General features: G+C 54.4%; 53 protein-coding genes (1 of these 53 only partly in view). 26 read left to right on the forward strand and 27 right to left on the reverse strand.

Annotated features, from left to right (window positions below):
* Positions 1-25: 25 nt before the first annotated feature.
* Both ABWV33_RS00975 and ABWV33_RS00980 read left to right on the forward strand, forming a co-directional pair.
* On the forward strand, positions 26-463 hold the full coding sequence (locus ABWV33_RS00975; protein WP_353328663.1) for a hypothetical protein: 438 nt from the start codon (positions 26-28) through the stop codon (positions 461-463).
* Positions 464-515: 52 nt separating this feature from the next.
* Complete coding sequence (locus ABWV33_RS00980) at positions 516-995, forward strand: copper chaperone PCu(A)C (protein ID WP_353328665.1); 480 nt, start codon at positions 516-518, stop codon at positions 993-995.
* Between the two features lie 82 nt (positions 996-1,077).
* On the opposite strand, the gene ABWV33_RS00985 is transcribed toward ABWV33_RS00980, so the two are convergent.
* Positions 1,078-1,773, reverse strand: coding sequence for an NAD-dependent deacylase (locus tag ABWV33_RS00985; RefSeq protein ID WP_353328667.1), 696 nt, complete (start codon positions 1,771-1,773; stop codon positions 1,078-1,080).
* A gap of 41 nt (positions 1,774-1,814) precedes the next feature.
* Between ABWV33_RS00985 and ABWV33_RS00990 the strand changes: the two genes are divergently transcribed.
* Positions 1,815-2,261, forward strand: a complete 447-nt coding sequence (locus tag ABWV33_RS00990; RefSeq protein ID WP_353328669.1) for a low molecular weight protein-tyrosine-phosphatase — start codon at positions 1,815-1,817, stop codon at positions 2,259-2,261.
* Positions 2,262-2,414: 153 nt separating this feature from the next.
* Here ABWV33_RS00990 and ABWV33_RS00995 read toward each other — a convergent pair whose 3' ends face one another.
* The gene (locus tag ABWV33_RS00995; protein WP_113821759.1) at positions 2,415-3,380 is read right to left on the reverse strand and encodes a LysR family transcriptional regulator; all 966 of its coding nucleotides are present in this window, start codon (positions 3,378-3,380) and stop codon (positions 2,415-2,417) included.
* A gap of 79 nt (positions 3,381-3,459) precedes the next feature.
* Between ABWV33_RS00995 and hisD the strand changes: the two genes are divergently transcribed.
* The gene (gene hisD, locus ABWV33_RS01000; protein WP_353328671.1) at positions 3,460-4,764 is read left to right on the forward strand and encodes a histidinol dehydrogenase; all 1,305 of its coding nucleotides are present in this window, start codon (positions 3,460-3,462) and stop codon (positions 4,762-4,764) included.
* Positions 4,765-4,901: 137 nt separating this feature from the next.
* Here the strand turns inward: hisD and ABWV33_RS01005 are convergent, their stop codons facing one another.
* From ABWV33_RS01005 to ABWV33_RS01015, 3 genes are all read right to left on the reverse strand, one after another.
* The gene (locus ABWV33_RS01005; RefSeq protein WP_113821757.1) at positions 4,902-5,219 is read right to left on the reverse strand and encodes a hypothetical protein; all 318 of its coding nucleotides are present in this window, start codon (positions 5,217-5,219) and stop codon (positions 4,902-4,904) included.
* A gap of 52 nt (positions 5,220-5,271) precedes the next feature.
* Positions 5,272-6,315, reverse strand: coding sequence for a Hint domain-containing protein (locus ABWV33_RS01010; protein WP_353328673.1), 1,044 nt, complete (start codon positions 6,313-6,315; stop codon positions 5,272-5,274).
* Positions 6,316-6,887: 572 nt separating this feature from the next.
* Positions 6,888-7,175 (reverse strand): hypothetical protein, encoded by a 288-nt coding sequence (locus ABWV33_RS01015; protein WP_353328675.1) that lies wholly within the window; start codon positions 7,173-7,175, stop codon positions 6,888-6,890.
* 603 nt (positions 7,176-7,778) lie between these two features.
* On the opposite strand from ABWV33_RS01015, the gene lepA reads away from it, so the two are divergent.
* Positions 7,779-9,578: a translation elongation factor 4 gene (gene lepA, locus ABWV33_RS01020; RefSeq protein WP_353328677.1), complete on the forward strand. Its 1,800-nt coding sequence runs from the start codon at positions 7,779-7,781 to the stop codon at positions 9,576-9,578.
* 278 nt (positions 9,579-9,856) lie between these two features.
* Entirely contained in the window at positions 9,857-10,681 is an 825-nt protein-coding gene (locus ABWV33_RS01025) for a hypothetical protein (protein WP_353328678.1), read from the forward strand.
* 416 nt (positions 10,682-11,097) lie between these two features.
* Here the strand turns inward: ABWV33_RS01025 and ABWV33_RS01030 are convergent, their stop codons facing one another.
* Positions 11,098-11,235 carry an entericidin A/B family lipoprotein gene (locus tag ABWV33_RS01030; protein WP_113821751.1) on the reverse strand — a complete coding sequence of 46 codons (138 nt, stop codon included), beginning with the start codon at positions 11,233-11,235 and terminating at the stop codon, positions 11,098-11,100.
* A 96-nt stretch (positions 11,236-11,331) separates the two neighbouring features.
* Entirely contained in the window at positions 11,332-12,738 is a 1,407-nt protein-coding gene (rimO, locus tag ABWV33_RS01035; protein WP_353328680.1) for a 30S ribosomal protein S12 methylthiotransferase RimO, read from the reverse strand.
* A 97-nt stretch (positions 12,739-12,835) separates the two neighbouring features.
* On the opposite strand from rimO, the gene ABWV33_RS01040 reads away from it, so the two are divergent.
* Positions 12,836-14,788: an AsmA family protein gene (locus ABWV33_RS01040; RefSeq protein ID WP_353328682.1), complete on the forward strand. Its 1,953-nt coding sequence runs from the start codon at positions 12,836-12,838 to the stop codon at positions 14,786-14,788.
* A gap of 63 nt (positions 14,789-14,851) precedes the next feature.
* Here the strand turns inward: ABWV33_RS01040 and ABWV33_RS01055 are convergent, their stop codons facing one another.
* Genes ABWV33_RS01055 through ABWV33_RS01070 form a run of 4 tightly spaced genes read right to left on the reverse strand, consistent with a single transcriptional unit; the run spans position 14,852 to position 19,576 of the window.
* Positions 14,852-16,348 (reverse strand): phosphomannomutase/phosphoglucomutase, encoded by a 1,497-nt coding sequence (locus ABWV33_RS01055; protein WP_502930886.1) that lies wholly within the window; start codon positions 16,346-16,348, stop codon positions 14,852-14,854.
* 23 nt (positions 16,349-16,371) lie between these two features.
* Positions 16,372-17,205, reverse strand: a complete 834-nt coding sequence (gene kdsA / locus ABWV33_RS01060) for a 3-deoxy-8-phosphooctulonate synthase (protein ID WP_113821747.1) — start codon at positions 17,203-17,205, stop codon at positions 16,372-16,374.
* A 3-nt stretch (positions 17,206-17,208) separates the two neighbouring features.
* Complete coding sequence (locus ABWV33_RS01065; protein ID WP_353328684.1) at positions 17,209-18,939, reverse strand: KpsE/RkpR family capsule polysaccharide export protein; 1,731 nt, start codon at positions 18,937-18,939, stop codon at positions 17,209-17,211.
* Positions 18,917-19,576 carry an ABC transporter ATP-binding protein gene (locus ABWV33_RS01070; RefSeq protein WP_113821745.1) on the reverse strand — a complete coding sequence of 220 codons (660 nt, stop codon included), beginning with the start codon at positions 19,574-19,576 and terminating at the stop codon, positions 18,917-18,919. Before ABWV33_RS01070 ends, ABWV33_RS01065 begins: the two co-directional genes overlap by 23 nt.
* Before the next feature lie 517 nt (positions 19,577-20,093).
* Here ABWV33_RS01070 and ABWV33_RS01075 point away from each other — a divergent pair.
* Positions 20,094-20,696, forward strand: a complete 603-nt coding sequence (locus ABWV33_RS01075; protein ID WP_502930887.1) for a uracil-DNA glycosylase family protein — start codon at positions 20,094-20,096, stop codon at positions 20,694-20,696.
* Between the two features lie 54 nt (positions 20,697-20,750).
* Here ABWV33_RS01075 and ABWV33_RS01080 read toward each other — a convergent pair whose 3' ends face one another.
* A complete protein-coding gene (locus ABWV33_RS01080; RefSeq protein WP_121999527.1) occupies positions 20,751-21,290 on the reverse strand; it encodes an adenine phosphoribosyltransferase in 540 nt (179 codons plus the stop codon).
* Positions 21,291-21,628: 338 nt separating this feature from the next.
* Here ABWV33_RS01080 and ABWV33_RS01085 point away from each other — a divergent pair, with 338 nt between their 5' ends.
* A complete protein-coding gene (locus ABWV33_RS01085) occupies positions 21,629-21,802 on the forward strand; it encodes a hypothetical protein (protein ID WP_162930757.1) in 174 nt (57 codons plus the stop codon).
* On the opposite strand, the gene ABWV33_RS01090 is transcribed toward ABWV33_RS01085, so the two are convergent.
* Both ABWV33_RS01090 and ABWV33_RS01095 read right to left on the reverse strand, forming a co-directional pair.
* Positions 21,799-22,428: a LysE family translocator gene (locus ABWV33_RS01090; RefSeq protein ID WP_353328686.1), complete on the reverse strand. Its 630-nt coding sequence runs from the start codon at positions 22,426-22,428 to the stop codon at positions 21,799-21,801. The genes ABWV33_RS01085 and ABWV33_RS01090 overlap by 4 nt on opposite strands.
* A gap of 89 nt (positions 22,429-22,517) precedes the next feature.
* Positions 22,518-23,393, reverse strand: a complete 876-nt coding sequence (locus tag ABWV33_RS01095; protein ID WP_353328688.1) for an S-methyl-5'-thioadenosine phosphorylase — start codon at positions 23,391-23,393, stop codon at positions 22,518-22,520.
* 286 nt (positions 23,394-23,679) lie between these two features.
* Here ABWV33_RS01095 and ABWV33_RS01100 point away from each other — a divergent pair, with 286 nt between their 5' ends.
* Complete coding sequence (locus ABWV33_RS01100) at positions 23,680-24,177, forward strand: lactoylglutathione lyase family protein (protein ID WP_113821740.1); 498 nt, start codon at positions 23,680-23,682, stop codon at positions 24,175-24,177.
* 76 nt (positions 24,178-24,253) lie between these two features.
* Here ABWV33_RS01100 and ABWV33_RS01105 read toward each other — a convergent pair whose 3' ends face one another.
* Positions 24,254-24,808, reverse strand: a complete 555-nt coding sequence (locus ABWV33_RS01105) for a hypothetical protein (RefSeq protein WP_353328690.1) — start codon at positions 24,806-24,808, stop codon at positions 24,254-24,256.
* Between the two features lie 179 nt (positions 24,809-24,987).
* Between ABWV33_RS01105 and ABWV33_RS01110 the strand changes: the two genes are divergently transcribed.
* A complete protein-coding gene (locus tag ABWV33_RS01110) occupies positions 24,988-26,649 on the forward strand; it encodes a SulP family inorganic anion transporter (RefSeq protein ID WP_113821738.1) in 1,662 nt (553 codons plus the stop codon).
* Between the two features lie 109 nt (positions 26,650-26,758).
* Here the strand turns inward: ABWV33_RS01110 and ABWV33_RS01115 are convergent, their stop codons facing one another.
* A complete protein-coding gene (locus ABWV33_RS01115) occupies positions 26,759-27,364 on the reverse strand; it encodes a flavin reductase family protein (RefSeq protein ID WP_353328692.1) in 606 nt (201 codons plus the stop codon).
* 81 nt (positions 27,365-27,445) lie between these two features.
* On the opposite strand from ABWV33_RS01115, the gene ABWV33_RS01120 reads away from it, so the two are divergent.
* The 5 genes from ABWV33_RS01120 to ABWV33_RS01140 all read left to right on the forward strand — a co-directional run bounded on the left by ABWV33_RS01120 (position 27,446) and on the right by ABWV33_RS01140 (position 30,550).
* Positions 27,446-27,934: a GNAT family N-acetyltransferase gene (locus ABWV33_RS01120; RefSeq protein ID WP_121999534.1), complete on the forward strand. Its 489-nt coding sequence runs from the start codon at positions 27,446-27,448 to the stop codon at positions 27,932-27,934.
* A 54-nt stretch (positions 27,935-27,988) separates the two neighbouring features.
* Positions 27,989-28,759 carry an EcsC family protein gene (locus ABWV33_RS01125; protein ID WP_353328694.1) on the forward strand — a complete coding sequence of 257 codons (771 nt, stop codon included), beginning with the start codon at positions 27,989-27,991 and terminating at the stop codon, positions 28,757-28,759.
* Between the two features lie 119 nt (positions 28,760-28,878).
* Positions 28,879-29,343 carry an NUDIX hydrolase gene (locus ABWV33_RS01130; protein WP_353328696.1) on the forward strand — a complete coding sequence of 155 codons (465 nt, stop codon included), beginning with the start codon at positions 28,879-28,881 and terminating at the stop codon, positions 29,341-29,343.
* 79 nt (positions 29,344-29,422) lie between these two features.
* Positions 29,423-29,908 (forward strand): DUF1178 family protein, encoded by a 486-nt coding sequence (locus tag ABWV33_RS01135; RefSeq protein WP_121999536.1) that lies wholly within the window; start codon positions 29,423-29,425, stop codon positions 29,906-29,908.
* A gap of 3 nt (positions 29,909-29,911) precedes the next feature.
* Positions 29,912-30,550, forward strand: coding sequence for an SDR family NAD(P)-dependent oxidoreductase (locus ABWV33_RS01140; protein ID WP_121999537.1), 639 nt, complete (start codon positions 29,912-29,914; stop codon positions 30,548-30,550).
* Between the two features lie 23 nt (positions 30,551-30,573).
* On the opposite strand, the gene ABWV33_RS01145 is transcribed toward ABWV33_RS01140, so the two are convergent.
* Positions 30,574-30,936: a hypothetical protein gene (locus ABWV33_RS01145; protein ID WP_113821732.1), complete on the reverse strand. Its 363-nt coding sequence runs from the start codon at positions 30,934-30,936 to the stop codon at positions 30,574-30,576.
* A gap of 182 nt (positions 30,937-31,118) precedes the next feature.
* On the opposite strand from ABWV33_RS01145, the gene ABWV33_RS01150 reads away from it, so the two are divergent.
* Positions 31,119-32,357, forward strand: a complete 1,239-nt coding sequence (locus ABWV33_RS01150; RefSeq protein WP_353328699.1) for an aspartate kinase — start codon at positions 31,119-31,121, stop codon at positions 32,355-32,357.
* A 45-nt stretch (positions 32,358-32,402) separates the two neighbouring features.
* Positions 32,403-34,646, forward strand: a complete 2,244-nt coding sequence (ptsP, locus tag ABWV33_RS01155) for a phosphoenolpyruvate--protein phosphotransferase (RefSeq protein ID WP_113821729.1) — start codon at positions 32,403-32,405, stop codon at positions 34,644-34,646.
* A 322-nt stretch (positions 34,647-34,968) separates the two neighbouring features.
* Here ptsP and ABWV33_RS01160 read toward each other — a convergent pair whose 3' ends face one another.
* Positions 34,969-36,828, reverse strand: a complete 1,860-nt coding sequence (locus ABWV33_RS01160; RefSeq protein WP_353328701.1) for an ABC transporter ATP-binding protein — start codon at positions 36,826-36,828, stop codon at positions 34,969-34,971.
* A 165-nt stretch (positions 36,829-36,993) separates the two neighbouring features.
* On the opposite strand from ABWV33_RS01160, the gene ABWV33_RS01165 reads away from it, so the two are divergent.
* Positions 36,994-38,202: a pyridoxal-phosphate-dependent aminotransferase family protein gene (locus ABWV33_RS01165; protein ID WP_353328703.1), complete on the forward strand. Its 1,209-nt coding sequence runs from the start codon at positions 36,994-36,996 to the stop codon at positions 38,200-38,202.
* Here ABWV33_RS01165 and ABWV33_RS01170 read toward each other — a convergent pair.
* Positions 38,199-39,317, reverse strand: a complete 1,119-nt coding sequence (locus ABWV33_RS01170) for a pyridoxal phosphate-dependent aminotransferase (RefSeq protein ID WP_353328705.1) — start codon at positions 39,315-39,317, stop codon at positions 38,199-38,201. The two genes, ABWV33_RS01165 and ABWV33_RS01170, sit on opposite strands and share 4 nt — an antisense overlap.
* A 55-nt stretch (positions 39,318-39,372) precedes the next feature.
* Positions 39,373-40,272 (reverse strand): aspartyl/asparaginyl beta-hydroxylase domain-containing protein, encoded by a 900-nt coding sequence (locus ABWV33_RS01175; protein ID WP_353328707.1) that lies wholly within the window; start codon positions 40,270-40,272, stop codon positions 39,373-39,375.
* Between the two features lie 290 nt (positions 40,273-40,562).
* Between ABWV33_RS01175 and ABWV33_RS01180 the strand changes: the two genes are divergently transcribed.
* From ABWV33_RS01180 to ABWV33_RS01190, 3 genes are all read left to right on the forward strand, one after another.
* Positions 40,563-41,633, forward strand: coding sequence for an SMP-30/gluconolactonase/LRE family protein (locus ABWV33_RS01180; protein WP_353328708.1), 1,071 nt, complete (start codon positions 40,563-40,565; stop codon positions 41,631-41,633).
* A 78-nt stretch (positions 41,634-41,711) separates the two neighbouring features.
* Positions 41,712-42,494, forward strand: a complete 783-nt coding sequence (locus tag ABWV33_RS01185; protein WP_353328710.1) for a crotonase/enoyl-CoA hydratase family protein — start codon at positions 41,712-41,714, stop codon at positions 42,492-42,494.
* Positions 42,495-42,512: 18 nt separating this feature from the next.
* A complete protein-coding gene (locus ABWV33_RS01190; RefSeq protein WP_251134527.1) occupies positions 42,513-42,872 on the forward strand; it encodes a VOC family protein in 360 nt (119 codons plus the stop codon).
* A gap of 79 nt (positions 42,873-42,951) precedes the next feature.
* On the opposite strand, the gene ABWV33_RS01195 is transcribed toward ABWV33_RS01190, so the two are convergent.
* The 4 genes from ABWV33_RS01195 to ABWV33_RS01210 form a co-directional block, all read right to left on the reverse strand.
* The gene (locus tag ABWV33_RS01195; RefSeq protein ID WP_353328712.1) at positions 42,952-46,107 is read right to left on the reverse strand and encodes a valine--tRNA ligase; all 3,156 of its coding nucleotides are present in this window, start codon (positions 46,105-46,107) and stop codon (positions 42,952-42,954) included.
* 124 nt (positions 46,108-46,231) lie between these two features.
* Positions 46,232-46,981: a dienelactone hydrolase family protein gene (locus ABWV33_RS01200; RefSeq protein WP_353328714.1), complete on the reverse strand. Its 750-nt coding sequence runs from the start codon at positions 46,979-46,981 to the stop codon at positions 46,232-46,234.
* A 167-nt stretch (positions 46,982-47,148) separates the two neighbouring features.
* Positions 47,149-47,772, reverse strand: a complete 624-nt coding sequence (locus ABWV33_RS01205) for an HD domain-containing protein (protein WP_353328716.1) — start codon at positions 47,770-47,772, stop codon at positions 47,149-47,151.
* A 17-nt stretch (positions 47,773-47,789) separates the two neighbouring features.
* Complete coding sequence (locus ABWV33_RS01210; protein ID WP_353328718.1) at positions 47,790-48,662, reverse strand: phytanoyl-CoA dioxygenase family protein; 873 nt, start codon at positions 48,660-48,662, stop codon at positions 47,790-47,792.
* 108 nt (positions 48,663-48,770) lie between these two features.
* On the opposite strand from ABWV33_RS01210, the gene ABWV33_RS01215 reads away from it, so the two are divergent.
* The 3 genes from ABWV33_RS01215 (at position 48,771) to ABWV33_RS01225 (ending at position 53,112) form a co-directional block, all read left to right on the forward strand.
* Entirely contained in the window at positions 48,771-49,646 is an 876-nt protein-coding gene (locus ABWV33_RS01215; protein ID WP_353328720.1) for a LysR family transcriptional regulator, read from the forward strand.
* Between the two features lie 114 nt (positions 49,647-49,760).
* Positions 49,761-52,058: a xanthine dehydrogenase family protein molybdopterin-binding subunit gene (locus ABWV33_RS01220; protein ID WP_353328722.1), complete on the forward strand. Its 2,298-nt coding sequence runs from the start codon at positions 49,761-49,763 to the stop codon at positions 52,056-52,058.
* On the forward strand, positions 52,036-53,112 hold the full coding sequence (locus ABWV33_RS01225) for a T6SS phospholipase effector Tle1-like catalytic domain-containing protein (protein ID WP_353328723.1): 1,077 nt from the start codon (positions 52,036-52,038) through the stop codon (positions 53,110-53,112). Before ABWV33_RS01220 ends, ABWV33_RS01225 begins: the two co-directional genes overlap by 23 nt.
* 45 nt (positions 53,113-53,157) lie before the next feature.
* Here ABWV33_RS01225 and ABWV33_RS01230 read toward each other — a convergent pair whose 3' ends face one another.
* Both ABWV33_RS01230 and metF read right to left on the reverse strand, forming a co-directional pair.
* Positions 53,158-53,616: a PaaI family thioesterase gene (locus ABWV33_RS01230; protein ID WP_353328725.1), complete on the reverse strand. Its 459-nt coding sequence runs from the start codon at positions 53,614-53,616 to the stop codon at positions 53,158-53,160.
* 55 nt (positions 53,617-53,671) lie between these two features.
* Positions 53,672-54,538: a methylenetetrahydrofolate reductase [NAD(P)H] gene (gene metF / locus ABWV33_RS01235; protein WP_113821714.1), complete on the reverse strand. Its 867-nt coding sequence runs from the start codon at positions 54,536-54,538 to the stop codon at positions 53,672-53,674.
* Positions 54,539-54,638: 100 nt separating this feature from the next.
* Between metF and ABWV33_RS01240 the strand changes: the two genes are divergently transcribed.
* A complete protein-coding gene (locus tag ABWV33_RS01240) occupies positions 54,639-55,544 on the forward strand; it encodes a LysR family transcriptional regulator (protein WP_121999555.1) in 906 nt (301 codons plus the stop codon).
* A 66-nt stretch (positions 55,545-55,610) separates the two neighbouring features.
* On the opposite strand, the gene ABWV33_RS01245 is transcribed toward ABWV33_RS01240, so the two are convergent.
* Positions 55,611-56,438 carry the 3' portion of an NADP-dependent oxidoreductase gene (locus ABWV33_RS01245; protein WP_353328728.1) on the reverse strand. 213 nt of this gene lie beyond the right edge of the window, so the window shows 828 of its 1,041 coding nt (coding positions 214-1,041); its start codon lies off the right edge, out of view; its stop codon occupies positions 55,611-55,613.

Consider the following 56,438-nt stretch of genomic DNA (forward strand, 5'->3'; position numbering starts at 1 on the left):
GTTTGTGGGATGCCGTTGAGGGCCGGTGCGTTTCCGGGGTGGCGCGGCGATCCGCAGCAGGGCGGGCTTTGCCCTTGAAGCTGCGTATAAACAGGATCATACCGATCCTGAAATGAAGACAGTTGTACGCATATATCTGGCAGTGATGCTGTCGATGGTTTTGGCCCTGACGGCACAGGGCCTTGCGCAAAGCCGTGGTGTGTCCATGGCGCAGGGGCAGATGGAGATTTGCACCGGCACTGGTCCGGTGATGGTCTATGTGGATGCCGATGGGCAACCGACGCAAGCGCCACATTACTGCCCTGATTTTGCGCTGACGTTGCTGAGCGCCCTTGGCGTCGCGGATATTACGGCTCCGCGCGGGCCTGCTGGAATGTCAGTGAATGGGGCCAAAGGCTACGCACAAGTGCCAACAGCGGTTGTTTTGCGTGCCTCGGCTCGAGCGCCACCCGCTTTGATCTAAGCTTTCGAAGAACAATATTTTCAAACTGTTAGATCAAAAAAGGAGAGACGTGATGTCTTTCAAATCCATCCTGTTCACCGCTGTTGCAACCCTTGGCTTGACGACATCAGCCTTTGCTGCGGATGTTATGGTGAAAGATGCCTATGCCCGCTCAGCTGGTAAAAACGCCAAAACGGGTGCTGCGTTTATGATGATCATGAACCATGGCGCAGAAAACGATCGTCTGATCAATGCCACATCAGATGTGGCCAAGCGGGTCGAGTTGCACACGCACAAGGAAAATGGTGATGGCGTGATGCAGATGCTGCACGTCGAAGAGGGCTTTGCCATTCCTGCCGGTGAAATGCATCCGCTCAAACGCGGTGGTGATCACGTGATGTTCATGGGGCTCAACCAGCCGTTTGTGCAGGGTAAGATGATCCCGGTAACATTGGTGTTTGAAAAGGCTGGTGAAGTGAAGGTTGAGATCCCTGTGGATCTGGAGCGCAAACCCGCTGAAGGTGGCATGAGCCACGGCACGCACAAAAACTAAGGGCGCGCGCGACCGGCCTCTGGCCACCAGCGGCAGCCCTCGTTCGGGCGAAGGCCGGGCTTTGTAGCCCGGCCTTGTTGCGTCACGGGGCGCGCAAAAGGCGTTCTACCCAGGCAGGGACGATGTCGCTGGCGGGGCCAAAGTGGGTTTCATCAAAGTTTGAGACCACAGCAGAGGGTTCTAGATTCAATTCGACGGTTTTGGCACCGGCGGCGATGGCTTCGTGTACAAACGCGGCGGCGGGATAGACTTGGCCAGAGGTGCCGATGGCCGCAAACAGCGTCGCGTGTGAGAGGTGGTCATAAATGTCATCCATTCCATAGGGCATTTCACCGAACCAGACGATGTCAGGACGTACGGTTGGGGCATGGCAGGCGGGGCAGGGTTCAGCCACATGCATCTCCAAGGGAGCAGGCCAGCGGTGGTCGCAATTGCTACAGAGTGCGCCTGACAAAATGCCGTGCATGTGCATGACGGCTTGGCTTCCGGCAGCTTCATGCAGCCCGTCCACATTCTGAGTGATAACAATCACTTCGCCCGGAAAGATGCGTTGCAATCGTGCCAAGGCATGATGTGCGGCGTTGGGCGTGGCTTGGGCGGCCTGGGCGCGTCGCGCGTTGTAGAACCCGTGAACCAGAGCGGGGTCGCGGGCGAACCCTTCGGGAGTTGCGACATCTTCGATCCTGTGTTGAGACCACAACCCGCCTTCGTCCCGGAAGGTACCCAACCCGCTTTCGGCGGAAACTCCGGCTCCGGTTAAAATCACGATCTTTTCCATTCTCGACCTCATCGTTTACATAGCTGCCAAAGGAGAAACCTATGTCCACAGTGCCCAGAATTCTATTTGTTTGTCTCGGGAATATCTGTCGCTCCCCGGCGGCTGAGGGTGTTTTTCGCGTGCTCATGCCGGACGGGACGATTGACAGTGCAGGAACCGGAGGGTGGCATGTGGGTGAGGCGCCCTATGGTCCCATGCAACGGGCGGCACAGGCGCGGGGCTATGATTTGAGCAGGCTGAGAGCGCGTCAGTTTGTAAAAGCGGATTTTGTGCGTTTTGATCTGATCATCGGTATGGATTCCGAGAACACTGCCAATATCGAGGCAATGCGCCCTGCGGGTAGTCAGACGCCGGTTCGCTTGTTCACGGATTACGCACCGGGCGCGGGCGTGAACCACGTACCCGATCCGTATTATACCCGTGATTTTGATGGGGTCTTGAATTTGATCGAACAGGCAGCACAGGGATTGAAAGCAGAGCTGATTTAAGAAAATCGAAAACTACTGAATTCTGTTGATAAAACTCTGATGCGGGCACTTGCCTGAAAGGGGGATGGCTGGCTGATACATCAGACAGCTACAGGGAACCCCTTATAAATGATCTTACCGGCTTTTCAGTCTGTATCGTACCCAAGCCTGATCTCAGGCATCGATGACGCGCAATTGGCCCGAAAGCCAAGGCAGCTGGGTCAGGGCTGGGTCGATCATCTGTCGCTGAACCAGCTGGCGCATGGTTTGCGCCACGTCGCGCGGCACGCGGTCCGCCCAATCCGCGCCTGCAAACAGCGAAATGGTACGCGAGAACGACGCGATTGGCAGTGGAAAGGCGTCGATTTGATCGTGGAACCGCGCCGCGCGCATGTAGCCCAACGGTGTGGTGATCGTCCATCCCACACGCCGGGCCACCATGGCAATCAACGCCAGATGCGAACCGATTTCAAAGCGTTCCTCAAAATCCAGCTTTTGACGCGCAAGGTGCCCTTCGATCTGACGGCTGATCAGTTGCTCGCGGGCATAACGCAACAAAGGCAAGTTTTGCAGGGTCGCCATAACATCCGCCCCATCGGGTACAAAACCCTTGGGCGTGACCAGCATAAACGGGTCGCGGACCAGCGGGTATTCGATCACGCCCTCGAGCATTTCACCGGTGCTGGCAGCAACAGCGATGTGCAGGCGCTGTGCCTGCATCGCTTCGCTGATTTCATGGCTGGGTGCGGTGATCAGTTTGAAGCGGCATTTGGTCAGGCTATCGGCAAGCACCGTCACCAATCGTGGGGTCAGGTCGTTGTCGAAATCATCGATCAGGCCGATCGACAACGTGCTGAGATGGGTCAGGTCCATGACGGTCAGTTCGCTCTGTGCCAGCCGCAGTTCGCTGAGCACGGTTTCCGTACGCGCCAAAAACGAGCGTCCCGCGGGGGTGACCTTCATCGGGCGTTTGCCGTGGTCGACCAAATCGGTCCCCAGCGCCTTTTCAAGATTACGCAACTGTTGGCTGACAGCTGGCTGGCTGAGGCCCGTCAAGTCCGAAGCCTGCGCCACAGAGCCCGTTTTTGCCAAGGCTTCGAAAACCTCCAACCCGCGCAGGGTCACACCCTTCATCAACATGTTGATCCCCTCCGTAGTTTTGACTTTTGTGAAACTACTCTTCTCTTAGGTCAAGCTTGAAACAGACTGGATATCGCCTATGCCCGTTGAATTTTTGAAATCCGCCCCCGGTTTGCCACCCCAATCCGGAGGCGACACATCCGATATTGTGCAGGTCATGTTGGCCCGTATGAAAGAAGGTGGAGAAGACGCCGTGCGCGAATACACGACCAAGCTGGACGGCTGGGAGGGGGATATCGTGGTCTCCCCAGATCAGGTGGAAGAAGCATCGCGTGGTGTGCCTGACGCGCTGAAGGCCGAAATCAAATATGCCCATGACAACATCCGTCGGTTTGCAGATGCGCAGCGGTTGTCAGCACAAGATTTTGAAATTGAGCTGCGCCCTGGATTGATTGCGGGACAGCGTCAGATTCCGTTGAGTGCCGCTGGGGCCTATGTGCCCGGAGGTCGGTATGCGCATATTGCATCTGCGCTGATGACGATCACCACAGCGCGGGCGGCCGGTGTGCCAAACATCACGGCGTGTTCTCCTCCTCGTCCGGGGCGTGGGGTGCATGCTGCCATCTTGTACGCAATGTCACTTGCAGGTGCGGATCGCATTCTTGCACTTGGCGGTGTTCAAGGGGTCGCGGCCATGGCGCAGGGGCTGTTTGGATGTGCGCCCGCTGATATTCTGGTGGGGCCGGGTAACCAGTTTGTGGCCGAGGCCAAACGCCAGCTTTTTGGGCCGGTTGGGATTGATATGTTTGCGGGTCCTACGGATTCGATGGTGTTGGCGGATGCTACAGCCGATCCGTTCACTGTGGCTTGGGATCTGATTGGACAAGCCGAGCATGGGTACAATTCACCTGTTTGGCTGGCGACGGACAGTCGGGCACTGGCGGATGCGGTATTGGCTCATATCCCCGGTTGTATCGCAGAATTGCCCGAGCCCAATCGATCCAGCGCGCAGGCGGCGTGGGATTCACTGGGCGAAGTGATGTTGTGTTCGGATCGCGAAGAGGTGGCGCAGATCGCTGATAAATATGCGCCTGAGCATTTGCATGTGCAGGCTGCTGATTTGGAGTGGTGGCGCCTGCGGTTGAATGCCTATGGATCGTTGTTCCTTGGGGAAAACACCACAGTCGCGTTCGGGGATAAGGCGTCTGGGCCGAACCATGTATTGCCAACGTCCGGCGCCGCGCGATACACGGGCGGCTTGTCTGTGCACAAGTTCCTTAGAACCGTGACTTGGCAGCGTGTGAGCGAGGAAGCTCTGCCGGACTTGGCTCGGTCCACAGCTGCGATTTCGCGGGCTGAAGGGATGGAAGGCCACGCGCGGACAGCAGATATCCGGTTGGACAAGCTGCAACCTGCGTTGAAACTGGCCGCTAGCGAGGCCTAATCTATAGCCTGACGGATTTCTGGTATGCGTCAGGTCATCTACCAGTGCTGTCATGTTTGGTTGTGCAGGAATTCATGAATGGCGCATGAAAAAAGCCAGTATGACTGGCTTTTTCACAAATCTCTGCAGGGCTCTCTTTACCGACAGGTCGCGTGAACCTTTTGGCCGAAGGCTTTGTAGCGCAGCCACAGTTGTTCGTCGCTGCTGCGGTCCGACATGCGGATCTGTTGTGCCTGATGGGGGTCGGCGAACCATTTCGCGACTTTGCGACGTTCCGTGCGAGACAGGGATTTGTTTGCGACCCGTTGGATACAGCCGCAGAGTTCGCGCGATGCTGCAGGCCTATCAGAGGCGCGGCACGCGCGATTGATGGTGCCGGATGCGGCCTCGGCAGGGGCTGGGGCCAGCGCCACCAAAGACCCAGCGCAGAGCGCGATTGTCATAAAAAGCTTCATGTCTTGCCTCGTTTCTTTTGGTCATTAGGGGTCTGATGCCCCATTGGGACGCTCACGCACTATGGCGTAAGGGTATTGCTCGATCAATCTTGGTTAATTCATACAGCAATGCGCAGGCTTCTTGTCGCCGAAGGGTTGGGCGCGCCAAGCGGTGCTGGGGGTGGGTTTCAGTGTTCAGTTCGGGGAAAAACAGGGCATCTGGATCATCCCCATGCGCGCTTTGGGTAATGTAGAGGGATTCAGATGCGACCCCGTTTGCTTTGATAATATCATGGTTTTCCAGAAGGATATGAAAATACTCAACCGTTTTTGCCGGGACGATACGTGCCAGCCCTGCATCAACTAGTGCTATAGCTGGGCTGAACACCTGGGTAGTTCCATACTGCAATTCAGCTGCAGGGTCTGAAATCAACAGGCGGTGCTGCTGAGAGACCTGAACAGGGGAATCAGCCCCCAATATTCCATTTGGGATTTCGACAGGGGCAAAGCGACCTGCCGCAATGACGCTGCGCGATCCGATCCATTTCACCGGTTGAGAACCATGATCGAGAGTCCAGATCAGATCACCGACCTTTATCTTTTCGATGCGCTGAATATCCGTGGCGGTCTTGATCCATGTCCCGCGTGTAAAGCAGATTGGGGTGACATAGTCATCGGCGCTGAAACTTGGCCCTTCCTGTGCGTCAACTACAGTCAGCGGGGTGCCGACCGGGGGGAAGTCACCGGGGTCACCGACAAAAGCCAAACCTTCGATTGTGGCGTAAGAGGGGGAGGAGTTGTTGACGTTGAAGCCAACCATTTGCCAGAAACTGGTGCCGTCCGCCACGGTTAGCCCATACTCAGCTTCGACACGTGTGTTGTTGCCATAGGTGGTGCCGTCAATGTTTTGCGATCCATCCAACCGTTGATTGCTGTCATTGTCGCTGAAATTGGTGTCGTTGTCCCGGATTTCGACTTCGGTCCAGGCGTTGGAATTCAGGGTGAGGGTCTGACCCACCAGATGCGAACCATCGCCCTGTGTCACCCCGTCCAGCTGTTGACCGCCAGAGACAGTGATCTGGGATTCACCCAGCATAAAAATCGAAAACCGCGCCATGAACTGCCTATGCCTTGCCCGCGTCTTGCTGCGCGAGTCCCTTCAAGGACTCACATGTTACAGTCTAAATGGGGCGAGATTAAGGAACGGTTTACCAATGCGCGAAGAGTTGCTTGGGATGATTTGCTATAGCTAGATTTTGTTTTATCGCTTCTGCAAAGTCAGCTACCTAATAGAGTTTTCACAAATGCCCGGATTGCCTTTGCGACAGATCGAATACCTTCATTCTGTGTCGTGAGTGGAACGGTTACCACAGCTAAGCCGCCTGCTTTTCCCGCTGCCTTGGCAGCTTCAGTCAAAGCCACATCCAATTTTTGACCAAAGTACTTGGCCAGTCGTAGTGAAATTTCCCAAAGAGTCTTTGCTATGCGAGATAATATTGATGGTTCTGGGGCAGGCTTCGCAAGTTCTTCTTCTGCAGTTATGAGTTCGTCCCAAACGAGAACAAATTCTTTTTGGATGGTCTTCGAAATTTCAGCGTCTAGTGGTGGACCGCGATTATCACCAATGAGCGCGTGGCCTGGTGTGGAGGATACCCAGTGTAGTTGGGCTTTCAGTTCTGAAATTTCTTTTTAAAGTTCAATTTTTTGTTTGATGTGCGCGATCTCTGCCGCTACCGCTTCTGGCCCGGCATCCCAAATCGCATCTTCTATCAGCGCGACCTGTAATTGCAGATCCCAATCCGTTGGGGTGTTGCTCAGCATACCTTGGTACCAGTCGCGCCAGAATTGCCACGGAGAAGGTTGACGCCCTGTTTCTGCACAAAACTTCTCCCAAGCATGAGTGCTTTGGGCTGGTTGAGACGAGGCGTTGAACAATCTTTGATGCGGGTGGGCTCGCAATTCCACATTGTGAGCCATATCCCATCTCAATTCTGGGTCATCTTGCCATTCTTCGCGTTCGGTAGCTGTGCTGACATCTCTTAAAAGCGTCCAACTCTCCCGTAGGGAAAAAGCTGCAAATTTTGCTGAGCGGGCACGGCTCAGAATGTCAGGGCTGTTAACCAATGCCGCAAACTTAACAATACTGGCGGCTTGAGATGTTGTCCTCAGCACTGCATTTTTGTCTTTTCGAGCTTTCTTAGATTTTCGCGGGCCTCTTTGGAGGCACGATCAAACAGTGAGTTTCTATCCCACGCTGCGGTCGTTCCTGTGATCGTAGCGCGGAATATGGCTAAGCATCTCTGATCATGTTCGAGAGTGTCAGCTTTGGTCCATTGATCCGCGGAAGGTTCGAAGTCACCAATAGGCTCTTCCAAAGCAAGGGGCAGAATATGCAGTGCGCCGAGCATGGCCAATTTGCGGTGCGTTACCTGTGGCTGGTCTGTCAACCAGTCCCGAAGTTCGTTCTCTTGCCGAAAAATGGGGGAATCGGCCAAACCAAAGCACCCTTACCTGAAATAACCGTCTAACAACGCATTGGTGCGCTTGACCGCACCAAGATTCCAACTCATATCCCATGCCATGACAGATCTGGCCAAAATCCGCAATTTCTCCATCGTCGCGCATATCGACCATGGCAAATCCACCCTCGCTGACCGTCTCATCCAAGAGACGGGCACGGTGAAAGAACGTGACATGCAAGCCCAGCTTTTGGACAGCATGGATATCGAGCGCGAGCGCGGCATTACCATCAAGGCCAACACGGTGCGCATCGATTATACGGCGGACGATGGTGACGATTATGTCCTGAACCTGATCGACACCCCCGGTCACGTCGATTTCGCTTACGAGGTCTCCCGCTCCATGCGCGCGGTTGAAGGTTCGTTGCTCGTTGTTGACAGTTCGCAAGGGGTTGAGGCGCAGACGTTGGCCAACGTTTACCACGCCTTAGATGCGGATCATGAGATCGTGCCGATCCTGAACAAGATCGATTTGCCCGCCTCGGATTGTGATCGGGTTGCGGAACAGATCGAAGATGTCATCGGCATTGATGCGACGGGGGCCATTCAGGTGTCGGCCAAGACGGGGCAGGGCATCCACGAAACGCTTGAGGCAATCGTTAAGGAACTGCCTGCGCCAACTGGTACTCGTGATGCACCGCTTAAGGCGATGCTGGTCGACAGTTGGTATGATGCCTATCTGGGCGTGATCGTTCTGGTGCGGATCATGGATGGCGTTCTGAAAAAGGGTGAGCGGATCAAGATGTTGTCGAACGGGTCGACGCATCATGTGGATCGTATCGGCGTGTTCCGCCCCCAGATGGAAGCCATTGACGAACTTGGCCCCGGCGAGATGGGGTTCCTGACCGCGTCGATCAAACAGGTGCGCGACACCCGCGTGGGTGATACGATCACGCACGAGAAAAAAGGCACCGAAGACGCGCTGCCGGGATTTAAGCCTGCGCAGCCTGTGGTGTTCTGTGGTTTGTTCCCGGTCGATAGCGCCGAATTCGAAGACCTGCGCGATGCGATCGACAAACTGGCGCTTAACGACGCCTCGTTTAGTTTCGAGATGGAGACCTCGGCCGCGCTGGGCTTTGGTTTCCGCTGTGGGTTCTTGGGCCTCTTGCACCTCGAAGTGATCCGCGACCGGATTGAGCGCGAGTATGACATCGACCTGATCACCACCGCGCCCAGCGTGGTCTATCACATCTACATGCGCGACGGCACGCAGGTTGACCTGCACAACCCCGCCGACATGCCCGACCTGACCCATGTGGACCATCTTGAAGAGCCGCGCATCAAAGCGACCATTCTGGTCCCGGATGAGTATCTGGGCGATGTGCTTAAGCTGTGTCAGGACCGCCGTGGTATCCAAGAGGATCTGACCTATGCCGGATCCCGCGCCATGGCCGTCTATGACCTGCCGCTGAACGAGGTGGTCTTTGACTTTTACGACCGTTTGAAATCGGTGACCAAGGGCTATGCCTCTTTCGATTATCAGCTGACCGGCTATCGCGAGGATAACCTTGTGAAAATGTCGATCCTTGTGAACGACGAACCCGTCGATGCGCTGTCGATGATGGTGCACCGCGACCGCGCCGAGGCGCGTGGCCGCGCGATGGTGGAAAAGCTCAAGGATCTGATCCCGCGCCACATGTTCAAAATCCCGATCCAAGCGGCCATCGGCGGCAAGGTCATCGCGCGCGAGACCCTATCGGCCATGCGCAAGGACGTGACCGCGAAATGTTACGGCGGCGACGCAACCCGGAAGAAGAAACTGCTGGAGAAGCAGAAGAAGGGTAAGAAAAAGATGCGTCAGTTCGGGAAAGTGGACATCCCGCAAGAGGCGTTTATCAGCGCCCTGAAAATGGACGGCTAACAGCCGACCGTTTTCACGGCGGGTGGGCGGCAACGTATTGCGCAGCAATGCGCGTGCCCACACCCTAGCGTTATGCGACGATCGCCCTTTCGCACCGCTCGAATTCAGCAAACATCAGATTGACAGGGCAGCACCTGTGGCCCCAGAGCTTTTGCTGTGCAAAAGCCGCGCCCGACCCTCCCCCCGGGAGGGCGCTTTGCGCCCACCCAGTGTCGGGCGCTAGACGAGGCGAGCGACGCCCAGTATAATTTCCCCAAGGTTGTTTTTGGGGACTTATTTTGGAAAATGAATTTAAAGAACTGGTTGGCGCGGTAGGTTCGAGGGTAAAAAGCTTACTGTTTGGCCCAGTCGTAATTTTTGGAATGTTATTCAACTGGAAAGCAGTCTTCTTCTTACTGTTTTCGAATGTTTCAGTGCGGTCAAAGTTTGTATATTTCGATTTGAATACAGATTATTTGAGCCTGTATGTACTCCCTATCGGTTTCGCCATTCTTTTTGTGCTTGGAGCACCATTCGTCAATAACTGGTTTCACACGGTAACTAGTAGCCCTGTGCACGCAATGAAGCTTCGTGACCTAGAGTTTGCGGAGGCGAGAGAGGCAACGAAACACGAACTAAGGCAACTTGCAGAACAGCGTCGATCAGATGACCTCAGAAGGCTTGAAGAAGAGGCTTTGGATAGAGCCCGGTTCGATAGTCGCGTTATGGACGAAGATCTACCACCGGAAATTGCGGAAGACCTACAAAAGCAAATTGATGAGCTGCGAACTCGACCAGCGGTGATTACACGAGATGGATCCGTTGGAGAGAGTGGAGCTAAAGTAGGTGGTGAAATCTCTCCCTTGGCAAAGGAAATTTTGATGCAAGTAACGGCAGAAGGGGCTCTTCCTAAGATACGTATTAAGGAGTTCATTGGGGGGGCTGAAATAGAATATGGGAACAAAACTCTGAGGAAAGACAAGGCAACTGATCGAAAGTGGCAAGACTATCAGTATGCTATTAACGACCTAGAAAAGCATAAGCTGATCGTTCGCCTGAAAGGACAAGAGTCAGTTTGGGATGTTTTAGAGAAAGGTTATGAGGTTGCGAAGCTTCTAAGTTAACCTCTCTGGCTATCCGTGTTCCCTAGCTTTATTGATATCTCTTGCGACGGCTTTACCTACGCTCAAACCTTCGAGCTGAGATTGCACATTCAAAGAATGTGCGGCGCCCGAACCGCCCCCACGGGGCGGGCGCTTTCAGCACCAGCCCCTCGGTTCGGACGCGGTTGATTGATCTACCCATATCGCTAAATCCAATCGTCCTCGCGTGGCGCATTAGTCCGACCCTACCGCCTGTATCCCCGACCCAATCTTTGCGGATTTCGGGTGCGTTTGTTGTTGAGTGTTCAAATGTCGGGGAAATTTGGTGACCATCCGTGCGATCCCTGTGGATCACCCGTGCCGCTTTTTATGCCGTCTAGCAGACGGTTTTTGGGTGTGGCGAGGCCCCAAATGGGCCCCAGCCATGTCGTCACGGCTCAGAGCTTTTTCTGAACATCCGTCGCGGCTTCGCTGATTGCGTCACCGGCTTTGCCGACGTCTTTGCCAACGCCTTTGGCCGTCTCACATCCCGCCAGCGCCAGCAGGGTCAAACCAATCGCTACCATTCGGGTCATATCTGTCTCCTGTTATGCTCGATTTCTTATGGCTTAGCAGGTCACGAGATTGGTTTCCAGCGCTCGCAAGAACGCCGGAATTCCAGACCAAATGACTTAGGCGGGCAGGGCGCCCCAGAGATCATATTCGCCAGCCTCATCCACAGTGACGGTGACGATTTCGCCGACGGATAGCCCCTCGGTTCCTTCGTCAATGAACAGGTTGCCGTCGATCTCGGGCGCGTCGGCTTTGGTGCGGCAAGTGGCGATGCCATCAGCGTCGATATCGTCGATGATCACATCCATGGTCTGGCCGACCTTGGCTTGCAGCTTGGCCTCGGAAATCGTCTGTGCTTTCTCCATGAAGCGGTCCCAGCGGTTCTGTTTGACCTCGGCCGGGACATGTCCGTCCAGATCGTTCGAACGCGCGCCATCGACGTTTTCGTACTGGAAGCAGCCGATGCGATCCAATTGGGCCTCGTCCATCCAATCCAGCAGATACTGGAACTGTTCCTCGGTCTCACCTGGGTAGCCTACGATAAAGGTCGAGCGCAGGGTGATATCGGGACAGACTGCGCGCCAAGCAGCGATTTCGTCCAGTGTTTTGGCCGATGCAGCGGGGCGGGCCATGCGTTTGAGCACATCCGGGTGGGCGTGCTGGAACGGGATATCCAGATAGGGCAACACGGCGTTGTCCGGGTCCGCCATCAGGGGGATCAGTTCGCGCACCGAGGGGTAGGGGTAGACATAGTGCAGACGCACCCACAAGTCCTTGGCGTTGCCCAGTTTGCCCAACTCGCGGGTCAGGTCGGTGATGTGGCTGCGCACCTCGCCGTCCTTCCACGGGTTGGTGTCATATTTGCGATCCAGCCCATAGGCGGACGTATCCTGAGAAATCACCAACAGTTCGCGCACGCCAGCGCTGACCAGCTTGTCAGCCTCACGCAAGACCGCATGGGCCGGACGCGAGGCCAGTTTGCCGCGCATGTCGGGGATGATGCAGAACTTGCATTTGTGGTTACAGCCTTCGGAAATCTTGAGATAGCTGTAATGGCGCGGGGTCAGTTTAACGCCGCTTGCAGGCAGGAGGTCGATGAATGGATCCGGGTCGGGGGGCACAGCGCCGTGCACGGCATCCAGCACCTGTTCGTATTGATGCGGGCCGGTGACGGCTAAGATGCGGGGGTGGTGTTCGCGAATGTAATCGGGTTCCGCCCCCAGGCATCCGGTCACGATAACTTTGCCGTTTTCGGTAAGCGCCTCGCCAATGGCATCCAGGCTTTCGGCCTTGGCTGAATCCAGAAACCCGCAAGTGTTCACGATGACTGCGTCAGCCCCAGAGTAATCAGGCGAAATACCATAGCCCTCGGCGCGCAAACGGGTCAGAATCCGCTCACTATCGACCAGGGCCTTGGGGCATCCAAGAGAAACCATGCCAATCGTGGGCTGGCCAGCGCGGGGCTGATCAGAGAAACGGGCAGATGGCGCAAGGTCGGGGCGAAGGCTGGGAGGATTTGTGCTCATACGCGGGCATATAGTAGGGAACGGCTGCGCGTGCAAATGTTGTGCGCAACTGGCAGGGTTGTAAAAACTGGCGCAAAGGCAGGCAAGGAGCAGGTTGATGAAGTGGGTGATGCGGATCGGGGTCATTTTGGTGGCTGTGGTTGGGATCTTGATCGCTGGTGTTTTGTTGCTTCCGGGGGATCGGATAGCAGCAATCGTAACTGATCAAATTCGGGCGCAGACCGGTCGTGAACTGACCGTGAGCGAGGACGTTCGGTTGACCCTGTGGCCAGTGCTGGGGGTGGAAACCGGACCTATGACGATAAGCAATCCGGATTGGGCCGGACCAGAGCCAATGTTCAGCGCGCAAAAAGTGTCAATCGGCATTGCCGCGCCTGCGTTGTTGCGGGGCGAAGTGCGTGTGAAACGCATCATCGCGGACGATCCGGTGTTGCGCTTGATGGAATCTCAAGGACGCCGAAATTGGGAGTTTGGTGCGACCCCAAGCGGTGGTACCGTGAGGCAGAGCAATATGGGCCCCGACGGGGACAGCGCGCTTTCTGCGATAACGCTTGAGAACCTCAAGCTACATAATGCGCGCCTTGTGTATAAGGACGATGGTGGCACAGCCTTTGATTTGTCTCAGGTCGAAATGACGGCACGTTGGCCTAGCGAGACAGCCCCCTTTGATTTGCAACTGCGTGTTCAGCCGGGATCACAGCCGGTTGATTTAACAGTGCGGTTGCATGATTTCGTCGCGTTTTCCCAAGGAGCCATCACGCGGTTGGAGTTGACCGCCGCAACAGAGGGAGGCGAGGTTCAATATGAAGGGCAAATCAGCCACCTCGGGGAAGCGGCTGGTCAGGTCTCCCTTATAGTATCAGATACGCAACGCGTGCTGGTGGCGGTCGGGCAATCTGGTCTGTCATTGCCCGAAGGGTTGGGGCGTGCCGCAAACATCACGGCGCAGATGACCTATACCCGTGATGGGCGGTTGTCATTGCGCAAGATGCAGCTTGGCCTGGGAAAAAATCAACTGAGCGGTGATGTGGATCTGGTTTTGACTGGCAAACCAAGGTTTACAGCACAGCTTTCTGCGAACGACTTGGATTTTAGCGCGGTCACAACCTCCGCTCAAGAGGAGGGCTCCTCTGGGGCAAGCCAGACATCTGAAGGATGGTCCAAAGACACGATAGATGGATCTGGATTGGCTTTGGCCGATGGTGTTGTCAGCCTGTCAGCGCGGTCGATAAAAACACCGCTGATTTCGCTTGGGGCAACCAATCTGAGCTTGAGTGTGGATCGATCGCGCGCGGTGCTAAAGATGGCCCCTGTTTCCGTATTTGCGGGAACCCTGAACGGGCAGTTGGTGGCCAACAATCGCAACGGATTGTCAGTTGGAGGAAAGCTTCGCGCCGAAGGCATCGAAATGCAGCAGGCTCTGATGCTGCTGGGTGGGGTGGACCGGTTATCGGGCAAAGCGACCGCTTCGTTGGAGTTTCTGGGCGTTGGGGCGAGCGAATATGCGATCATGAATTCGTTATCAGGACAGGGTCGCGTTCTAATGGGCCGGGGCATCATTTCAGGGTTTGACCTGGACCGTCTGATGGAAAGCGGCCAATCAGGTGGAGGCACCACGGTGTTCAACAGCCTAAGCGGATCTTATTCGATGGCCAATGGCATCCTGCACAATCAGGATTTGTTGTTGCAGCTTGATAACTATCGCGCAGATGGAACCGGGCGTGTTGGCTTGGGCGCGCGCGACATTGATTATGTATTCACACCGATTGCCTTGCGTGCCAATGCGGGGAAAGGCTTAGCGATCCCGGTGCGTATTGTCGGACCTTGGGCAGACCCATCGATCAAGCCAGACCTGAGCCAAGTGATCGAAGCCGCAGCAGGCGTTCAAATTGACGAGGCAGAGGATCAGGCCAAGGGGAAGCTGTTTGAAAAGCTTGGTGAGGAACTGGATCAGACGGTGACCGAAGATCAGGATGTTGAAGAGTTGATCAAGGATCGATTGGAAGACGAAGCGAAGAAAGGTCTGTTCAAGCTATTTGGAGTTGACTGAACAAGCCTAGGCTAATCAAAGCTGTCCAAGCGCGATGCTGGGCGTTGCACTTGGACAGTGGATTTAGATTGTTTGGTCGTAGTCGCCGACACCGGGTTCGGTCCGTATGACAGCGTCGATATCCGCAAAAATGGCACGCATTTCTGCTTCGCTTTGGCTGCTTTCACACACGACAACCAGATTGGGTGTGTTGGAAGACGCGCGCACCAAGCCCCAGCTGCCGTTGTCCAGAATGACGCGCGCACCATTTACGGTGACAACCTCTTTGATCGCACGACCAGCAAAGGTATCGCCGGCCTCGTGTTTTGCGACTAGTTTTTGCACCAGACGTTCCAGAATCTCGTACTTTTCTGTATCAGCCGCGTGGGGCGACATCGTTGGGGTCGACCAGGTCTTTGGCAATGCCTTGCGCAGATCGGACATCTTCATGTCTGGGTTGCGATCCATCAGTTTGCAAATCTCGACCGCGACGCGCATGCCGCAATCATAGCCGCGCCCGATGGGTTCAGCGAGGAAGTAGTGGCCGGATTTTTCAAACCCGGCCAGCGCACCAATTTCTTTGACACGCCGCTTCATGTGGCTGTGCCCAGTTTTCCAGTAATCCGCAGTGACACCATTTTTCTGAAGCTCGGGGTCCGCAGCAAAAAGACCGGTGGATTTCACGTCCGCAACAAAGGTCGCGTTGGGATAAATTTTGCTGAGGTCACGGGCCATGATGACTCCGACCTTGTCGGCAAAGATCTCTTCGCCTTCGTCATCGACAACGCCGCAGCGGTCGCCGTCACCATCAAATCCAAGCGCAAAGTCCGCGCCGCTGGCTTTGACGCTGACGGACATGTCGTGCAACATTTCCATGGCTTCGGGGTTCGGGTTGTAATGCGGGAAAGTATAGTCGAGTTCGTTATGGCTGGGCACAACTTCGACGCCAATGCGTTCGAACAATTCAGGCCCAAAGGCTGAGGCAGTGCCGTTGCCTGTGGCGCAGACAACCTTGAGCGGGCGCGACATTTTGAAATCGCCAACCAGATCGTCAATGTAGGCCTCTTTTACGCCATCAACGAATTCATAACTGCCACCTGCGTGTTGTACACCTTCGCCGTTCAGGACGATATCGCGCAGTTCCGACATTTCATCTGGGCCGTGGGTCAGGGGGCGATCAAAGCCCATTTTGACACCCGTCCACCCATTGGGGTTGTGGCTGGCGGTGACCATAGCGACTGCAGGTACATCAAGATGAAACTGGCTGAAATAGGCCATGGGTGAAACTGCTGGGCCGATATCCTTGACGTGAATACCCGCCTGCACGAGGCCTAGGATCAGAGCGTTTTTGATGGCCAAGGAGTAATCGCGGTAGTCGTTAGCAACCGCAATTACAGGTTCGATTCCACGCCTGCGCATCTGCGTGCCCAGACCCAGACCCAAAGCGGTCATGCCCGGCAAGTTGATTTCTTCGGGGTATTTCCAGCGGGCATCATATTCACGAAAGCCGGTTGGCTTGATCATTGCATCACGCAAGAAGGACCAGGTGTTCGGGGACACCTCGGGAATAGGCTTGGTCATATCAAAACTCTCGGTAATCTAGATTAGATCTTGATTGGGTTGGCCTTGGCCAATTTATCAAAAGCCATCAGGGTGTTGATCAGATTAGGCATGTCACGCAGGTAAATCATGTTGGGACCATCACAGGGGGCGTTGTCAGGATCCTGATGGGTTTCCATAAAAACTCCGGCCACGCCGGCGGCAACTGCTGTGCGCGCCATAAGAGGTGCAAATTCTCGCTGACCGCCAGATGAGCCGCCCAAGCCACCGGGCTGCGCCACAGTATGGGTCGCATCCATGATAACCGGATACCCAGTGCGCGCCATTTCCGGCAAGGACTGCATGTCGACAACCAGACGGTTATAGCCAAAGCTTACGCCGCGTTCAGTGAGCATGATTTTGTGATTGTCGGTGCTTTCGATTTTGGTCACGACATTTTGCATGTCCCAAGGCGCGAGAAATTGCCCTTTTTTGACGTTCACAGTCACACCTGTTGCACCGGCCGCTTTCAAGAGGGCGGTTTGACGGCACAAAAACGCAGGGATCTGCAAGATATCGCACACCTCGGCCACTGGGGCGCATTGCTCCTTTTCGTGGACATCAGTTGTCACAGGGACTCCGATGGTGTCCTTGACCGATTGCAGAACTTCCAACCCCTTTTCAAGACCCAGCGCAGGCGCCGCGTTGACGGAGGTGCGGTTGGCTTTGTCAAAAGACCCCTTGAAGACATATTGCGCGCCCGCAGCATCGCAGGCTTCTTTCATCTTTCCTGCGATCATCTGCGCATGATCAGCGCTTTCGAGTTGGCAGGGGCCAGCGATGATGGTCAATGGGCGGTCATTTCCGACGGTTAGATCGGCGATTTGGACATGTTTCATGGTTTACGATGATACCTGTTCACGGAGGATCGAAGCAGTCAGTGAGATCATCAGGTAGACACCCGAGAATAGCAGAAACGCAAGGATCGTGTTTTCAAATTTACGTGGATAGCTTGCTTCTTCGCTAGCGACGGGTTGCACCGAAGTAGTGAGGTAGCGGACCTGCCGGTTTGCTTCCATCCGGGTTGTTTCCATCTGCTGCAAGGCGGATTGCAACATCATATCGCGGGATGCCAGATCGGCTTGGGACAGCTGAATACGGACCGCAAGCTGGGCAAGTGAGTTTTCACCGTTTGAAGCATCAATCATTTCAGCGTTTAGACGAGACAGCAGTTCTTTGTAGCGCTGGATGTCTCCTTTGGCACCATCCACTTTGGCCCGGTTGGGACGTGGGTTGTCCTGAAGCGCTGCAAGTTCCAGCTCTTTTTCCTGAATTTGTACTTCGAGACCAGTAATCCGCGACCGTTTGCCCGCAATCACCCCTTCGGGATCCAGGATCGACCCCTTTTGTTGAAGCGTGACCAGCGCCTCTTGCGCATTGCTGCGCTCTTCCTGCGCGGTTTCAAAACTCAGGCGTGCATCGCGCATCTGGTCTTCGCGCTTGGTTTCAGACAAGTCGTTGACCCGCTGTTCCGCGTAAGAGATCAGGCTGGTTGAAAACTGAGCTGCGACTTGCGGGTTGGCCGCTGACACCTCCATGCGAATGACGCCCTCTGTCGGGTCATACCCGATGCTGACAATGCGCGAGTAGATTTTATACGCCGCTTCGTTGCTTGCGCCAACAGGCAGCCGTTGAATTGGATCAATCCATTCTTGTGAAAAGTGGCTTTTGAAACCGTCATCTCGGTCGAGCCGTAACATGGCTTCTTTGGATTCCAAGAAGGATTGCACTGCAATGGAGTCCTGACTGGTCGCGAATTGTGTACCCGACAATAGCCCACCGATTCCGCCACCTGCATTGTCGGCTTGCAAAATCAAGAATTCAGATTTGGAGGCGTACATTGGCGTTGCCACACGATAGAAATAGAACCCAACGATCAGCGTTGGCAAAATGACGAAAAAAGAAAGTCGCGTTAACAAAAGCAACATCTTTTTGCGCCGTCTCAGCGCGATGTCACGTTGCATTTGACCGATCTCCAGATCGCGCCGCTGTGCAGGGCTTAGATCAGTCGAGGGCAAGGTTTGCTTGGCGGGTTGCAGCGTCTGCGGTAACTGAACCTTGGTTTCGCCGCTGCTGTCTTCTGAAACTGCGTTGGCGTCAGATTTAGGAACGACCAGTTCCAGCATGTTGGATCGTTTGAACGGGTCAATGCCTTTTTCGCGCAACAGGCGAACCGCATCATAGTCGGAAGTTGCAGGCAAGTTGTGTTTTTGGGCGACGCGCCGGGCCATTCGCAACTGGCGGCCTGTCAAACCTTCGCGTTTGATCGCATCAATCGTGTTTTCGGATTCGACGGCTTGCGCTGAATCGACCTGCCCTTTGAGTGGGCGCGGAGGCGCTGCCTTAGGGGTGGGTTGAGGGCTCGGCTTGGGCCGCGGCTCGGCTTGCGATCGTTCACTTGACGCACGTTGCTGTTCAGTGACGTTGGTAGGGGGGGGCGTCGCAGCAGGTTGTGCGGCTTGCGCGGCCGCAGGACGCACACCAGCGCTTGCGCTGTCAGCACTGCCGGACGTTCCGCCGGGGGCGGCGCTGCGACGAATGCGAAATTTCTTAGCCTTGGGTTTCGTAGTCATAGAGCTGTTTCGCTTCTTCCAAGGAATCAAACATGTGCAGATGGCCGTCTGTAAGAACCGCCGCCTTTTTGGCAAATTTTTCCAACGTCGCGGGCTGGTGGGAAACGATAACAATCGTTGTCGTACGCAATCGCTCTTCGAGGATCGACCCAGCCTTTTTGTTGAATTCTACGTCGGTGGACGAAGGCATCCCCTCATCAATCAGGTACATATCGAAATCCAGCGCCAACATCAGTGCAAAAGAAAATCGAGCCCGCATGCCCGCCGAGTAGGTTCCAAGCGGCTGGTCAAAGTATTCGCCCAAGCCACAGAGCCACCGGCAATACGCCTCTACATAGTCGGGATCAAGCCCATAAAGCTTTGCAATATAGCGCGAATTTTCCATCGCCGAAACGCGTTTGACTACGCCGCCCATAAAGCCGAGCGGGAAAGAGATATTGCAACCGCGGCGAATAACCCCCTCGTCGGGTTTTTCTAAGCCGGCCATCATGTTGACCAAGGTGGTTTTCCCGGTCCCGTTTGGGGCAAGAACACCCAAAGACGTTCCCAATTCTACGCGAAAGGAAACGCGATCCAGAATCACCTTGCGTTGGGATCCGGTCCAAAAGGATTTACTGACACTATCGAACTCTAGCATGCTCTATCTGCTGCGGCCTATGGTTTTGGTTGCGAGCGCTGGCATCTCTGCGCGGGCGCCTCCCCCTTTTGGTTTGGGGGTATGAAGTTAGACTACGGGGCGATTTTGGCTACATTATGTCGAAATGTGAAACAAATATTCAATGTCGGCGCGGTTCGGGCTGGGCAAGGGCGGAAACTGGCCTGAATTTCCCGGTTTTGCTGCGAGGAATGCGTCAATTTGTTTCCAAATTGATTACAGTTTGGCCTCGGTAGCATTGCCGAGTCGCAATTGGCAACATCACTGGCCTTACATCAAATGTTTGGCACATTTCTAGCCCTTGAGATGGGGGGAGGTTGCTTAAAATGCAAGCTATTCAGATTGTGAGGGAACTGAATTTGCGGCGATGCCGATGATGAGATTGCGGAAAGGTGAACAGACTTGGCTTGACGGGGATCGGGGCATGGGTCCCTCTGTCTAGGCTGCAGCGAGTTTTGAAGTCTCGTGGATGTGTGGTGGTTTTGTTATTGGGGCTACAATGATGACGGTCAAAGCCGAGGAACCCGACTTATTCCGAGCGATACGGGGCTGCCAGCTGTGTTCTGACCGGTTTGCAAAAACATCAACTGCACATCATCCCCGCCCGATCGTCTGGTTGTCGGCAACCGCGCGTATTCTGGTTGCAGGGCAGGCGCCTGGGGCGCGTGTGCATGCGTCGGGAAAGCCGTTCACTGATCCCTCGGGGGATCGATTGCGTGCGTGGATGGATGTGAGCAACGAGGAATTTTACGACGTAAGCCGAGTTGCGATCTTGCCCACCGCGTTTTGTTTTCCGGGGTACAACGCCAAAGGGGCAGATCTGCCGCCACCACCAATTTGCGCAAAGACCTGGCATGAAAGGGTAATGGGGACTTTACCAGACGTGAAGCTTACGTTGTTGATTGGGGGCTATGCGCAAAAATACCATCTCGGGGTGCGGGGATCTGTGACCGAGGTTGTGCGGAATTGGAGATCTGCACCGGTCGGTGTCATTCCTTTGCCCCATCCCTCGTGGCGCAACACAGGCTGGATCAAAAAGAACCCGTGGTTTGAGGCAGAGTTGGTGCCTCAGTTGCGCGCGCAGGTTCGCTCGTTGCTCTAGGGGCGCCTTGTTAGGCGCCTCTGAGATTGGTCTCTTACAGTGATTTTTGCGGCATTATTCGCCTTCGAACTCGCACAGGATGTGAACATCCATGCCCATGCTTTCCAAAATTTTGCGCCCCCCCAAATCGGGTAGATCAACGATGAACGCGCAAGAGATGATATCACCGCCCAAACGTTCAATCAGTTTGATCCCAGCAGATGCGGTGCCGCCTGTGGCCAGCAGGTCGTCGACAACCAAGATTTTTTCTCCGGGTTGGATCGCGTCATCGTGGATTTCCACAATCGCTTCGCCATACTCCAACTTGTACTCTTGTGAGATGGTGGTGCCGGGCAGCTTGCCCTTTTTGCGAATTGGAACAAAGCCCACACTGAGCTGGTGGGCAATTGCACCACCCAGAATGAAACCGCGCGCTTCCAATCCGACGACTTTGTCGATGCGTTCCCCTGCATAGGGGTGCAGCATTTGGTCGATTGCCATCCGAAATCCTCGGGGATCGGAAAACAATGTAGTGACATCGCGGAACAGAATACCTTCGTGCGGAAAGTCAACGATGGTGCGGATATAGTCCTGAACGGTGGTTTTCTTCGGCATGGGGTATCTCAACTCGGCTTTTTTCCCAGCTGGTTTGACCCAAGGTTTGGTCTGTTTCAAGGGCTAGAAAGCACAAGACCCGCTAGAGGCGGGACATTGGAGCCTATTTCCGACTTTCACGTTTGGCACTGAAGGGGCGATAGAGAGCAGCCGGGAGCCACAAAAGGTGAGGCTTCCGCCAGTCTCTGCGATCTTGTACCAGAAGCGAAGAAGCTGCATGTAGGTTCATTGCCTTACCCTCTCGATTACTGCTATTTCTGAATAATATCGACAAACAATGTGCAATGTATATACAAAGTATATCGATTGAAGTCAATGATACCTAGGATGGTGGCATCGTGAGCAAAAAAGACGGTAAGGCTTCGACGAAGAAGAACTCTCAGTTGGTTCTGCGTTTGGACAAGGACGAGCGGGATGCATTTGTCGAATTGTGCAAAGAGTTGGATACAAGTGCAGCCCGTGAAATTCGTCGGTTTATCCGGGGGTTTATGAAGGAAAACGCAGACAGTTAAGCGGGACGACGCAGGAACGCGGTTGCAAGGCCCATTGCCATCAGGGTTACACCGCCTGTGCGCGTCAGCCAGGTGACAATGCTAGGGCGCCCAACCCAGCGGCGCAGCTTATCCGCAAGCAGGGCATAAATTAGGGCATTGAAACCTGCGAGCCCAACAAACGTACCAATCAAGATCGCGAACTGAGGAAGCAGAGGCAATTCCGGGCGCAAGAACTGCGGCACAAATGCTATGAAAAATGCAATAGATTTAGGGTTAAGCGCTGTCACAGCGGCGGCATGCAAAAACACACTGCGCGGGGTAACGCCGCGTTTGGTGTCAACTGTTCCCAGGCCCTCGGATGGGGCAGAGCCGACAAGCTTGAATCCCAGCCAGAGCAGGTAAGCAGCCCCAACCCATTTGAGAACCGAAAATAAGGTGGCTGATGTCAGAACAAGTGCGCCAAGGCCGGCCAGTGATGCAGTCATCGCAATCAGATCCCCCAAAGCGACCCCAGTGGCGGAAGCAACGGCAACAGGACGCCCTTTCGAAAGCGCATAGCTTAGAACCAGCAGCACAGTTGGGCCCGGAATAAGCAAAAGAGCCGTTGAAGCGGCAACAAAGGCAAGCCAGAGGTCTAACGGCATGGCAGAATGAATCCTAGCTAGGTGAAGCGAGTGTAAATGCGCGCTCACAGAAAGCTGCTGACGCGCATCTGTGTCAAGATCTGTTGGCTTTACAAAATGCGACCTGCCACTGCATCAAGTTTGGCAAGCAGGGCAGGGTCCCGTTTCTCGGGTGCCGTAAGTATCGCGAATTCGAGGGCACGGTCACACCCATGTGGGCACGGCGCACGATCGGTTCCGAGCAAGGCGGGTAGTCCTTTGATCAAGGCGCGGCCCTTTTCGGCGTTGCCCGTCAGGGTGGCAATGATGGCGGTGACGTCGACTTCGCCGTGATCTGGGTGCCAGCTATCATAGTCTGTGACCATGGCGACAGAGGCATAACAAAGTTCGGCTTCGCGGGCGAGTTTGGCCTCGGGCATGTTGGTCATGCCAATCACGTCAGCCCCCCAATGTTCGCGATACATTTTGGATTCCGCCAGCGTTGAAAACTGTGGTCCTTCCATAGCAAGATAGGTGCCGCCCCGATGGACATTGATCCCTGCATCACGGGCTGCGGTTTCGCAGGCGTCCGACAAGCGCGGGCAGGTTGGATGCGCAACACTCACATGCGCGACGCAGCCGGTTCCAAAAAAGGATTTTTCGCGCGCAAATGTGCGGTCGATGAATTGGTCGACAACGACAAAGTCACCCGGCGCCATCTCTTCGCGGAACGAACCGCAGGCTGAGACTGAAATCACGTCCGTTACGCCGAGCCGTTTGAGGGCATCAATGTTGGCGCGATAAGGGACTTCGGTCGGGGAATGTATGTGGCCACGTCCATGGCGTGGCAGAAACGCCATTTCGACGCCATTCAATGACCCGGTGAGGATTTGATCAGACGGGGCGCCCCAAGGGCTTTCAACAGTAACCCATTCCGCGCCTTCAAGCCCGTCGATTTCATAGATGCCCGAGCCGCCGATGACGGCGATTTTGGTTTTGGTGCTCACGGGGGTGCTCCCTGCCTTGTTGGTCAAATTCTGAAGAAATGTGTGGCGGGTTGCCAGACATTTGGCAAGGTGTCGGATTTGTGGGCGGATTGCTCAACATTTCTGTGTTGCGTTGAATGTCAACAAGGGCTGGGAACCATTTTGGCGGGACCCTTGCGAAGCATGAAGGCTGTCAGTTGGCAATGCACCTATTTGACCAAAGGCGGTACAAAGGCCAAGCTTGTTTTCATTGCTCAGAAAGTTAGGTTTAAAAAAGGACTTAGCTTTTATTGAAAAGGGATTTTAAATGCCACCACATCCTAGAACGTTTTCTCACATCGGGCTTTCAGTGCCAGATGTAGATGCAGCGGTGAAATTTTACTCCGAAGTGCTTGGGTTTTATGTCATTATGCCACCGACTGACGTGGTCGAAGATGACAGTGATATTGGAACTATGTGTTCTGATGTTTTTGGCCCTGATTGGAAAAAGTTGCGTATTGCACATCTTGCCACAGCCGATCGGGTTGGCATCGAAATTTTTGAGTTCGACGGAAATTACGCACCAGAGAACAACATAGATTTTCGCCGAAACGGTACATTCCATTTTTGCATTCAAGACCCAGATGTTGAGGGACTTGTGGAGAAGATTGTAAGTGCCGGCGGAAAGCAAAGGATGCCGATCCGGTACTATTACCCCGACGAAAAGCCATATCGCATGGTCTATGTAGAAGACCCGTTTGGCATCGTGTTCGAACTTTACAGTCATTCTTATGAATTGACGTATTCGTCAGGTGCCTACACCTGACTGGTGAGCAACTGATCCATATTATTTTGGTTCTTTGCTGTTGTGATCCTAGGCCAACATCCGTCAGATTAGATCGCTATTCTTGGATAAGCCCACGTGATTTTGCTTGGGTTTGGAAATCAACCCAAGCGGAATCAAAGGTCTGTAATGGCCAGCTGAGGTCTTGGGATTGCCCGTGGCTGTCGCGGAATGTGAACCTGAATGCCTCTCCATCCCCCATGCTGTCGATCAAGATTTGAGCGTCCTTTCCAGTAAAAGTGCAACTCAAGCCGGTGAGGCACCCGGGTAAACGTGTGCGCCAAATATCACCTTGCATGGTTTCTATCCGGAACCCGCCGGGGTGAAATAGCGTGCCAAACTCCATCCCAAAGTCAATTTTGTAACCGCTGGGTTCTGGCGTGATGAATATGAATTGCGCTGCGAATTTGGGGGCTTGAGAAAACACATCGACGCGGCGCAGATAGCACCTCTGCTTGAGCGCGCCATGTTCTTCGCGTTCGTCGCACATAGAGTTCCAGATCCCAAAAATCTGATGATGCGTTACCCGCCAATTGCCGGGGGTGTCGTTGCCTTGCAGGTCTTGCGCCGAAACGGCGGATCCCAAAAGGGAGAGAAGAATGATCCATCGCATAGCTCAGGCTTGGCGATTAGGTCATTGGGATGCAAGTCACGTTGGTGAGAGGGGTGGATTTTGTGCTAGGGTATGGTATGGGCTGCGCGCTATCTGATGCCAACCTCAGAGGTCGACTGCTTTCGTGATTGGCATGTGCACCTCAACGCCGCGAACCCACTATCCATAGGAACCCGCCCATGCCCCGAGCCCTTTTGGCTGCGTTTGCCAGCCGTCTTGACTACCCTGATTTGCGTTGGATGCCTGACGAAGGTTTTAGCGTCGCCCGGGTTCGGATCGAATTGCTGTCGGGTTTGACTGTAGCACTGGCGCTGGTGCCCGAAGCGGTGGCCTTTGCCTTTGTTGCAGGTGTGCACCCGTTGGTGGGTTTGTACGCGGCGTTCATGGTTGGATTGATCACCGCATTGATTGGCGGTCGTCCTGGCATGATCTCTGGTGCGACGGGCGCGTTGGCTGTTGTGATGGTGGCCTTGGTGGCGCAGCATGGGGTGGAGTATCTGTTTGCCACTGTGGTGTTGATGGGGATCTTGCAGATCATTGCAGGCATCATGCAGTGGGGTAAATTTATCCGACTGGTGCCACATCCGGTTATGTTGGGCTTTGTCAACGGGTTGGCTATCGTTATTTTCCTGGCCCAAATGGGTCAGTTCAAAGTGCCCGGTTCGATGGAAAACTCGGGCCACGGCCTGAGCGGTGGTGAATGGTTGACCGGAGTGCCGTTGCTTCTGATGCTTGGTCTGGTGGGTTTGACCATGGCAATCATTTGGGTGATGCCCCGTGTTACCCGGTTCATTCCGGCCCCTCTGGCCGGAATTGGTATCGTTGCGGCGTTGGTGATCGGCTTCGGCCTGGATGTGCCACGAGTTGGGGATCTGGCCTCGATCAAAGGCGGTTTCCCTGAATTTCATAACCCATTTGGCGAAGGTTTGGGCCTGTATGGCACCGCTTTGGCGCCATTGAATTGGGAAACGCTTGAAATTATCCTGCCTTATGCGGTCATTCTGGCGGCTATTGGCTTGATTGAATCGCTGCTGACGCTGAATCTTGTGGGCGAAATGACGGGCAAGCGCGGCGGTGCCAGCCAAGAATGTATCGCACAGGGCGTTTCCAATACGGTCACTGGCTTCTTTGGTGGTATGGGCGGATGTGCGATGATCGGTCAGTCTATGATCAACGTTAAATCTGGTGGACGCACTCGGGTTGCCGGGATTGCAGCCGCGGTATTCTTGTTACTGTTCATCCTTGTTGGATCACCCATTATTGAGTTGATCCCGCTGGCCGCTTTGGTCGGGGTTATGTTCATGGTCGTGATCGGGACCTTTGCGTGGAACTCGTTCAAGATCATGCGCAAGGTGCCGTTGACGGATGCCTTTGTCATCGTTCTGGTGACGGTTGTGACGGTGATGGAGGACCTCGCCGTTGCCGTGGTTGTTGGTGTGATCGTATCTGCGCTGGCGTATGCGTGGAACAACGCCCGTCGTATTCATGCCGAGATTGGGGAAGACGAAGACGGGGCCAAGGTATATCGCGTACAGGGGCCATTGTTCTTTGGATCGGCTGATGGTTTTGCGGAATTGTTTGAACCAAAGACTGACCCAGACAAAGTCGTCGTAGATTTTGCCGGTAGCCGCGTAGTTGATCAATCAGCACTGCAGGCGATCGAAGCGATTGCGTTGAAATACGAGGCAGAGGGGAAATCCATCCAGTTGCGCCACTTGAGTCGTGATTGCCACCAGCTGCTGACCAAAGCAGGTCACTTGATGGTCGATAGCGACGATGACCCCGAATACACGTTGGCCGTGAACTATTCCGTCCGAACGGGCATTTTGGGTGGTCACTAAGGGCTGTTGTTAAATTGAGCGCCCCTGCGGGGCGCGCTCAATCCTGATTTGGCGCTGCGTGGCGTTCCAAGCGCGACCCTATTATGGGGTCGCGCTTTTGTTATTGAGGTTAGTCGTCCGGGCGGCTGAGTGAAAACAGATCACGAACGACCGAGTAGTCGCGGTAACCAAGGCGGGCGAGCGGGCTAAAAGTGGTCACATCAAAGATCCCATCGCGCAGACAATCATCCCGCAAGTGAATGCCAACAACCTCTCCAAACGCGACACGATTGGATTGTCCCGGCAATGTTGTGATCTGGGTGAGCTTGCATTCGAGTGCGGCAGGGACGCCAGCGACGCGCGCGCAATCAATGGTTTCACAGTCGACGGGGGTCAGACCAGCGTGTTCAAACTCATCGAAGTCTTTGTCCAGTGCGGCAGAGCTTGCATTCATCGCGTCGCGCATGGCGAATTCAACTATGTTGACACAGAAAACGCCGGTGTCTTCGATGTTCGCAAGGCTGTCTTTGGTGTTGTTCTGGTCTGATTTGGCACCCGTGCTGGCAAACATGACCTGGGGTGGTTCATAGGCAACGCCGTTAAAAAACGAATAGGGGGCAAGGTTGTTGGTCCCCTGATTATTACGGGAAGAGATCCAGCCAATTGGGCGCGGTGTGATCAATGCGTTGAACGGGTTATGGGGAAGGCCATGACCCTCCTGAGGGCGATAAAACATCTGTCTCTCTCCTAGCGTTTGCCCAAGAGGTAGTGAAGTGATAGGCCGATTGCCACGGTTAAAAGAAAAGCAGGCACGTCAGTGATCGAAATTAAGCGGGAACAGCCGGACGACTGGTGGGAAGTCGAGGCGTTATATGATCTGTGTTTTGCTCCCGGACGCGAGGCGTTGTCGTCTTATCGTCTTAGGGATGACGTGCCCCCAGTCGCTGAATTATCTTTGGTCGCCAGAGATGAGCATGGAATATTGGCAGGCGCTATCCGGTTCTGGCCCGTGCACGTTGGGGCAGAGGATGCGTTGTTGCTTGGGCCCGTGGCTGTTCACCCAACCCACCAAGGTGAAGGACTGGGCGGTTATCTCATTTTTGAGGGGCTAGAGGCCTCTAAGACCTATGGCTGGAAACGGGTCATGCTGGTCGGGGATGCGCCCTATTATCAACGCTTTGGCTTCACGCGACTGGACGGTGTGGACATGCCACCGCCGACCAATCCTGAGCGAATTTTAGGGTTTGATCAGGCCGCTGGGGGCTGGTCTGATGTGACGGGGCAGGTGACCCGGTGGACGCGCTAAGCCGTTGAAATTGGCGGTCAGCGTACCAATCTTGGAACAGAGTTAGGAGCCGAGATGACAGATATTGCACTGATTGCCCCGATCGACACAGAAGCCGAGCTAGATCGGATTGCCGCGCATTATCAGGCAGCTGGAGGGGCAGGAGTGAAACTTCTCAACCTTCTGGGGGGCAAGGTAGAAGGTATTTTGGAGAAGCTGCCTGAGCCAGTGCGCGATGGACTAGGCGATGCAACTGAGCGTGCGCTGTTCTTAGCAATGCAAGCGGCACAGCATTCACGAACCGCGGTGCCGGATCAAAAGGAATGGGTCAACACAGCCGTCACCACAGCAATGGGCGCAGCTGGTGGGTTTGGGGGCTTACCCGCGGCTTTGGTCGAATTGCCTGCAACAACCGCTGTTTTGATGCGCGCAATCCAAGGCGTGGCGGCCAATCATGGGTTTGATCCAGATGCCGAGAATGTGCAATTTGATTGTGTCCGGGTGTTTTCTGCCGCCGGTCCCTTGGCGATGGACGACGGTGCGGATCTAAGCTTCCTGTCCCTGCGTTTGACGCTGACGGGCAGCGCGATGCAATCCTTGATTACTGCGGTTGCGCCAAAACTGGCCTTTGTCTTGGGGCAAAAGCTGGCGCTGCAAACAGTTCCCGTTCTTGGTGCGGTAGCAGGGGCCAGCGTGAACTACACCTACACAAAATACTACCAACAGATTGCCCATGTCCATTTTGGCATGCGGCGCCTGGCGATTGATGCTGATCTGTCGAACGAAGACCTGGTTATGCGGCTGGAAGAGCGGATGCAGCGCCGCATTCGGACTAAGTCGAGTTGACCTCGGTTGCATCACATTTGGGTGTCCGTGCGTTGCAAGCATACAAGATATAGATTTTTGTTACACAAATGTAGCGGATCTGACACGATAGGTGTGTACCATCCTAAAAGGAGGGTCGCATGACTATGAAGAGTTCAACCAAGGTGTTGGGTCGCTTACCACGGACAGGAATCTGTAGCCAAATGGGCGCTCTGTGTTACCGATTCGATAATGGTAAATTGCGTGTTTTGTTGATCACCTCGCGTCGAACCGGTCGCTGGATTGTTCCCAAAGGCTGGCCGATGTCGGATCGGGATGCGGCAGGAACTGCTGCGCAAGAAGCTTGGGAAGAAGCCGGTGTTATCGGTAATTGCAGATCGCGCAGCTTGGGGCATTTTTTCCATTTCAAAGTAATGTCTGACGGCAACGAAGCCCCGTGCCTTGTTGAAGTGTTCCCGATCAAAGTGAAACGATTGGCTGAAAAATTCCCAGAACGGAGTCAACGTCACCGGCGCTGGTTTTCGCCTAAAAAGGCAGCAGCGCGTGTGACTGAACCTGAACTTGCCCAAATGATCCGCAAGTTTGACCCGCGCATTTTACATTAACTGCCCGAAAGGCAAACGAGAGGCTTGATCTTCATTCGGGTGTGGATATCTATCGGCGATCCTGTAACGTGGGTAGACGATGATTCAATATGCATTGAAATGCTGCGACGGCCATAGCTTTGATAGTTGGTTCCAGTCTGCAGAGGCTTATGAAAAACTGGCAAAAGCTGGGATGGTGTCGTGTGTGGAATGCGGCAGCAGTCAGGTCGAAAAAGCAATCATGACACCCCGAGTGCGCCCTGCACGCAGCGCGGTGTCCGCCATCGTCTCTGAACAGCAGGAAGCCGCTCCTGTGGTTGAGATGCCTGCGCCGCCAAAGCCGGGACTTTTGAGCCAGCCCGCGTCGGAGCTTGAAAAAGCGGTGACCGAGTTGCGCAAGCAAGTTGAAACGAATTCGGACTATGTTGGTGAGAATTTTGCGGAAGAAGCGCGTGCCATGCACGTTGGGGATGCCCCATCCCGATCAATCTATGGTGAAGCCAAAATTGAAGAGGCTAAAGCCCTAATTGAAGAAGGTGTGCCAGTTGCACCTTTGCCATTTCGTCCTAACAGAAAGACAAATTGATCAATGCATGTTGTAATTACAGGGGCCAATCGCGGGATCGGCAAAGCTATGGCAGAGCGGTATCGCGCGGCTGGGCATTCAGTCACCGGAACGGCACGTGACGGCAGTGAGGCGGTGACATTGGATGTGACTGATACGGCTCAGCATGCAGATATGGCCCAAAAATTGAACGGGCAACCCATTGATCTGCTGATTTGTAATGCGGGGGTCTATCTGGACAAAGGTCAATCCATTGATGGGTATGCCCCAGAGATGTGGGCGCAGTCATTTGCGGCCAACGTGACGGGTGTTTTTCTAACAGTACAAGCCCTTTTGCCCAATCTAAGAGCCGCCAAGGGTAAAATTGCGATTATCAGCTCGCAAATGGCATCACATACACGCGCGCCCGGTGGCAGCTATATTTACCGCGCTTCAAAAGCGGCTGCGTTGAACCTTGGTCGCAACTTATCTAAGGATTTGGAAACCGACGGGATCGCGGTTGGCATCTATCATCCAGGGTGGGTAAAGACCGACATGGGCGGCGAAGCTGGCGATATTACCGTGGACGCATCCGCGGATGGGCTACTGGCGCGATTTGAGGCTTTAAACAGCAACACATCCGGGTGTTTTGAAACCTGGGATGGTCGGCCTCACGCCTATTGAACGTGAAGCCTTTTGGGCGCTGATTATTGGTTGGCGACGGCCCGTGTTGAAATCTGGAACACTTCGCCCGGTTCGATAAAGACGCGCATGACGTCGCCCTGAACCTCACTGGTGATCTTGGCGGTGGAATTGGAAGCCGTCGGTTCACCATCCGTGAAATAGATGTTTCGTGTTTCGCCGGTAGGCAAAAGGACGTTGATCGTCACATTCTGTGCATCTCTGCGGATCAGTTCAGCATGGCAGTTTTGAATGGGCTGACCTGCAATTGCCGCACAGGGGAGCGTGCCAAGGGCATTTGATCCGTCGGTCCCAGACACAGACCCGCCTGCGGCTTGAGCTTGTGTTGACAAAAGAGCAAGTGTGACTACGGCTGAAAGCAAGCGCATGGGAAATCCTGTTGGGTTGAAAGCGTTGGCCTCAATTTGTCATTGCGATGGGGTGGTGTAAAGCAAAGGCGCAATAATCACGGGCCGATGACGCTAACACAGACGCTGCCCACTTGCTCTTGAGCACCCCCTCGCTTATGACGCGTGAAACCTGAAGCTAGGGCGCGGAGATATTAAACCCCATGCCAACACTCGTAATGAAATTCGGCGGCACATCTGTCGCCAACCTGGATCGTATCCGCCGTGCGGCAAAACGCATCGGCGTTGAAGTTGCCAAGGGCTATGATGTCATCGTCATAGTTTCTGCCATGTCAGGTAAGACGAACGAGATGGTGGGCTGGGTCAATGAAACATCACCGTTGTATGATGCAAGGGAATATGATGCCGTTGTCTCTTCTGGTGAAAACGTCACAGCTGGGCTGATGGCGCTGACTTTGCAGGAAATGGATGTTCCCGCGCGCAGCTGGCAGGGGTGGCAGGTGCCGCTTTTGACCACCAGTGCCCACAGCCAGGCCCGGATTGATGAGATTCCGACCAAAAACATCAACGAGAAGTTCGCCGAGGGCATGAAAGTCGCCGTCGTGGCTGGTTTTCAGGGTATCAGTCCTGAAGGGCGGATCACAACGCTAGGACGTGGTGGTTCAGATACTACAGCAGTTGCGTTTGCTGCTGCATTTGAAGCAGATCGCTGTGATATCTATACTGATGTGGATGGTGTCTATACCACTGACCCGCGCATCTGTGACAAAGCGCGTAAGCTGGACAAGATCTCGTTCGAGGAAATGCTCGAACTGGCCTCATTGGGGGCCAAAGTGTTGCAAACCCGTTCGGTCGAGCTGGCGATGCGCTACAAAGTGAAACTGCGTGTTCTCTCAAGCTTTGAAGAACAATCTGACGAGGCCGGTACGCTGGTCTGCGACGAGGAGGAAATCATGGAATCCAATGTTGTGGCCGGTGTGGCCTATTCCCGCGACGAAGCCAAGATGACCTTGTTGTCGGTTGCGGATCGCCCTGGCATTGCCGCCACGATCTTTAACGCGCTGTCCGATGGTGGCGTCAACGTTGATATGATCGTGCAGAACATTTCAGAAGAAGGTCGCACTGATATGACCTTTAGCTGCCCTACAGACCAGGTGGCACGCGCTGAGAAATCGCTGTTGGCGATCAAGGATGCGGGTGAGTTGAACTATGCTGAATTGATTGCAGATACGGATGTGGCAAAAGTGTCTGTCGTTGGTATCGGCATGCGGTCCCAGTCCGGTGTTGCGGCCAAAATGTTCAAGGTGCTCTCGGATGAGGGTATTAATATCAAGGTCATTACAACCTCTGAGATAAAAATTTCCGTATTGATTGATCGGAAATACATGGAACTTGCTGTTCAGGCACTGCATGATGCTTTTGAACTGGACAAGGCAGCCTGAGCAAAACGCCAAGGGCCTGCCTGACTGAGATAAGGTGACAGGCCCATGGCGGACGGCACAGAAAGTGAATCCCGCAAGCTGCTTGGTCGGCTGCGTGAAGCGATGGCCAGCGATGACGCTGGTCAAGCGCGCTTGGATAAGATCACCCATTTGATTGCGGACAGTATGGGCAGCGAAGTCTGCTCGGTCTATTTGTTCCGTGATTCTGATACTTTAGAGCTCTGTGCGACCGAAGGGTTGCAATCGGAGTCTGTCCACCAGACACGTCTGCGGATGGGCGAGGGTCTAGTCGGACGGGTGGCCAAGTACAGCAAAGTTATTAATACCCCTGACGCTCCGTCGACCAAAGGGTTCCGCTATATGCCGGAAACCGGCGAAGAACGGTTTTCGTCTTTCCTTGGGATACCGATTCAGCGGCTTGGCGAAAAGCTGGGCGTGTTGGTTGTTCAATCTCGTGAGGCGCGCGAGTTTTCAGCTGACGAAGTGTATGCTTTGGAAGTGGTTGCGATGGTCATTGCTGAAATGACCGAGCTTGGTGCTTTTGTGGGCGAGGGTGCGGCCTTGTCGCCCTTGCATCAACAATCTGTCTTGTTGCGTGGCGGAACCGGTCAAGAAGGCGCTGCCGAAGGACACGTGCTGTTGCACGAACCACGCGTCGTTATCACTAATCCTATTGCAGATGATCCGGTACGCGAAGTTGAGCGCCTAAACGGTGCGGTTGAAGAGCTGCGCGTGGGCGTAGATAAGATGCTCGAGATGTCCCAAAATGGGGACAAAGAACAGCTGCAAGTTCTAGAAGCGTATCGGATGTTTGCTAATTCCAAGGGTTGGATGCGGCGCATGGAGGAAGACATCTCGCGGGGGTTGAGTGCAGAAGCCGCCGTCGAGAAAGAGCAATCACAGGCGCGCGCGCGGATGGAGCAAGTCAACGACCCCTATCTGCGTGAGCGTCTGGCCGATCTTGACGACCTAAGCAACCGACTATTGCGTATTTTGACCGGGCAAGGTGTTCAATCCGGGGCAGAGCATCCAGCAGATGCCATTTTGGTGGCCCGGAATATTGGACCCGGCGAATTGCTGGAATATGGACGTGCCCTTAAAGGGATCGTGCTGGAAGAAGGTTCGGTCGGGTCTCATGCAGCGATCGTTGCGCGTGCATTGGCGATTCCTTTGGTTGTTCATGCGGAACGGATCACGACCGAAGCTTTGAATGGCGATCATGTCATGGTGGACGGGGATCAGGGCATTGTGCACTTGCGCCCAGATGACTCGGTTGTGACTGCATTTCGAGACAAAATTGCGATGCAAGCTGACGCGCAGGCTCGCTATGTCTCTATCCGGGATACGCCCGCAGTGACCCGTGATGGGACGCGGATCAACATGGTGATGAACGCGGGATTGATGGCTGATTTGCCGTCCTTGGATAATTCGGGCGCCGAAGGGGTTGGCCTGTTTCGAACCGAATTGCAGTTTCTTGTGCGCAACCAGATGCCAAAGCGATCTGAATTGTCAGCTCTGTATTCCCGTGTATTGGACGCGGCGCATGGCAAACGCGTTGTGTTTCGGACCTTAGACATCGGGTCGGACAAGGTGCTGCCCTATATGAAGCCTACGGATGAACCGAACCCTGCATTGGGGTGGCGGGCGATACGGGTTGGCTTGGATAAACCGGGCGTGATGCGTATGCAGTTGCAGGCGTTGATGCGAGCCGCGAATGGCCGGCCTTTGACGATCATGTTCCCGTTTGTTGCACAGTTTGAAGAGTATCGCGCAGCGCGTGCTGAGGTGGATAAGACAATCGCGCGCGAAAAGAAACTTGGTCACATACTGCCTGAAACGATTGAGGTCGGGGCGATGCTGGAAACGCCATCGTTGGCCTTTGCACCGCAGAAGTTCTTTGACGAGGTGGGGTTTGTTTCAATAGGGGGCAACGACCTAAAGCAGTTCTTCTTTGCAGCTGACCGTGAGAATGAGCGGGTACGCCGGCGGTATGATACGCTTAATGTGAGCTTTCTGACCTTTATTGAAAGGATTGTAGAGCGCTGTGCTCTGTCCGGAACGCCACTAAGTTTTTGTGGCGAAGACGCCGGGCGTCCGATCGAGGCCTTGTGTCTGGCTGCGATGGGGCTTCGGACGCTTTCTATGCGGCCAGCATCAATTGGACCTGTTAAGAGCTTGCTTTTGCGATCTAACCTTGAAGAGATCAGAAAGATTATTTCTGACGCACGCCACCGTGGCGAGCAATCTGTAAGGCCTGCTGTGATGGAGTGGTTGCGTACACAAGGCTGAACCATAGAATTCAATCTATGTGCACGAATTTAGTCTTGAACTCAATGAATTGGGATCAATAGCTGAGGCGATGTTTTTGGCTAAGGGGCATTCCCGGCCTCAGGTATTTTGGCCCTGAGCCCCTGCAGTGAGGGGTGGAATTGGATCAATGAGGGATATTTCGATTGTCTTTTTACAGCTTTTTTTGGGGACCTGTTGGGAGTAAAGGTTGAGGATTAATGTCTTTTCTCAACTTTATGGGTGGTGGAAGGGAAAGAGCGCACATCTTCAACGCTCACTCTTCTCTATTTACCCGATCGCTGGGTTTGGAATCCCGACCGCTTCAGGATCCAAAGATCTTGTTCATCAAGCGGCGGTGCCACGGTGTTTGAGATGGGTCGTGATCTGGCTGTCTTGACGAAAGGGCGGCGGCCCCTTGTGGATCGATGATGGTTTTCCCGTCTTCGAATTGAAGCCGATACAGATCGGCATACATACCGCCACGGGCCAAAAGATCCTCGTGGCTGCCCTGATCAACCACAGTGCCGCGATCCATGACAACGATTTTGTCAGCGTTTCGGATGGTCGACAAACGGTGCGCGATAACGATGGTCGTACGTCCACCTGACAAGCGATCCAAGGCTTCTTGAACAACTTTTTCGGATTGGGCATCCAACGCGCTGGTTGCTTCGTCCAAGAGCAGAATTGGCGTGTCACGCAACAGCGCACGAGCAATGACTACACGCTGACGCTGACCACCGGATAGTGCAGAGCCGCGAGGCCCAACGAGGGTCTCCAACCCATCGGCCAGTTTTGGAAGAAAGTCAGACACATGCGCCGCGTCCAGAACCGCTTCCAATTGCTCATCCGTAACATCAGTTCGACCGAGAAGGATGTTCTCACGCAGGCTTTCGTCAAACAGCAACGCTTCTTGTGTCACGACAGAAAAGAGATCGCGCAATTTCGGCAGTGCCATATTCTGCACGGCGATGCCGCCAACTTGGACAGATCCGTTTTGGGGATCTACCAACCGTGTCAACAAGTTGAAGATTGTCGATTTCCCCGCCCCTGAGGCCCCGACCAAAGCCGTGGTTTTACCAGCTTCAGCGGTCAGGGTCAGGTCCCGTAAGATTTTAGCCTCTCCATAGTTGAGACAAACATTCGTTAGCGTAACTTCAGGGCGCCCCGACGGCGCGGCGACAGGGTTGGCGGGGGAGACCATTTTTATGGGTGCATCCATCAGCTCTTTAAGGCGTTCTAATGCGGCAGCCGCAGCTTGCCACGCACCACTCATCGAGGCGAGGCGACGCATTGGATCAAACAACAGGCCGATGGCGGTGAAAAAGCTCATGAATTCACCCACAGTCTTTTCACCGGCAATGATTTCGTGGCCGCCGTAAAACAGCACGCCCATGAACCCAAGTCCGGCCATCACATCCATCGCCCCAGTGATGGAAGCGGTTCCAAACAAGGCTCGGATCTCGGACCGTACAAACCAGGACATCTGATCGTCAAAGCGTTTTTGTTGATACGCTTCGAGACTGTTCAGTTTGATTGGGATGATCCCATGAAAAATCTCGTCCAATCGCGTTGCCAGTGAGGCACCCAAATCGCGTGCGGCCGAAGCCTTTTTGCGTACATATTTTTGTGCGGCCCCAACGGGGAGCAGGAGGAGAGGTACGCCAACCAGCATGATCAGTGTCCAGACCAGATCAACATTGATTGCAACGCCCAACAAAACGATCAGTGAAATGACATCTCGACCTGCGCCGGTCACGATCATCTGCCAAACTTGGTTGACGGCTCCGACGTCCGTTTGAACACGCTGGATCAAAAATCCGGGCGGGTGTTCTTGATGGAATGAGGTATCTTGCTGGATCAGGCGGCGAAGCAAATCGCTGCGCAGATGAGCTGCGGTGGTTTGTGTGATTTTGGCCAGCAGCACCTTTTGAGCAACACCGGCGCCGCCCCGGATCACAAATATCAGCAGGAAAGCTAGGCTTACCCACTTTAGGGCATCGGTGTTCCCTGCCACAAAAACAGTGTCGAACATCGGTTGCATCATATAGCTCAGCGCGCCAACCATCGAACCTTCGAGCAGCATAAAGAACATGGCGATGGCAAGGACGCCGATGTGGTGACGCAGATAGTCACGCCATAGCCAGCCCAACAGCTCGCGCGAAGATTTTTGTTTGGCGCTCATGGTTTTGCTTTCTGGAGGGGGAAGGGATCTGTCTGCGCTACATCTCTCATGACTAATTCATTTAATCCGCTCAGGGATTTGGTGCAAGCTTCGCCTATGAGCCAAGACTGATTGACGTTGCTCATCTCCTGGCTAGGGTGTGCCTTAACAGGAGAATGCAAAGACATGACACAGGATCTGAGAGTCGCGCAGGGTCGCGGGTATCTGGCCATTCCGGGCCCATCTGTGATGCCGGATGCGGTATTGCGGGCGATGCATCGGGCCTCCCCAAATATTTACGAAGGCGAATTGCTGGACATGATGGAGCCGCTGACGGCAGATTTGCGTCGTGTGGCCCGCACCAAGCATCATGTGGCCATTTATATCGCGAATGGTCATGGCGCGTGGGAGGCGGCACTGGCAAATGTGATCGCCCCTGGCGAACGGGTTCTGGTGCCTGCGACCGGCCGATTTGGTATTGGGTGGGGTGAAATGGCTACGGGTTTGGGGGCTGACGTTCAGGTTTTGGATTTCGGCAAATCCAACCCTTGGGATCTGGACCAGATCGCTGAGGAACTGCGGGCCGATGCTGGCCATCAGATCAAAGCCGTGCTCGCGGTGCATGTGGACACTTCAAGTTCGGTCCGCAACGACGTGCCGGCACTGCGCGCCGTTTTGGATGAGGTGGGCCACCCTGCCTTGCTAATGGCGGATTGCATCGCGTCGTTGGGGTGTGATGAGTTCGAAATGGACGCTTGGGGCGTCGATGTGATGGTGACGGGCAGTCAAAAAGGATTGATGGTGCCCCCCGGCATAGGTTTTGTGTTCTTTAACGAAAAAGCAGCCGCAAAACGGTCCGTGATGTCTCGAGTTTCGAGATATTGGGATTGGGTTCCTCGTGCGAACCCAGAGGAATTTTTCCAGTACTTCGGAGGTACAGCCCCAACCCACCACCTTTATGGGCTACGGGCCGCATTAGACATGATCCATGAGGAGGGCATCGAACATGTTTGGGCCCGCCATCAGCGATTGGCGCAAGCAATCTGGGCAGCATGTGAAACTTGGTCTGAGAACGGTGAGTTGCGTTTGAATGTCACTGATCGAACTTTTCGATCGCATGCCGTGACAGCTTTGCGTCTGGATGCACCTAACGGCACAGCACTGCGCAATTGGGTTCAAAAAAACTTGGGTCTGACCTTGGGGATTGGTTTAGGCATGGCCGAACCCGGTGACCCGGCGAGGGACGCCTTTTTCCGCTTGGGTCACATGGGACATGTGAACGGGCAAATGATAATGGGCGTTCTTGGTGGTATTCAAGCGGGCCTGAGCGCACTGGACATTCCACACGGTCACGGCGCGGTGGAAGCCGCCGCCGCCGTAATTGCAGGGCGCTAGCGCCCAGTTGCTGCGCGCGCTGCCGCCAGGGCATTCGGCAGGGCGGCAGCAAATTGATTCAGATCTGATGCCGGGCCACAGCTGACACGAATGCATCGGTTTTGAGGTTCGGCAAATGGCATGCGTACAAAAAGGCCAGCCTCGATCAATGCATCAAGGGTGGCCTTTGCAAAAGCTCCATCATGACCACAATCGATTGCGACGAAATTAGTGGCCGATGGCAGTGGTGTTAGGCCGTTGTCGTGCGCAATTTGGCTCAGCCTATCCCGCGCGTTAGTGATTTCAGACTGCACATGGGTCAACCAATCGCTATCTGCTAGTGCAGCAAGGGCTCCGGCCTGCGCAGAGCGGTTCATTCCAAAATGATTGCGCACTTTGTTAAAGGCTGAAATTAGCCCCGGCGCCCCTAGGGCATAGCCCACGCGCGCGCCCGCCAAACCGTAGGCTTTGGAAAACGTGCGCATCCGGATGACACGGGGATCATTGATATCAACAGGTGCGGCGGTTCCGTTAGGGGCGCATTCGACATAGGCTTCGTCGAGCACCAAGAGGCACCCCTCGGGCAACGCGTCCATCGCGGTGACGATGTCTGCCCCTCGATGCCAGCTTGCCATAGGATTATCGGGGTTCGCGAGGTAAACAAGCTTTGCATCTACCTCGGCTGCTTTGGCAAACAGTGACGCGGGATCTTCGTGATCGTCTACATAGGGAACTGTATGCAACACACCGCCAAAACCAGCTACATGGTAATTGAAGGTGGGATAGGCACCCAAAGAGGTGACAACGCAATCACCGGGGTTGATCAACAACCGAACGAGATACCCCAAGAGGCCATCGATACCTTCGCCGACGACGATGTTTTCAGGCTGGATCCGATGATGTAACGCCAATGCCTGACGAAGGTCATAGTTTTCTGGATCACCGTACATCCACAGATCGGCAGTGGCATCTTGCATAGCGGCAATGGCACGCGGAGAAGGACCAAAAATATTCTCGTTGGCGCCAAGACGCGCGTCAAAAGGCGCGCCGCGCTGACGCTCTTGCGTCTCGGGGCCGACAAAGGGCACGGTTGCGGGCAAGGATTGGGCAAGCGGGGTGTAGCGTGGATCACTCATACCCGCAGATAACCGCAGCGCGACAGCATCGGCAAGCCTCGCGCTGCGTTTTCGATCAGAAGAAGATCAGGTAAATGATGCCTGCGTAGATGCTGTATTGGATCGCATAGTAGACGGTCGAGTTCCACGCTTTGATCTTTTTACCAAAAGCACGCCCCTTGTAGATCCACGCGAACGCCTTGTTCACGGCGCCAACTTTGTCGCCAGGCGCGTTCTTTGTCGCCGAAGCAGACATAACCACATTGGAAAAAACGGTGTTGACCCAGTCGATGGGGGCAAAGGTCACCGGACGTTTGATATCGAGGAATAGAACGATCCGATTCTTGTCCGTCGTGTTAGCAGCATGGTGGATATAGGTTTCGTCAAACATGACGACTTCGCCATCGCGCCATGAATAATTTTCACCGTCCACGTTAATATAACAGCCATCGTCGTTTGGGGTTTCCAAGCCCATGTGGTAGCGAACTGAGCCGGCAAAGGGATCACGGTGGCGCACCAGAGTTGCCTCGGGAGGGAGGCTTGCGAACATTGCCCCTTTGATCGAGGGAATGTCTTCGACCATTTTCGTTGTGATTGGGCAAGTATTCGCAGCGGAGTCGAGCGATGAGCCGTACCATTTCAGGTAGAAACGGGTCCACCCCGTTTTAAAGAACGAATTAAAACCGATGTCGTCCAGATCATCAGAGGCCTTAATCGCGCCTTGCTCGTTCAGGGCCATGGCCTCATCCCGGATGGTTTGCCAATTATCTTGTAGTGGCTTCAATTCAGGGAACAAGGCGGGGTCTAGGTAGGGCGTCGTTGGAACCTTGGAAAACGCGTAAAACAGACAGTTCAACGGCGCGAACAGATTGGCATGGTCTGTGATCCGGCGGCGTATCAGTTCGTGACGCAACTTGCCACGCGTTTGGACGTAAACTGAACACATAATAAAAATCAGAAGCAGGGCGATGCCCATTCGAAATTCCTTTCTGAAAGATCTGCAAGAGGGGAGACGGGAGATCCAGATAGCGAGCATATGTGCTGCTAAGGAAAGCATCGCAAGGGGGGGAGCGGTTTTTAGTGTTCACATTCTTAGTGAGTGAAACCGTCCGTACGTTTTCGAAAACTGCGTTTAACGTTGCAGGGTTGTCTTTACCCTTGTTGGCCATTTGGCATTGCCGGGTTTTGGTGGCAACTCTTGGGTTGCGTTAGGTGCTGCAGAGCCGCAAGATTTCAACGAAACATGTTCAACCTTAAGGTCATTCTATGCGCTTACTCCTAATTCTATGTTTGGTCGGTTTTGGGTATCTTTTGCTGTGGCCGGTTCCTGTGTCGCCTGTCGCTTATGAACCACAGGAAACGCAAGGGTTTCAGGGGGTATTTGCTGAAAATCGCGGGCTGGATCCCGCTGTGGTTATAGAATTACCAGGGGCCGAAATTGGGCCTGAGGATCTTGCTGTCATGGCTGATGGCACAATTTACACCACCAGTCTTTCAGGCGTTTTGTATCGCATAGATGGGGAAGCTCCGGAAAAGGTTGATGAATTAGGGGGGCGGCCCCTTGGCCTTAAGGCGGGGCCAGACGGGGCGCTCTACATCGCTGACAGTTTTCGCGGCATTTTGCGATGGACCGGACCGGGCAGCTTGGAAACGGTGGTCTCTGAAATTGACGGCAAACCAATTGTCTATGCCAACCAATTGGATGTGGCCCAAGATGGGACGATCTATTTCTCAAATTCATCAGATCGATTTGATCCGGAAACAATGGGTGGAACAAAGCCCACGTCGGTTTTGACCATTTGGGAGCAGTCCCAAACCGGCTACGTTGCCCGATGGTCAGTGGACGGCAAGGTTGAAAAAATTGCCGAAGGCTTCGTTTACACCAATGGGGTGGCCCTGTCCCCAGATGAAGATTTTCTTTTGATTAGCGAAACCGGACGTGCACGGGTGCACAGGCTGTGGCTGGTTGGGGACAAGGCGGGGCAAACTGAGGTGTTTTTAGACAATCTGCCAGGGTACCCTGACAATTTGGAACGCCAAGCGGATGGGACTTATTGGATGGCCTTCGCCAGCCCCCGGGTGCCTGCAGAGGCGCTGATGCCCTATCCGTTCTTGCGCAAGGTAATTTGGCGTCTGGGTCCTTTGGTTCGCCCCAAGCCAATCGAACGAGGCATGGTCGTTCAGTTTGACGCGCAGGGTCAGATCTTGCGCACGTTACAGGATCCCGATGGCCGTTTGGGGATTACGACAGGGGCGCGGATCGTTGATGATACGTTTTATGTCATGACGCTTGATTCCCGCGGCTTTGGACGCATGCCGGTCCAAGAGATGCCTTGAACTGCCCCCACGTTTGTATGGTGCGACCAGAGTGTTCGCGCCAAACTATAGGCAACATTAAAAAGGGAGAGGCCGGATATGGCGCGTGTTTCAGTTAAATATCAGGACAACATAGCGCGGGTGACATTGACCCGTGGGGACAAGATGAACGCGCTGGACACCGCGATGATTCAGGCCATTGTGTCTGCAGGTCAAGAAGTTGCCGCATCCGATGCCCGCGCCGTGGTGTTGTCTGGCGAAGGAAAATCATTCTGCGCCGGTTTGGATATGATGAGTTTTGGCGCGCTTGCAGCCGAAGAAAATACGGATTGGATCATGGATCGCACCCACGAGGATGCGAACTTGTTTCAAGAGGTGGCACTGGTTTGGCGCCGGATTCAGGTGCCTGTGATCGCTGCGGTTCAAGGCGCGGTGTATGGCGGCGGCCTACAACTGGCATTAGGGGCAGATATCCGGATCGCAGCGCCAGATGCCAAGTTTTCGGTGATGGAAATGAAATGGGGCTTGATCCCGGATATGGGGGGGATGGTGCTGTTGCCGCAACTGATGCGCTCTGATGCGTTGCGTCAGATGACCTATACGGCACGCCCTGTGGATGTGAACCAAGCGCTGGCATGGGGGCTGGTCACATCAGTGGATGATGATCCGATGACCGCAGCACTTGCCCTTGCGGAAGAAATCGCAGGCAAAAGCCCTAACGCAATTCGGGCCGCCAAGCGTTTGATCGACATTGCCGAAAGTCAGAGCCGTCAGGATGTGCTGTTAGCCGAAAGTGCGGAACAAGGCAAACTGATAGGCAAAGCGGAACAAATGGAGGTCATCGCGGCCAACATGCAAGGGCGTAAACCCGACTTTAAATAAGTTGGAGATTGGCCAGTCTTGCGACTTATTCTCTATACCAAGCGCATGGATGAGATGATCTCGTTTTATGAGACGTATTTCGATTACCGGGCTGAACGGTGTAAAGGGGATCGGATTGTTGAATTGATCCCTAGGGCCCATGGGGTGCCTTTGCTGTTGCACCCCGCTGGAAAAGCCACGCGTGAGGGGCAAGTCGCGGTCAAACTGGTCTTTGATATTGAAAATGTGCCAGATTTTTGCGTCCGTGCCGCTAAGGTCGGGCTAAGTTTTGGCCCAATTCACAACGCCGATGGGTATTGTTTTGCCAATGCCAAAGATCCGGCGAAGAATTCGGTCTCAGTGTCTAGTCGTGCGTTCAGGGGGCCATCAACTCTATGAACCTGAGTACCTGAACCAACGAAAACACCCCGCCTCAGTGCACTGAAACGGGGTGTTTTTTCTCGCTATGCCTGAGATATCAGGCCAACTCTTGCAGGCGCGCGAGCGCCTGTTTGATTTTGTCTTCTTCTTCTTCACGTTCGGCCAGATTGGCCTGTGTCTCTGCAACAACTTCCGCAGGGGCTGAGTCAGCGAATTTGGGGTTCTTCAGCCGCCCGCGCAGGCCACCCAACTCTTTCGCGAGTTTGCCCAATGTCTTTTCAAGACGCGCGATTTCAGATCCGACATCGATGATGTCAGCCAACGGCAGGCCAAACGTGCCGCCCGCCACCGGAATGGTCACGGTGCCTTTGGGGAATTCATCAACTGCTGTCAGGCTTTCGATACGGGCCAGACGCTGGATCAGCACATGGTTGTTGTCCCAAGCGGTTTGACCTTTGTTGTCGAGGCTAGAGACCAGTAACGCAACCTTGAGGCCCGCCGGAACGTGAGTTTGTTGACGGGCAGAGCGGACCGTGTCGATCAAGCCGATGACCCAGTTCATTTCCCGGTCGGCGTCCGCGTCCACCAATTCAGCGGCGGTATAGGTCGGCCAATCCGCATGGATTAACATCTTGGCGCGGGCTTCGGTTTGGCCCCACAACTCTTCGGTGATGAAGGGCATGATTGGGTGCAGCAGGATCAACGATTGATCCAATACCCAGCGCAGTGTGGCCTGCGTTTCAGCCTTAGCGGCGGCGTCTTCGCCCTGCAGGATTGGTTTGGAGAATTCCAGATACCAATCGCAGACTTTGCCCCAGACAAAGGCATAGAGCGCACTTGCGGCATCGTTGAAGCGATAGCTTTCGAGTGCTGCGTCAACTTCTTCGCGAACCTTAGCCGTCTCGCCGATGATCCACTTGTTCAAAGTCTGCGTCGCTTCGGGGCGGATGCTTTCTTTCGAATACGGGATCTCGTAATGCTCGGCAAAGCTGAAGGCGTTCCAAAGCTTGGTGCCGAAATTACGATATCCGGTGATGCGATCCCTGCTGAGTTTCAGCACACCACCGATGGCGGCCATGGACGCATTGGTAAAGCGCAGCGCATCGGCACCGAATTCGTCCACGATTTCCAGTGGATCGATGACGTTGCCGGTGGTTTTGGACATCTTCTTGCCCTTCTCGTCGCGGACGAGCTGGTGCAGATAGACGGTGTGGAACGGAATTTCGTCGACCACAGCCAATTGCATCATCATCATGCGCGCCACCCAGAAGAACAGGATATCCTGACCGGTGATCAACACGTCTGTGGGGAAGTACTTTGAGGTGCTTTCATCCCACTCGGGCCAACCCAGCGTACCGATCGGCCAGAGACCGGACGAGAACCACGTGTCGAGAACATCGGGGTCGCGCCAAACCGGGAAGATCAATTTGGTGGGATCTTGGTCCACAGCATATTGAGCAAGGCTTTCCGCGAATTTGTGGATCGCGTCATGCTTGTCGTCAACTTCAACAACAGTGGCATGATTGAGCGGGGTGGGAATGTCAGCATTGTCATCGACAAAGCGTTCGATGGCAGCCTCGAAAGAGGGTGCGCAATGCGCAACGTCGCCGCGATGCAACATGCCTCCGGCGTTCAGTAGGCGGCCAAGTTCAACCAGATCCAAAGCACCATCGTTTTCTTCGTTTGTGAAATCTTCGGCGGACAGGTTGAGGCCATACCAAACAGGGATCTGATGTCCCCACCAAAGTTGACGTGAGATGCACCAAGGTTCGATGTTCTCCAACCAGTGGTAATAGGTCTTTTCACCCGACTCGGGGATGATCTTGACCGTGCCGTCTTTGACCGCGTCCAGCGCGGGCCCAACGATTTTCTCAGCGTCCACGAACCACTGGTCGGTGAACATCGGTTCGATTACGACTTTGGAGCGGTCGCCAAATGGCTGCATGATCGGTTTGCTTTCGACCAGTGGCACAGTGGTGACTTCTGGGGCTTCTTCACCCTTTTTCAGCTTTGGTTTGGGACCAAGGCGCGCATCGTCAGAGGTGGTCATCACAGCCAGACCTTCGGCGGTGATTTCTTCTACAACACGGGAACGGGCTTCGAACCGGTCCAGACCACGCAAGTGATCGGGGATCAGGTTGATTGCGTCAATTTCATTTTCAGTGAAGTCACGTCCGCGCGCAAATTCCTGCGCCTTTGCAGCTTCTTCTCCGTAAGGCGCCCCATCAGCGCGCATTGCGCCTTTGGTGTCCATCAAGCGATACATCGGAATGCCGCCGCGCTTTGCGACCATGTTATCGTTGAAATCATGTGCGCCGGTGATTTTCACAGCGCCCGAGCCGAAATCCTTGTCCGGGTAGTCATCAGTGATGATCGGGATTTGACGACGGTGCTCTTTGGGACCAACGGGGATTTCGCAGAGCTTGCCAACGATAGACGCATAGCGTTCGTCTGACGGGTGAACTGCAACCGCACCATCGCCGAGCATGGTTTCGGGGCGCGTGGTCGCGATTGAGATATAGTCCCGCTCTTCTTCAAGCGTGACGATCCCGTCGTCATCTTTTTCAACGTAGGTATATGTGACCCCGTCAGCGAGGGGGTATTTAAAGTGCCACATGTGGCCAGGTGTTTCGATGTTCTCGACTTCGAGGTCAGAAATCGCAGTTTCGAAATGCGGATCCCAATTCACCAGACGTTTGCCACGATAAATCAGGCCTTTGTTGTACATCTCAACAAAGACTTTGATCACAGCGTCATGGAAATTGGCGGAATTCTCGTGACCCGTGCGCGGATCTCCTGCAGCTCCTGCCATGGTAAAGGCGTTGCGCGACCAATCACAGGTCGAGCCGAGGCGTTTGAGCTGATCAACGATCGTACCGCCATATTCGCCCTTCCATTCCCAGACTTTTTCCAAAAACTTTTCGCGGCCCAGTTCGTTGCGACCCGGTTGTTGGGTGGCAGCCAACATTTTTTCCACCTGCATTTGGGTGGCGATACCGGCATGGTCCTGACCAGGTTGCCAGAGCGTGTCGAACCCACGCATCCGGTGCCAGCGGATCAGAATATCCTGTAGAGTGTTGTTGAAGGCGTGGCCTACATGTAGCGCGCCCGTGACGTTGGGTGGCGGGATCATGATGGTAAAGGTTTCGTCGCGCGATTTGTTCGCGCCCGCTTTGAAGCAACCGGCCTCGTCCCAGGCCTTATAGAGGCGGGTTTCGGCCTCGGCTGCGTTAAATGTCTTTTCCATCGCCATGGGGTGTCCTGCATGATCTTTAGGGGTCAGCGCCTTGCATAGCGTTTGGCCACACAAAGGGGAAGGCAGGTTTGTGCTAGATTGGGTGTTTCGGCGGCACCAAGCGCGTTATTTACAGTCTAAATCAAGATACGGGTGGTGCGCCGGCCTGTTGGAACCTATCGCGAAAGTACCCTTCGACCCGCTGATAGGCCGCTTCATGGAAGTCCAGAGTCAAAAGCGAGTGTCCAGTTCCGGGAAATTCAACGCTAGTTAGGTCTTCACAAAAGGCGCCTTCCAAGGAACGCATCAATCGGGCTGGAGCAAGTTTGTCATTTGTGTACCGCATGGCCAGCCCGGGACCCTTTTCGGCCATTGCTTCGCGCGCGTCTTGGATATCTTGGTCGCTCATATGCAGATGATCGCCGCCCAAGACGGGCAGGGCCGGTTGACTGGCCACTCCGCCCAAGACGGCCTCATCAGCCATGAGTGTTAGGGCAAAGCTTCCGGTCAGGCACATACCAATAACCCCAACCCCCACCGCGTTTTCCCGCTCTCGGATATGATGAACAAGTGCACGCAACCAATCAGAGATTGGGCTTTGTTGTCCCCGGAGAAACATGTTAAACTCGCGGCGCACACAGAAAAGATGAGCTGCATTGCGCGCAAGGGCGGTTTTGCCAAACGTACCGAAGAGGTGAGGCAGGTAAACACGGAACCCTGCCTGTTCAAAGCGACGCACCAAACCCAAGGTTTCAGGCCCGATCCCGGGCAGTTCCTGTAGGATCAGGATCGGCGGCCCGTCCCCCTTGACATGAACATCATGACTGACAGCGTCTCCAGTTGAAAGCGGCGCTGCAAAGGAAAAGATCTCGTCTGGTTCCCATCCTGACATGGGCAGAACCTACCGCATGCGGTGACCTTTAGCTATTGAGTTGGCGTTTTTTATATTCGGCAAGCGGAATTTGACCGATTGTATGTTTGAGATTTTTTCAGTCACGGGGGTGGTATGATCCAAGGACTGCGTTTTCTTGCTGCCCATGGAGGTATCAAAATGTGGGCTTATGCTGCACGTTCTGCTGCTATTTCAGCGTTTTGCAGCGGCTCCCGGGCTCCTGCGCGAATAACATCCGGGCTGTAGGGGGGGCGGTCGAAAACTTCGCGGACCATCGGAGCGAAAAACTCGATCGGCAATGTATCGTATTCCGGGTCAAAAGAGGATTGGTCCCATCGTTCGCAGAACTCGGCGTTGTCATCGAAATATGGGTGCCCTTTGTGACGGTCCCTTTTGTTTTGGTCAAAACCCTCTAGGTGCTGTCCATAGTACAGCATTTGGAAATCTCCATGTGTATGGACCACCCATGTGCATTGCTCGCGTACAAAAGGTTTCAGGATCGTGGCAGCATATTCATCGTGATTATAGGGCGCATAGATATCGCCTATATCGTGCAGCAGTGCTGAAACGATCCAGTCGATATCTGCCCCATCCCGATAGGCTCGCGTGGCAGATTGCACAGAATGGCCCAGCCGCGTGATTTGATAGCCGGACAATCCTTCGTCCAGATCCACCAACGCCCGAAGCAACCGGTCGGCAGTGTGTTTGGTATGGTCGATTTCATGGGCGGTTAGGAATTCGTACTCTTCCTTGGTGCCGTCCTTCATCTGGGTAAAGCTGACCTTTTCCATCGCTTGCATCTTTCCTGTTAGCTGGCGGCTTTGTGGGCCTGATAAAGTGAAACATCCTTTTCGGCTCCTTGCGCAAGGGCTTTGGTCTGGTCCATGCGGATTTGTTGATAGAGCGCGAGGGCCTCTGCTGAGAACAGGCTGGAGGGGGCAGGAATTTGGGTAAAATTGCCCGTTTGGTCAGTGCCACGCACCATCATGGCGTAATCGCGTTTCGCGATTTCTTGGCGGGCATTGGGATTGAGATACCGGATTGCACATCCGATGCGTCGATCGTTTGAGATGTTGGCACCTGACCCGTGAATCGTCAGCCCGTGATGGAGCGACATCTGGCCGGGGCGCAGTTCGATGCGGGTCTTGTCGGCTTCTGCAACGTCAACGGCGATTTCCTGACCGCGTGATAGTAAGTTGGTGTCCGAAAACGTATCATTGTGCGGGAGGATCGGGTTTTTGTGACTGCCTGCCACAAAATCCATGCACCCACTTTCAGATGTCGCCAGGGACAGCGCAATCCAGGCTGTCACCTGATCCGAGGTTTCCCCCAAACCCCAATATGTCAGGTCTTGATGCATTCCGACGATATGCTTGCTGTTGGGCTCTTTGATAAAGAACTCAGCTGACCAAACCATCAGGTCCGGGCCGAGAATAGCCTCAACTGCATCCAGAACGCGCGGATCTTGCGCCAATCGCGCGGCCAGAGGCATCACGACATGTGCGTTCACGCGTTTGTAGGTCGCAAGTGGCAGTGGCAGGTCCGCGTTTAGCCAATCCGTTTCGGTTTGTTCAAGCTCTGCCCGGGCAGCGATGGTTTCTTCTGGGGTCAGGATATCAAGTGGAAAGAGATAACCGTCTTTCCAATATCGCCTGGTCTGGGCGTCAGTCAGCTTGGGCATTTGGTGCTCCGGGTATAGAATCGATGTTTGGCGACCCTAGGCGCGGATTCCATTATTTCAGAACGAAATGCCTTGCTGGTCAGGCTAAGTTTTGCTTAGCCTTCTGGCATGGTAACACGAGTTCCGTCTCTCAATTGGTTGCGTGTGTTCGAGGCGGCGGCCCGAACCGAAAGCTTTGCGCGCGCCGCGTCTCAGCTCAACATGTCCGCTGCGGCGGTCAGTCAACAGGTTAAGGCCCTTGAGGGGCATTTGGGGACGCCACTGTTCACGCGCCACGCCCATTCTGTTTCACTCACGGAGGCAGGGCAGGCATATCTCCCTACGGTTCAACAATCCTTGCTGATGCTGGAAACTGCGACCACCGGGTTGTTCGGGGAAACGCGTGAGCAGCGATTGTATGTTCAATCGGTTTTGTTATTTGCCCATGGGGTTCTGGCCCCGGGAATGTTGGATTTCCAATCGGCCCATCCAACTGTGAATCTGGTGCTCAGCACGGGCAATTCCGTTATGGATTTCGCCAATCAGTTCACGGATCTGCAGATCATCTTTGGAAATCCAACACATTACGGCGTCGCCTACGACCGATTGATGGGCGAAGAGCTGTTTCCTGTCGCGACACCAGAGATTGCTGTGCAGATCGAAACACCCCAAGATTTATTGAACTTTCCTTTGATCGAAGTCGCGACACATCGCGCGGGTTGGCCGTATGTGTTTGAGCAATTGCGCGTTTCACCTGGGTCCGCGCGGTATGTGTTTGCAGACAATACGATTATTTCGTCGGCATTGGCATCTCAAGGGGTTGGCATTGCTTTAGGGCGGGCTCCGGCCAGTGACCCGGTGATGCAAGGCGCCGGGTTGGTGCCTTGCCTGCCTGATATCAAGGTACTAGGGCAAGATGCCTATCATCTGGTCTATCCTGATGGAGCCGTTTTGCGACCTGCAGCGCGCGCCTTTCGCGATTGGCTGCTAGACTATCTTGTTTGACTGGACTTTGAACGCATTTTCCGTTGGGGCGCTTTCTTAGGAAACAGGTGGCTCTGGCTGGACATCGGACAAACGAAAGCTATCGTCGACCCATAGGTCATGAGGGAACGCGCCGTGGAAAAATTCGGGAAAAGTCAGCCGGTCAAACGCGTTGAGGATACGCGATTTTTGACCGGGCATGGACAATATGTGGATGACATCACCCCTGTGGGTGCTTTGTTTGCGGCGTATTTCCGTAGTTCTGTTGCACATGCCGATATTACTTCGCTGGACTTGGATGCAGCCAAATCAGCAGACGGCGTGCATCTGGTCGTCACATTGGAGGATCTAGAGGCCGCAGGCCTTAAGGTGGCGATGGATGGTACGCAGATGCAAAATCGCGATGGCACCAAAGGGGCCGGTCCTGAACGCCCGATGTTGGCGCGCAATCGGGTGCGTTTTGTCGGAGAGCCTGTGGCGATGGTGGTTGCGGAAACGCCGGAACAAGCTCGCGATGCCATCGAAATGATCTTGATGGAAACGGAGGATTTACCGGTCAAAACCAATTTGGCCGTTGGTGGTCCAGTGCTTCACCCCGAAGCCCCTGATAATATGGCCTTTGATTGGGGCTTGGGTGACGAAGCAGCGACCGAAGAAGCGTTTCAGGATGCCGCCCAAACCGTAAGCTTATCGATCCATGACAATCGGGTCATCGTCAATTCGATTGAGCCGCGTGGCTGTTACGCTGAATGGGCAAACGATCGTCTGCATCTTTCTTATGGTGGGCAAGGTGTTTGGGGCATGAAAGCACAGATCGTTGATAAACTTGGCTTGGAGCCTGAGCAGGTGCGCGTGACCACGACAGATGTGGGCGGTGGGTTTGGGATGAAGGCAATGCCTTATCCTGAATACTTCTCTGTTGCGCATGCTGCCCGTGTGCTGGGGCGCCCTGTGCGTTGGATGTCTGATCGAACCGAAGCGATGCTTTCCGATAACCATGGGCGCGATCTAACATCTTTCGCCGAGCTGGCCTTTGACGCGGATCACCGGATAACCGCCTATCGGGTGAAAACGCTCTGTAACATGGGGGCCTATAACAGCCACTTTGCGCAGGCGATCCAAACCCAATTGTTCAGCCGGGTGCTGATGGGGGTCTATGACGTGCAGACGACCTGGCTGCAGGTTGAGGGGTATTACACCAATACCACTCAAGTTGATGCCTATCGTGGCGCTGGGCGTCCTGAAGCGATCTATGTGCTGGAAAGGGTGATAGATCGCGCAGCGCGTGAATTGGGTATTGATCCGTGGGAGCTGCGCCGGCGTAACTTTATCAAACCCGAAAGCTTTCCCTATCTCACCGCCACCGGGGAAACCTACGACGTCGGGGATTTCGACATGATCCTGAATTGCGGTGCAGAAGAATCCGACGCACAGGGTTTTGAGGCCCGCCGCGCAAGCGATGCAAAACGAGGTCTGCTGCGGGGGCAGGGGCTGTGTTACTATATCGAAAGTATTTTGGGCGATGCTTCCGAAGGTGCGAAGGTTGAGTTCCACGAGGATGGCAGCGCCAGCCTCTATGTTGGGACGCAATCGAATGGGCAGGGGCATGAAACGGTTTATGCACAGTTTCTTGCGGATCAGAGTGGTATACCGGCAGACCGGATCACTGTGGTGCAAGGGGACAGCGATCGCATCGCACAGGGTGGTGGCACCGGCGGATCCCGTTCGGTGACAACACAAAGCAACGCGACTTTGGCCACAGTTGATGTGATCATTGCCGCATTCACGCCCTATCTTGCGGATAAGATGGGGGTCGAGGAGAGCGACGTGAGCTTTGACGACGAAACCTTTCGGGCACCGGGGTCCAATCTAACTCCGACGTTGCTGGAAGCCGCTGAAATGGCGCGGGCAGATGGCCGTCAGGATTTGTTAAGGCACGAAGCACGGGCCACATTGCCAGGACGTAGTTTCCCCAATGGAGCACATGTTGCCGAAATCGTGATCGACCCTGAAACAGGTATCGTGACGGTTGATCGCTATACTGTGGTTGATGATTTTGGAAATCTTATCAACCCTATGCTGGCCGAAGGGCAGGTGCATGGCGGGGTGGTGCAGGGCATCGGTCAAGCCCTTTCAGAACATGTTGTCTATGATGAAGAAGGCCAACTGCTCACGGCAACGTTTATGGACTATGCCTTGCCCCGTGCGGCGGACGTACCCATGATTGAATTTACCTCTCAACCGGTTCCATCGACGGCCAACCCAATGGGGATGAAAGGCTGCGGTGAGGCAGGGACAGTGGGAGCGCTCGCAGCGATCGCCAACGCGGTTCAGGATGCGCTCTGGGAACAGGGGGTGCGTCAAGCGGATATGCCGTTTACGCCCCTCAAAGTATGGGAATTGATGCAGGATGATCTTATCGCGGCTGAGTAACAAGGTTCTTGGATGGCTTGGGCGCCCGCTACGGTCTGAGCATTCCAATGAAACGCGACATCGCGAACCTCAGGCGCATGTGATTATTCTAGACGGGACCATGTCCACCCTGGAACCAGGATTTGAAACCCATGCAGGGCAGGCGTATCGCTTAGCCTGCGAGATGGGCGGCAAAGTGTCGGTGTTCTACGAAAGTGGCGTGCAGTGGACCAACTGGCGCCGAACCGGCGATGTAATGATGGGGCGTGGCATCAACCGCCAGATCCGGCGCGCATATGGGTATTTGGCGTCTCGCTATAAGCCGGGGGATAAGATATTTTTGATTGGCTACTCTCGCGGGGCATACGGTGTCCGCAGCCTTGCTGGAGTTATCGATATGGTCGGGCTTCTGAAAGCAGAGCATGCCACAGTGCGAAATATCCGCCAGGCGTATCGTCACTATGAATGTAACCCGCGAGGAACCCATTCAGCAGCCTTTGCAAATGCCTATTGTCACGAGAAAGTAGAGATCGAAATGATAGGTGTCTGGGACACGGTCAAGGCGCTGGGCATGCGTTTGCCGTTGCTTTGGCGGTGGGCTGAGGCGCGTCATGCCTTTCACAACCATCAACTGGGTCCTAGTGTGAAACATGGCTTTCACGCGCTGGCACTGGATGAAACACGGCAAGTGTTCGAACCGGTCCTGTGGCAATGCGCTCCGGGATTTCTGGGAAAAGTGGAACAGGCGTGGTTTCGCGGCAGCCATGGCGATATTGGTGGGCAACTCGGAGGATATGAAGAGGCACGTCCGCTCGCAAACGCCTCTTTGGTCTGGATCATGAAGCAAGCTGAAACATGCGGTTTGCCCCTGCCCAAAGGGTGGGAAGACCGTTTTCCAGTAGATACAACCGCGCCTTCGGTGGGAACCTGGAGGGGGTGGGGCAAGATCTTTTTGCTACGCGGAAAACGCACGATATGCCGAGATCGGTCTGAAACAATTCACGACAGCGTACCACTCGACACTCGGCCAGAGATAAATTCTAAGCCATATCTGCAAACACAGGCTACGCGCTGAGTGCATCTTCACCAGCTGTTGTTAGGTAGGGGTATCATGCAGTATTTAGGGAATTTTAAAGATCATACAGGTGGTTGAGCCCATTGCGTAGAGCTTGCCATTTTCAATCCCCCTGATTTCGCCGCGAGCAATGCCCGTTGACCGCCCGGCATGGTCGCTGGTGCCAATCGCTTCGACCTTCATCCCTTGGGGAATTGCACGAATGATGTTCACTTTGTATTCGAGCGTTGTGTAAGCTGACCCAGCAGGGACATTAGTCCAAACGGCACATGCCATGCAGCTGTCTAAGATTGCGCCGTACCAACCCCCATGGACACCGCCATGCGGGTTTGTCGTATGCTGCAGCGGAGTGCCGTGAAACACCACATGACCACGTTCGGCCGTAACAGGTGTAAACCCGAGTGTCTTGGCTAAGGGGGCACCGGGACTGCGCCCCTCAACAATGTCCAGCATCAAATCCAACCCATTTTGCGTTGAGTAATCAATGCTGGCTGTACTTGTCATTGCGTGTCTCCCCTTGTTGGCGACACGCTAGCAGGGACGAGGGTGGCGACAAGGCTTACGCCACGTTCTGCAAATCAACCTTGGGGGTGACGCCGAGCGCATGGCAAACATCACGGGTCAGTTCAGGACGGTTGAGCGTGTAGAAATGCAATTTGTCGACGCCACCGTCGATCAAATCACTGCAAAGTTCAGTACACATTGCGGTGGCAAGTAGATCCTCGCGTCCATCACGGGTGGCTTTTTCAAACGCATCTTCGACCCATGCCGGGATGGCTGTGCCACAGCGTTTTGCAAAGTTGCGCGCGCCTTTCCAATTTTCAATGGGTAATATGCCGGGTGTGATTGGAGCATCGATACCAGCTTTTTCACAGGCATCCCGAAAGCGAAAAAATGTTTCGGCTTCAAAAAAGAACTGGGTCAAAGCTTCGCTCGCGCCGGCGTCGAGTTTTGCCTTGAGCCAATCAACATCGGCCCGCCCATCCGCTGCCTCTGGGTGAATATCGGGATAGGCACCTACGCGTATGTTGAACTCCCCGGTGTTTGCCAAGGCTTCGATCAGTTCGACCGAGTTGGCGAAGCCCTGGGGGTGGGGGTGGAACTGGCCTGCGTTTTTAGGAGGATCGCCGCGTAGGGCTACAATGTCTTTAACGCCAGCCTTAGCAAAGTCACGTGCTATAGACAGAGTTTCCTCTTTGGTGGCTTGTACGCAGGTTAAATGTGCAGCCACGTTGAGCCCGGACGAACTATGCAATGTTGAAACGGCGTCTCGGGTCAGATCACGTGTGGTTCCTCCGGCGCCATAAGTGACAGAAACAAAACGTGGATCCAAAGGGGCTAGCGTTTGCACGGTGTCCCAGAGCCGAAACGACGCTGCCAAGTTTTGTGGCGGGAAGAATTCGAAGGAAATCTCTGGGGTTGTCATGTCTGCTCTCTATCGCTTGCTCGGATTTGGCCCCTTGTCGCATGTCGGGCGTTGTGAGACAATTTCATAATACTCAAGAACAATATGAGCTGAGCTGTAAATGCATATCGAATTTCGCCATCTTCGCACCATCAAGTCTATTCATGACTGTGGAGGACTTGCGCGGGCGGCAGACCAATTGAACATTACGCAATCCGCTTTGAGCCATCAAATTAAGGGGTTGGAGGATCAGGCGGGAATCGAACTTTTTGTACGGCGGTCCAAACCGATGAAGCTGTCGGCGGCAGGGTTTCGGTTGCTAAGGCTGGCCAATCAGATCTTACCGCAGATCGAGGCGATGCAAGAAGAATTCAGCGCCTTGCGGGATGGCAAAACAGGGCGCATGCACATTGCTATCGAATGCCACGCCTGTTTTGAGTGGTTGTTTCCCGTGTTGGAGGGGTTTAGGAAATCCTGGCCGGATGTTGATGTGGATATCAAACCAGGCTTGGCGTTTGACGCATTACCTGCGCTCCAAAAAGAAGAAGTCGATCTGGTGGTGTCTTCAGATCCAGAAGATCTGCCGGGTGTCGAATTTGTTGAGTTGTTTGATTACAATGCGGTTTTTGTCGCAGCCGCGACACACCCTTTGGCGGCGAAGCCATTTATCGAAGCTGAGGATTTCAGGGGGCAAACCCTGATAACTTACCCGGTTGAACGAACCCGTTTGGATGTGTTTAGCCAGCTCTTGATTCCATCTAAAGTTGAACCAGCGAGTATTCGGCAGGTGGAATTGACAGCCGTAATTTTGCTGCTTGTTGCATCAAACAGAGGGATTTCAGTGTTGCCGGATTGGGTGGTGCGTGAGGTGAAATATAGCTCAGATTATGTTACACGGCCTTTGACAGAGGCGGGTATTACGCGTCGCTTGTACGCTGCGGTCCGGTCCGAGGATTTAGAAAAACCCTTTGTTCAAGAACTGGTGAAGCTGGCACGGGTCGAGGCACGAAAGCTCCAAGCGCAATAACAGGGTGGCGCGGGGGTCAAGCCGGGGGCAAGGCTGCCCCCCGCGCTGTTGCGCCTGAAATGGTGGTTAGATCACTTTTACGATCTGTTTACCCATGTTGCCACCCTGCAGCATCGACATGAAAGTCTGTGGGGCATGTTCCAATCCAACTGCGATGTCCTCAAGGTAACTGATGTCTCCGTTTGCAACCTTAGGACCAACTTCTGATAGGAATTCAGGATACCGGTCGAAGTGGTTCGAAATAATAAACCCTTTTACAGACAAGAATTTGACCAGGATGGAACGCCAAATCGCCGGTGCGCTGAGTCCTTGAGAGGTCGCACCTGCACCCAATCCGCCCGCATTGTACCAACTGATCATGCCACAAATTGGGATGCGGCCATTGTCGTTCATCAAGGGAACGACAGCTTCCAGAACTTTGCCTCCGACGTTTTCGAAATAGATATCGATGCCATCGGGACAGGCGGTGCTCAAGTCTTGTTGTAATTCTGCTGCGGTCGCGTAAGCCCGATGATCAAGGCAGGCATCAAAGCCAAAAGTCTCTGTCGCCAGCTTGCATTTGTCTGCGCCCCCAGCGATCCCAACGGTACGCAACCCTGCCAATTTGGCGACCTGACCAACCATGGACCCAACGGGTCCCGTCGCCGCTGCAACAACGAGCGTTTCGCCGGCTTTGGGCTTGCCGTATTCTGTAAGGCCATGCCAGCCGGTAAAGCCGGGCATGCCCAAAACGCCCAACGCGGCAGTGATGGGGCCTTGAGACGGGTCAAGCTTGCGCAACATATTTGCTGGTTGGACGCCGTGTGTTGCCCATCCGAACATGCCAAATGCGAAATCGCCGGGTTTAAAGGCAGGGCTGTTTGAGGCGATGACTTCACCCACGCCACCGGCTTC

The sequence above is a fragment of the Phaeobacter sp. NW0010-22 genome (assembly GCF_040365955.1).
Classification (GTDB): Bacteria; Pseudomonadota; Alphaproteobacteria; order Rhodobacterales; family Rhodobacteraceae; genus OMPR01.

What these genes read in the sequence shown, in the direction of transcription:
- ABWV33_RS00980 (WP_353328665.1), top strand. Translation starts at nt 516, where the DNA reads ATGTCTTTCAAATCCATCCTGTTCACCGCTGTTGCAACCCTTGGCTTG.
- ABWV33_RS00985 (WP_353328667.1), bottom strand. Translation starts at nt 1,773, where the DNA reads ATGGAAAAGATCGTGATTTTAACCGGAGCCGGAGTTTCCGCCGAAAGC.
- ABWV33_RS00990 (WP_353328669.1), top strand. Translation starts at nt 1,815, where the DNA reads ATGTCCACAGTGCCCAGAATTCTATTTGTTTGTCTCGGGAATATCTGT.
- ABWV33_RS00995 (WP_113821759.1), bottom strand. Translation starts at nt 3,380, where the DNA reads ATGTTGATGAAGGGTGTGACCCTGCGCGGGTTGGAGGTTTTCGAAGCC.
- hisD (WP_353328671.1), top strand. Translation starts at nt 3,460, where the DNA reads ATGCCCGTTGAATTTTTGAAATCCGCCCCCGGTTTGCCACCCCAATCC.
- ABWV33_RS01005 (WP_113821757.1), bottom strand. Translation starts at nt 5,219, where the DNA reads ATGAAGCTTTTTATGACAATCGCGCTCTGCGCTGGGTCTTTGGTGGCG.
- ABWV33_RS01010 (WP_353328673.1), bottom strand. Translation starts at nt 6,315, where the DNA reads ATGGCGCGGTTTTCGATTTTTATGCTGGGTGAATCCCAGATCACTGTC.
- ABWV33_RS01015 (WP_353328675.1), bottom strand. Translation starts at nt 7,175, where the DNA reads ATGGCTCACAATGTGGAATTGCGAGCCCACCCGCATCAAAGATTGTTC.
- lepA (WP_353328677.1), top strand. Translation starts at nt 7,779, where the DNA reads ATGACAGATCTGGCCAAAATCCGCAATTTCTCCATCGTCGCGCATATC.
- ABWV33_RS01030 (WP_113821751.1), bottom strand. Translation starts at nt 11,235, where the DNA reads ATGACCCGAATGGTAGCGATTGGTTTGACCCTGCTGGCGCTGGCGGGA.
- rimO (WP_353328680.1), bottom strand. Translation starts at nt 12,738, where the DNA reads ATGAGCACAAATCCTCCCAGCCTTCGCCCCGACCTTGCGCCATCTGCC.
- ABWV33_RS01040 (WP_353328682.1), top strand. Translation starts at nt 12,836, where the DNA reads ATGAAGTGGGTGATGCGGATCGGGGTCATTTTGGTGGCTGTGGTTGGG.
- ABWV33_RS01055 (WP_502930886.1), bottom strand. Translation starts at nt 16,348, where the DNA reads ATGACCAAGCCTATTCCCGAGGTGTCCCCGAACACCTGGTCCTTCTTG.
- kdsA (WP_113821747.1), bottom strand. Translation starts at nt 17,205, where the DNA reads ATGAAACATGTCCAAATCGCCGATCTAACCGTCGGAAATGACCGCCCA.
- ABWV33_RS01065 (WP_353328684.1), bottom strand. Translation starts at nt 18,939, where the DNA reads ATGACTACGAAACCCAAGGCTAAGAAATTTCGCATTCGTCGCAGCGCC.
- ABWV33_RS01070 (WP_113821745.1), bottom strand. Translation starts at nt 19,576, where the DNA reads ATGCTAGAGTTCGATAGTGTCAGTAAATCCTTTTGGACCGGATCCCAA.
- ABWV33_RS01075 (WP_502930887.1), top strand. Translation starts at nt 20,094, where the DNA reads ATGATGACGGTCAAAGCCGAGGAACCCGACTTATTCCGAGCGATACGG.
- ABWV33_RS01080 (WP_121999527.1), bottom strand. Translation starts at nt 21,290, where the DNA reads ATGCCGAAGAAAACCACCGTTCAGGACTATATCCGCACCATCGTTGAC.
- ABWV33_RS01090 (WP_353328686.1), bottom strand. Translation starts at nt 22,428, where the DNA reads ATGCCGTTAGACCTCTGGCTTGCCTTTGTTGCCGCTTCAACGGCTCTT.
- ABWV33_RS01100 (WP_113821740.1), top strand. Translation starts at nt 23,680, where the DNA reads ATGCCACCACATCCTAGAACGTTTTCTCACATCGGGCTTTCAGTGCCA.
- ABWV33_RS01105 (WP_353328690.1), bottom strand. Translation starts at nt 24,808, where the DNA reads ATGCGATGGATCATTCTTCTCTCCCTTTTGGGATCCGCCGTTTCGGCG.
- ABWV33_RS01110 (WP_113821738.1), top strand. Translation starts at nt 24,988, where the DNA reads ATGCCCCGAGCCCTTTTGGCTGCGTTTGCCAGCCGTCTTGACTACCCT.
- ABWV33_RS01115 (WP_353328692.1), bottom strand. Translation starts at nt 27,364, where the DNA reads ATGTTTTATCGCCCTCAGGAGGGTCATGGCCTTCCCCATAACCCGTTC.
- ABWV33_RS01125 (WP_353328694.1), top strand. Translation starts at nt 27,989, where the DNA reads ATGACAGATATTGCACTGATTGCCCCGATCGACACAGAAGCCGAGCTA.
- ABWV33_RS01130 (WP_353328696.1), top strand. Translation starts at nt 28,879, where the DNA reads ATGACTATGAAGAGTTCAACCAAGGTGTTGGGTCGCTTACCACGGACA.
- ABWV33_RS01135 (WP_121999536.1), top strand. Translation starts at nt 29,423, where the DNA reads ATGATTCAATATGCATTGAAATGCTGCGACGGCCATAGCTTTGATAGT.
- ABWV33_RS01140 (WP_121999537.1), top strand. Translation starts at nt 29,912, where the DNA reads ATGCATGTTGTAATTACAGGGGCCAATCGCGGGATCGGCAAAGCTATG.
- ABWV33_RS01145 (WP_113821732.1), bottom strand. Translation starts at nt 30,936, where the DNA reads ATGCGCTTGCTTTCAGCCGTAGTCACACTTGCTCTTTTGTCAACACAA.
- ABWV33_RS01150 (WP_353328699.1), top strand. Translation starts at nt 31,119, where the DNA reads ATGCCAACACTCGTAATGAAATTCGGCGGCACATCTGTCGCCAACCTG.
- ptsP (WP_113821729.1), top strand. Translation starts at nt 32,403, where the DNA reads ATGGCGGACGGCACAGAAAGTGAATCCCGCAAGCTGCTTGGTCGGCTG.
- ABWV33_RS01160 (WP_353328701.1), bottom strand. Translation starts at nt 36,828, where the DNA reads ATGAGCGCCAAACAAAAATCTTCGCGCGAGCTGTTGGGCTGGCTATGG.
- ABWV33_RS01165 (WP_353328703.1), top strand. Translation starts at nt 36,994, where the DNA reads ATGACACAGGATCTGAGAGTCGCGCAGGGTCGCGGGTATCTGGCCATT.
- ABWV33_RS01170 (WP_353328705.1), bottom strand. Translation starts at nt 39,317, where the DNA reads ATGAGTGATCCACGCTACACCCCGCTTGCCCAATCCTTGCCCGCAACC.
- ABWV33_RS01175 (WP_353328707.1), bottom strand. Translation starts at nt 40,272, where the DNA reads ATGGGCATCGCCCTGCTTCTGATTTTTATTATGTGTTCAGTTTACGTC.
- ABWV33_RS01180 (WP_353328708.1), top strand. Translation starts at nt 40,563, where the DNA reads ATGCGCTTACTCCTAATTCTATGTTTGGTCGGTTTTGGGTATCTTTTG.
- ABWV33_RS01185 (WP_353328710.1), top strand. Translation starts at nt 41,712, where the DNA reads ATGGCGCGTGTTTCAGTTAAATATCAGGACAACATAGCGCGGGTGACA.
- ABWV33_RS01195 (WP_353328712.1), bottom strand. Translation starts at nt 46,107, where the DNA reads ATGGCGATGGAAAAGACATTTAACGCAGCCGAGGCCGAAACCCGCCTC.
- ABWV33_RS01200 (WP_353328714.1), bottom strand. Translation starts at nt 46,981, where the DNA reads ATGTCAGGATGGGAACCAGACGAGATCTTTTCCTTTGCAGCGCCGCTT.
- ABWV33_RS01205 (WP_353328716.1), bottom strand. Translation starts at nt 47,772, where the DNA reads ATGGAAAAGGTCAGCTTTACCCAGATGAAGGACGGCACCAAGGAAGAG.
- ABWV33_RS01210 (WP_353328718.1), bottom strand. Translation starts at nt 48,662, where the DNA reads ATGCCCAAGCTGACTGACGCCCAGACCAGGCGATATTGGAAAGACGGT.
- ABWV33_RS01215 (WP_353328720.1), top strand. Translation starts at nt 48,771, where the DNA reads ATGGTAACACGAGTTCCGTCTCTCAATTGGTTGCGTGTGTTCGAGGCG.
- ABWV33_RS01225 (WP_353328723.1), top strand. Translation starts at nt 52,036, where the DNA reads ATGATCTTATCGCGGCTGAGTAACAAGGTTCTTGGATGGCTTGGGCGC.
- ABWV33_RS01230 (WP_353328725.1), bottom strand. Translation starts at nt 53,616, where the DNA reads ATGACAAGTACAGCCAGCATTGATTACTCAACGCAAAATGGGTTGGAT.
- metF (WP_113821714.1), bottom strand. Translation starts at nt 54,538, where the DNA reads ATGACAACCCCAGAGATTTCCTTCGAATTCTTCCCGCCACAAAACTTG.
- ABWV33_RS01240 (WP_121999555.1), top strand. Translation starts at nt 54,639, where the DNA reads ATGCATATCGAATTTCGCCATCTTCGCACCATCAAGTCTATTCATGAC.